This is a genomic window from Enterobacter sp. KB-280D8 (assembly GCF_041399405.1).
Classification (GTDB): Bacteria; Pseudomonadota; Gammaproteobacteria; order Enterobacterales; family Enterobacteriaceae; genus Enterobacter; species Enterobacter cloacae_N.
This window is the reverse complement of the sequence record NZ_JBGKEC010000010.1, coordinates 1-57,395: the sequence shown is the minus strand read 5'-3', so window position 1 is coordinate 57,395 and position 57,395 is coordinate 1. Positions and strand designations below refer to the sequence as shown.

Annotated in this window: 53 protein-coding genes and 1 pseudogene (1 of these 54 running past the window's edge); 35 read left to right on the top strand and 19 right to left on the bottom strand. The window is 56.6% G+C overall.

Annotation, left to right across the window (positions count from 1 at the left end):
- From fliZ to AB8818_RS19765, 4 genes are all read right to left on the bottom strand, one after another.
- A protein-coding gene (gene fliZ / locus AB8818_RS19780; protein WP_061097767.1) for a flagella biosynthesis regulatory protein FliZ crosses the window boundary here: on the bottom strand, nt 1-441 show its 5' portion. Its footprint begins 111 nt before the window's first position; the window shows 441 of its 552 coding nt (coding positions 1-441); its start codon is at nt 439-441; the stop codon falls past the left edge of the window.
- Nucleotides 442-495: 54 nt separating this feature from the next.
- Nucleotides 496-1,215, bottom strand: coding sequence for an RNA polymerase sigma factor FliA (locus AB8818_RS19775; RefSeq protein WP_014170714.1), 720 nt, complete (start codon nt 1,213-1,215; stop codon nt 496-498).
- 129 nt (nt 1,216-1,344) lie between these two features.
- Nucleotides 1,345-2,550 carry a flagellin lysine-N-methylase gene (gene fliB, locus AB8818_RS19770; protein ID WP_192984975.1) on the bottom strand — a complete coding sequence of 402 codons (1,206 nt, stop codon included), beginning with the start codon at nt 2,548-2,550 and terminating at the stop codon, nt 1,345-1,347.
- 62 nt (nt 2,551-2,612) lie between these two features.
- Nucleotides 2,613-3,437, bottom strand: coding sequence for a flagellin (locus AB8818_RS19765; RefSeq protein ID WP_047362882.1), 825 nt, complete (start codon nt 3,435-3,437; stop codon nt 2,613-2,615).
- 400 nt (nt 3,438-3,837) lie between these two features.
- Here AB8818_RS19765 and fliD point away from each other — a divergent pair, with 400 nt between their 5' ends.
- The 4 genes from fliD to amyA are packed head-to-tail and all read left to right on the top strand — an operon-like array spanning nt 3,838 to nt 7,608.
- Nucleotides 3,838-5,262, top strand: a complete 1,425-nt coding sequence (gene fliD / locus AB8818_RS19760; RefSeq protein WP_166711605.1) for a flagellar filament capping protein FliD — start codon at nt 3,838-3,840, stop codon at nt 5,260-5,262.
- Between the two features lie 21 nt (nt 5,263-5,283).
- A complete protein-coding gene (gene fliS / locus AB8818_RS19755; RefSeq protein WP_116338983.1) occupies nt 5,284-5,688 on the top strand; it encodes a flagellar export chaperone FliS in 405 nt (134 codons plus the stop codon).
- A gap of 5 nt (nt 5,689-5,693) precedes the next feature.
- Nucleotides 5,694-6,068 (top strand): flagella biosynthesis regulatory protein FliT, encoded by a 375-nt coding sequence (gene fliT, locus AB8818_RS19750; RefSeq protein WP_116338981.1) that lies wholly within the window; start codon nt 5,694-5,696, stop codon nt 6,066-6,068.
- Between the two features lie 52 nt (nt 6,069-6,120).
- On the top strand, nt 6,121-7,608 hold the full coding sequence (amyA, locus tag AB8818_RS19745; RefSeq protein ID WP_192984974.1) for an alpha-amylase: 1,488 nt from the start codon (nt 6,121-6,123) through the stop codon (nt 7,606-7,608).
- Between the two features lie 102 nt (nt 7,609-7,710).
- Here the strand turns inward: amyA and yedD are convergent, their stop codons facing one another.
- Both yedD and fliE read right to left on the bottom strand, forming a co-directional pair.
- On the bottom strand, nt 7,711-8,124 hold the full coding sequence (gene yedD, locus AB8818_RS19740) for a lipoprotein YedD (protein ID WP_163329832.1): 414 nt from the start codon (nt 8,122-8,124) through the stop codon (nt 7,711-7,713).
- 74 nt (nt 8,125-8,198) lie between these two features.
- Nucleotides 8,199-8,513: a flagellar hook-basal body complex protein FliE gene (gene fliE / locus AB8818_RS19735; protein ID WP_028013699.1), complete on the bottom strand. Its 315-nt coding sequence runs from the start codon at nt 8,511-8,513 to the stop codon at nt 8,199-8,201.
- Between the two features lie 228 nt (nt 8,514-8,741).
- Between fliE and fliF the strand changes: the two genes are divergently transcribed.
- The 14 genes and pseudogenes from fliF to rcsA all read left to right on the top strand — a co-directional run bounded on the left by fliF (nt 8,742) and on the right by rcsA (nt 20,273).
- A complete protein-coding gene (gene fliF, locus AB8818_RS19730) occupies nt 8,742-10,421 on the top strand; it encodes a flagellar basal-body MS-ring/collar protein FliF (RefSeq protein ID WP_116338975.1) in 1,680 nt (559 codons plus the stop codon).
- Complete coding sequence (gene fliG / locus AB8818_RS19725) at nt 10,414-11,412, top strand: flagellar motor switch protein FliG (RefSeq protein ID WP_008500327.1); 999 nt, start codon at nt 10,414-10,416, stop codon at nt 11,410-11,412. Before fliF ends, fliG begins: the two co-directional genes overlap by 8 nt.
- Nucleotides 11,405-12,112, top strand: coding sequence for a flagellar assembly protein FliH (gene fliH / locus AB8818_RS19720; protein ID WP_163329831.1), 708 nt, complete (start codon nt 11,405-11,407; stop codon nt 12,110-12,112). The genes fliG and fliH overlap by 8 nt, the downstream gene beginning before the upstream one ends.
- Nucleotides 12,112-13,482, top strand: a complete 1,371-nt coding sequence (gene fliI, locus AB8818_RS19715; RefSeq protein WP_023330814.1) for a flagellar protein export ATPase FliI — start codon at nt 12,112-12,114, stop codon at nt 13,480-13,482. The genes fliH and fliI overlap by 1 nt, the downstream gene beginning before the upstream one ends.
- A gap of 21 nt (nt 13,483-13,503) precedes the next feature.
- The gene (gene fliJ / locus AB8818_RS19710; RefSeq protein ID WP_006811155.1) at nt 13,504-13,947 is read left to right on the top strand and encodes a flagellar export protein FliJ; all 444 of its coding nucleotides are present in this window, start codon (nt 13,504-13,506) and stop codon (nt 13,945-13,947) included.
- Nucleotides 13,944-15,173 carry a flagellar hook length control protein FliK gene (gene fliK / locus AB8818_RS19705; RefSeq protein WP_192984972.1) on the top strand — a complete coding sequence of 410 codons (1,230 nt, stop codon included), beginning with the start codon at nt 13,944-13,946 and terminating at the stop codon, nt 15,171-15,173. Before fliJ ends, fliK begins: the two co-directional genes overlap by 4 nt.
- A gap of 106 nt (nt 15,174-15,279) precedes the next feature.
- Complete coding sequence (gene fliL / locus AB8818_RS19700) at nt 15,280-15,750, top strand: flagellar basal body-associated protein FliL (RefSeq protein ID WP_021241388.1); 471 nt, start codon at nt 15,280-15,282, stop codon at nt 15,748-15,750.
- A gap of 4 nt (nt 15,751-15,754) precedes the next feature.
- Nucleotides 15,755-16,759 (top strand): flagellar motor switch protein FliM, encoded by a 1,005-nt coding sequence (gene fliM, locus AB8818_RS19695; protein WP_028013703.1) that lies wholly within the window; start codon nt 15,755-15,757, stop codon nt 16,757-16,759.
- The gene (gene fliN / locus AB8818_RS19690) at nt 16,756-17,169 is read left to right on the top strand and encodes a flagellar motor switch protein FliN (protein WP_003859592.1); all 414 of its coding nucleotides are present in this window, start codon (nt 16,756-16,758) and stop codon (nt 17,167-17,169) included. The genes fliM and fliN overlap by 4 nt, the downstream gene beginning before the upstream one ends.
- A gap of 2 nt (nt 17,170-17,171) precedes the next feature.
- On the top strand, nt 17,172-17,546 hold the full coding sequence (gene fliO / locus AB8818_RS19685) for a flagellar biosynthetic protein FliO (protein ID WP_116338968.1): 375 nt from the start codon (nt 17,172-17,174) through the stop codon (nt 17,544-17,546).
- The gene (gene fliP / locus AB8818_RS19680) at nt 17,546-18,283 is read left to right on the top strand and encodes a flagellar type III secretion system pore protein FliP (RefSeq protein WP_061097755.1); all 738 of its coding nucleotides are present in this window, start codon (nt 17,546-17,548) and stop codon (nt 18,281-18,283) included. The genes fliO and fliP overlap by 1 nt, the downstream gene beginning before the upstream one ends.
- 9 nt (nt 18,284-18,292) lie before the next feature.
- Nucleotides 18,293-18,562: a flagellar biosynthesis protein FliQ gene (gene fliQ, locus AB8818_RS19675; protein ID WP_008500315.1), complete on the top strand. Its 270-nt coding sequence runs from the start codon at nt 18,293-18,295 to the stop codon at nt 18,560-18,562.
- A 7-nt stretch (nt 18,563-18,569) separates the two neighbouring features.
- Nucleotides 18,570-19,362, top strand: a pseudogene (fliR, locus tag AB8818_RS19670) (flagellar biosynthetic protein FliR); the annotation flags it as partial.
- A gap of 287 nt (nt 19,363-19,649) precedes the next feature.
- Entirely contained in the window at nt 19,650-20,273 is a 624-nt protein-coding gene (rcsA, locus tag AB8818_RS19665; RefSeq protein ID WP_013097740.1) for a transcriptional regulator RcsA, read from the top strand.
- Between the two features lie 102 nt (nt 20,274-20,375).
- On the opposite strand, the gene dsrB is transcribed toward rcsA, so the two are convergent.
- Entirely contained in the window at nt 20,376-20,564 is a 189-nt protein-coding gene (gene dsrB / locus AB8818_RS19660; RefSeq protein ID WP_013097741.1) for a protein DsrB, read from the bottom strand.
- A 129-nt stretch (nt 20,565-20,693) separates the two neighbouring features.
- Here dsrB and yodD point away from each other — a divergent pair, with 129 nt between their 5' ends.
- Nucleotides 20,694-20,921 (top strand): YodD family peroxide/acid resistance protein, encoded by a 228-nt coding sequence (gene yodD, locus AB8818_RS19655; RefSeq protein ID WP_048959254.1) that lies wholly within the window; start codon nt 20,694-20,696, stop codon nt 20,919-20,921.
- 301 nt (nt 20,922-21,222) lie between these two features.
- Nucleotides 21,223-22,023, top strand: coding sequence for a mannosyl-3-phosphoglycerate phosphatase-related protein (locus tag AB8818_RS19650; protein ID WP_192984970.1), 801 nt, complete (start codon nt 21,223-21,225; stop codon nt 22,021-22,023).
- Here the strand turns inward: AB8818_RS19650 and dgcQ are convergent.
- The 3 genes from dgcQ to AB8818_RS19635 form a co-directional block, all read right to left on the bottom strand.
- On the bottom strand, nt 22,008-23,708 hold the full coding sequence (gene dgcQ / locus AB8818_RS19645) for a cellulose biosynthesis regulator diguanylate cyclase DgcQ (protein WP_192984968.1): 1,701 nt from the start codon (nt 23,706-23,708) through the stop codon (nt 22,008-22,010). The two genes, AB8818_RS19650 and dgcQ, sit on opposite strands and share 16 nt — an antisense overlap.
- A gap of 73 nt (nt 23,709-23,781) precedes the next feature.
- Nucleotides 23,782-23,964 carry a YodC family protein gene (locus AB8818_RS19640; protein WP_116338958.1) on the bottom strand — a complete coding sequence of 61 codons (183 nt, stop codon included), beginning with the start codon at nt 23,962-23,964 and terminating at the stop codon, nt 23,782-23,784.
- A gap of 78 nt (nt 23,965-24,042) precedes the next feature.
- The gene (locus AB8818_RS19635; protein ID WP_192984988.1) at nt 24,043-24,957 is read right to left on the bottom strand and encodes a DUF808 domain-containing protein; all 915 of its coding nucleotides are present in this window, start codon (nt 24,955-24,957) and stop codon (nt 24,043-24,045) included.
- Between the two features lie 175 nt (nt 24,958-25,132).
- Here AB8818_RS19635 and yedA point away from each other — a divergent pair, with 175 nt between their 5' ends.
- A complete protein-coding gene (gene yedA, locus AB8818_RS19630; RefSeq protein WP_028013712.1) occupies nt 25,133-26,047 on the top strand; it encodes a drug/metabolite exporter YedA in 915 nt (304 codons plus the stop codon).
- Here yedA and AB8818_RS19625 read toward each other — a convergent pair.
- The 3 genes from AB8818_RS19625 to AB8818_RS19615 form a co-directional block, all read right to left on the bottom strand.
- Nucleotides 26,019-26,510 carry a very short patch repair endonuclease gene (locus AB8818_RS19625; protein ID WP_192984966.1) on the bottom strand — a complete coding sequence of 164 codons (492 nt, stop codon included), beginning with the start codon at nt 26,508-26,510 and terminating at the stop codon, nt 26,019-26,021. The two genes, yedA and AB8818_RS19625, sit on opposite strands and share 29 nt — an antisense overlap.
- On the bottom strand, nt 26,491-27,906 hold the full coding sequence (locus AB8818_RS19620; protein WP_163329826.1) for a DNA cytosine methyltransferase: 1,416 nt from the start codon (nt 27,904-27,906) through the stop codon (nt 26,491-26,493). Before AB8818_RS19620 ends, AB8818_RS19625 begins: the two co-directional genes overlap by 20 nt.
- Nucleotides 27,907-27,967: 61 nt before the next feature.
- On the bottom strand, nt 27,968-28,669 hold the full coding sequence (locus AB8818_RS19615; protein ID WP_192984985.1) for a phosphohydrolase: 702 nt from the start codon (nt 28,667-28,669) through the stop codon (nt 27,968-27,970).
- A gap of 285 nt (nt 28,670-28,954) precedes the next feature.
- Between AB8818_RS19615 and ompC the strand changes: the two genes are divergently transcribed.
- Nucleotides 28,955-30,097 (top strand): porin OmpC, encoded by a 1,143-nt coding sequence (gene ompC / locus AB8818_RS19610; protein ID WP_192985263.1) that lies wholly within the window; start codon nt 28,955-28,957, stop codon nt 30,095-30,097.
- A 62-nt stretch (nt 30,098-30,159) separates the two neighbouring features.
- Here ompC and AB8818_RS19605 read toward each other — a convergent pair whose 3' ends face one another.
- A complete protein-coding gene (locus AB8818_RS19605) occupies nt 30,160-31,023 on the bottom strand; it encodes an N-acetylmuramic acid 6-phosphate etherase (protein ID WP_163329825.1) in 864 nt (287 codons plus the stop codon).
- Nucleotides 31,024-31,188: 165 nt separating this feature from the next.
- On the opposite strand from AB8818_RS19605, the gene AB8818_RS19600 reads away from it, so the two are divergent.
- On the top strand, nt 31,189-32,805 hold the full coding sequence (locus AB8818_RS19600; RefSeq protein ID WP_163329824.1) for a sensor histidine kinase: 1,617 nt from the start codon (nt 31,189-31,191) through the stop codon (nt 32,803-32,805).
- Nucleotides 32,802-33,521 carry a two-component system response regulator DcuR gene (dcuR, locus tag AB8818_RS19595; RefSeq protein WP_116338943.1) on the top strand — a complete coding sequence of 240 codons (720 nt, stop codon included), beginning with the start codon at nt 32,802-32,804 and terminating at the stop codon, nt 33,519-33,521. The genes AB8818_RS19600 and dcuR overlap by 4 nt, the downstream gene beginning before the upstream one ends.
- Here the strand turns inward: dcuR and AB8818_RS19590 are convergent.
- Both AB8818_RS19590 and AB8818_RS19585 read right to left on the bottom strand, forming a co-directional pair.
- Nucleotides 33,502-34,464 (bottom strand): FAD:protein FMN transferase, encoded by a 963-nt coding sequence (locus AB8818_RS19590; RefSeq protein WP_116338941.1) that lies wholly within the window; start codon nt 34,462-34,464, stop codon nt 33,502-33,504. The two genes, dcuR and AB8818_RS19590, sit on opposite strands and share 20 nt — an antisense overlap.
- Before the next feature lie 58 nt (nt 34,465-34,522).
- Complete coding sequence (locus AB8818_RS19585) at nt 34,523-37,303, bottom strand: flavocytochrome c (RefSeq protein WP_192985261.1); 2,781 nt, start codon at nt 37,301-37,303, stop codon at nt 34,523-34,525.
- Between the two features lie 610 nt (nt 37,304-37,913).
- On the opposite strand from AB8818_RS19585, the gene AB8818_RS19580 reads away from it, so the two are divergent.
- Together AB8818_RS19580 and fumA are read left to right on the top strand one after the other, a co-directional pair.
- On the top strand, nt 37,914-39,422 hold the full coding sequence (locus tag AB8818_RS19580; protein WP_023325580.1) for an anion permease: 1,509 nt from the start codon (nt 37,914-37,916) through the stop codon (nt 39,420-39,422).
- A 53-nt stretch (nt 39,423-39,475) separates the two neighbouring features.
- On the top strand, nt 39,476-41,125 hold the full coding sequence (gene fumA / locus AB8818_RS19575; RefSeq protein WP_192984808.1) for a class I fumarate hydratase FumA: 1,650 nt from the start codon (nt 39,476-39,478) through the stop codon (nt 41,123-41,125).
- Here fumA and AB8818_RS19570 read toward each other — a convergent pair.
- Nucleotides 41,114-42,007 carry a LysR family transcriptional regulator gene (locus tag AB8818_RS19570; protein ID WP_192984806.1) on the bottom strand — a complete coding sequence of 298 codons (894 nt, stop codon included), beginning with the start codon at nt 42,005-42,007 and terminating at the stop codon, nt 41,114-41,116. The genes fumA and AB8818_RS19570 overlap by 12 nt on opposite strands.
- Nucleotides 42,008-42,113: 106 nt before the next feature.
- Here AB8818_RS19570 and AB8818_RS19565 point away from each other — a divergent pair, with 106 nt between their 5' ends.
- The 3 genes from AB8818_RS19565 to AB8818_RS19555 all read left to right on the top strand — a co-directional run bounded on the left by AB8818_RS19565 (nt 42,114) and on the right by AB8818_RS19555 (nt 45,793).
- Nucleotides 42,114-43,412, top strand: coding sequence for a serine hydrolase (locus AB8818_RS19565; protein WP_192984804.1), 1,299 nt, complete (start codon nt 42,114-42,116; stop codon nt 43,410-43,412).
- A gap of 282 nt (nt 43,413-43,694) precedes the next feature.
- A complete protein-coding gene (locus AB8818_RS19560; RefSeq protein ID WP_163329821.1) occupies nt 43,695-45,008 on the top strand; it encodes an MFS transporter in 1,314 nt (437 codons plus the stop codon).
- Nucleotides 45,005-45,793: a substrate-binding domain-containing protein gene (locus AB8818_RS19555; RefSeq protein WP_192984802.1), complete on the top strand. Its 789-nt coding sequence runs from the start codon at nt 45,005-45,007 to the stop codon at nt 45,791-45,793. The genes AB8818_RS19560 and AB8818_RS19555 overlap by 4 nt, the downstream gene beginning before the upstream one ends.
- Here AB8818_RS19555 and AB8818_RS19550 read toward each other — a convergent pair.
- On the bottom strand, nt 45,768-46,667 hold the full coding sequence (locus AB8818_RS19550) for a LysR family transcriptional regulator (RefSeq protein WP_116338927.1): 900 nt from the start codon (nt 46,665-46,667) through the stop codon (nt 45,768-45,770). The two genes, AB8818_RS19555 and AB8818_RS19550, sit on opposite strands and share 26 nt — an antisense overlap.
- A gap of 419 nt (nt 46,668-47,086) precedes the next feature.
- On the opposite strand from AB8818_RS19550, the gene mtfA reads away from it, so the two are divergent.
- Complete coding sequence (gene mtfA / locus AB8818_RS19545) at nt 47,087-47,878, top strand: DgsA anti-repressor MtfA (protein ID WP_163329820.1); 792 nt, start codon at nt 47,087-47,089, stop codon at nt 47,876-47,878.
- Here the strand turns inward: mtfA and AB8818_RS19540 are convergent.
- On the bottom strand, nt 47,875-49,086 hold the full coding sequence (locus tag AB8818_RS19540) for an MFS transporter (RefSeq protein WP_163329819.1): 1,212 nt from the start codon (nt 49,084-49,086) through the stop codon (nt 47,875-47,877). The two genes, mtfA and AB8818_RS19540, sit on opposite strands and share 4 nt — an antisense overlap.
- Before the next feature lie 138 nt (nt 49,087-49,224).
- Here AB8818_RS19540 and AB8818_RS19535 point away from each other — a divergent pair, with 138 nt between their 5' ends.
- Genes AB8818_RS19535 through AB8818_RS19515 form a run of 5 tightly spaced genes read left to right on the top strand, consistent with a single transcriptional unit; the run spans nt 49,225 to nt 57,191 of the window.
- Nucleotides 49,225-50,967, top strand: coding sequence for an IucA/IucC family siderophore biosynthesis protein (locus tag AB8818_RS19535; RefSeq protein ID WP_192984800.1), 1,743 nt, complete (start codon nt 49,225-49,227; stop codon nt 50,965-50,967).
- The gene (locus AB8818_RS19530; RefSeq protein WP_116338919.1) at nt 50,967-51,914 is read left to right on the top strand and encodes a GNAT family N-acetyltransferase; all 948 of its coding nucleotides are present in this window, start codon (nt 50,967-50,969) and stop codon (nt 51,912-51,914) included. The genes AB8818_RS19535 and AB8818_RS19530 overlap by 1 nt, the downstream gene beginning before the upstream one ends.
- On the top strand, nt 51,911-53,653 hold the full coding sequence (gene iucC / locus AB8818_RS19525; protein WP_316387139.1) for an aerobactin synthase IucC: 1,743 nt from the start codon (nt 51,911-51,913) through the stop codon (nt 53,651-53,653). The genes AB8818_RS19530 and iucC overlap by 4 nt, the downstream gene beginning before the upstream one ends.
- Nucleotides 53,650-54,975 (top strand): lysine N(6)-hydroxylase/L-ornithine N(5)-oxygenase family protein, encoded by a 1,326-nt coding sequence (locus tag AB8818_RS19520; protein WP_163329816.1) that lies wholly within the window; start codon nt 53,650-53,652, stop codon nt 54,973-54,975. Before iucC ends, AB8818_RS19520 begins: the two co-directional genes overlap by 4 nt.
- 26 nt (nt 54,976-55,001) lie before the next feature.
- Complete coding sequence (locus AB8818_RS19515) at nt 55,002-57,191, top strand: TonB-dependent siderophore receptor (protein ID WP_192984798.1); 2,190 nt, start codon at nt 55,002-55,004, stop codon at nt 57,189-57,191.
- The last annotated feature ends 204 nt before the right edge of the window (nt 57,192-57,395 follow it).

Below are 57,395 nucleotides of genomic sequence, written 5' to 3'. Positions count from 1 at the left end.
GGTTGCAGGCAGCCACGGCTCCAGATTTTCATCCAGATAACCAGTCTTGAGCAGATCGCGAGAGATATTGTTAACGGTCAGATGCTGACCAAGGCGGCGCAGGCGAACCACATATTCGCGCACGGTGCCGTGGCTCATCTCCGTTTGTTCGAACAGAAACTGCTTGAAGCCGATGATGTCGAAGAAGTCGCTTTGCTCTTTGCAGTGAAGATCGCCACAGAAACGGCAAAGCGCCACCCACTCTTTTTGCTCTTCGAGCCACGCGGCTTCATCCATTAACGTGTCGAGGCGAGAGATTGCGATTTTATTCACGATCTCGCCGCGGCGAACCAGCGTGATACGATCGAGTAATTTGTTACAGTGGGCGCAATGCGTCTGGCTGTGTTTAAAGTCTTTCAGGTAGCGGCTTAAAGGCCGTCTTTTAGATTGCTGCACCGTCATGATAACTCCTGGTTGTCAATACGTTGTGCGGCATTTTTCGGGTGATTGAATCACCTATAACTTACCCAGCTTGGTTCGTAAGCGTTTAATGGCCTGGCTGTGCAGCTGGCTAACCCGCGACTCCCCCACCTCCAGAACCGCGCCAATCTCTTTGAGATTAAGCTCTTCCTGGTAATAAAGGGTCAACACCAGCTGTTCGCGCTCAGGCAGAGCCTCAATCGCTTCCATTACGCGCTGGCGTAAATTCCCTTCCATTAAATGGTGTAACGGGTTTTCCTGCTGGTGCTCGTCCGTCACCAGCTCGATGCTATCGCCATGCTCTTCGCGCCACTCGTCATAGGAGAAGAGTTGGCTATTATTGGTATCGAGCAACATCTGACGATACTCTTCAACAGCAATGCCAAGACGTTCCGCCACTTCGGTTTCCGTTGCGTTGCGTCCCAGTTCCTGTTCCAGCTGCCCCATCGCATGCGCCACTTCGCGCGCGTTGCGGCGAACGCTGCGCGGCACCCAGTCGCGGCTGCGCAGCTCGTCCAGCATCGCACCACGAATACGCTGAACTGCGTAAGTCGTAAATGCCGTTCCTTGCAGAGCGTCGTATCGGTCAACTGCATTCAATAACCCGATACCGCCCGCCTGTAGCAGATCGTCAAGTTCCACGCTCGCCGGCAAGCGCACCTGGAGGCGCAATGCTTCGTGACGCACCAGCGGGACATAACGCTGCCACAGCGAGTGTTTATCCATTACACCTTCAGCGGTATAGAGTGAATTCACGATAAACAGCCCTGCGTTAGTTGAGTTATCGGCATGATTATCCGATTCTGCAGGGCGTTCAATTGGATGAAAAAGGGGGATAAAGTGAGGTTATTCTGAGGTTGCCCGCATCAGGGGCAACTTTTCTGGCTAAATTAACAGTTGCAGCAATGAGATATCGTCGCCCAATTTGACGCTATCTATATGTTGATGAAAGAGCTTTCCTGCTTCCTGATTATGCTGGCTCAGGGAGTGGAAGCTGTAAATAACGTCAATAATATTGTCTTGTTCAATTTTCCCCGCCGCGATGGCGTGACCGGCAAGCAGCGATTTGAGGAAATAGAACTCCGCGACGATTAAATAGAGATTATTCAACATGCTGCGGCCGTTGCTCTGCGGGAAGCCCTGCTCCCAGAGCTTGTATTTAAAAAAGTTCTTAAACAGGTGATCGTTTTCCGTCAGGTAACCGCCCGCCACATCGCGCCACACGGACTCGATGTTTTCCATGACCTTTTCTGCCGAAACGGTGTCATCGACAGATTCAAACTGTTGATAAAGCTGGTCAAAATAACGGTTTAATACGGCGCCACCGCGGGCCGTCGCTTTCTTCGTAAAGTAACTTTGGATGAGCGAGATTAACGCGAATTTCAGGCTGTAGTTCTGATTAAACCCGCCTAACTCCTTCTTGATTTTACCGCTCACCAGCTCGTTCACCAGCGAAAAATAAACCGTTTCGAGCGTGCCGATATTCTCTTCCAGATTTTCGAGCTTTTCAGCCACCATGAGGAATTTCACCACGGCATAAACTTGTTCTTCAACGCTCACCGCCTCAACGCTAAATAGGTTCTGGCAGAAAAGATTGATGACCTTAATCTTCAAATCCATAGCTGGCGCATTATTAACGTCCTGCTGAACGCTGATGGACTCCATCATCGACATCGACGCCCGATCGTTCAACAGCAGTCGGGTGACTTCCGGACACGAGAGATTGAGCGATTTTTCAATTTCGGTTTTATAGACGCGGTTTGTCCGTGGGAATGTCGAACAGGTTGGGCTTAACGCCTGAGCCCCCATGGCGCTATGAATAGAACAGAGCTTTTCCGTATCCATAAACGGGCAATTTTTACTTTCCGTATGGAAAATCACTTCGCCCCAGTTGCCATACTGTTTTTTTGTGACTTTTATCGCCGTTTTCGCCGTGTGACGAATGGCGGTATTTTTACTGTTCAGATAGCGGTTAACGGAGGATTTATCAAACGCGATGGTCCAGCCCTGACAACAATGTTCACGACATTCCCCACCGACACAGGAAAAATCTGCGACCAGTTTAGGCTGGGTAATAACGATCTGTTTCACGGGCGGATCCTCAAAATTCAGAGACAAAAAAACCCCGCCGAAGCGGGGTTTGATGCGTAATATTAACGCAGCAGAGACAGAACGGTCTGTGGAACCTGGTTTGCCTGAGACAGAACAGAAGTACCAGCCTGCTGCAGGATCTGCGCGCGGGACATGTTGGAAACTTCAGTTGCGTAGTCAGCGTCCTGGATACGGGACTGAGCAGCAGACAGGTTGTTAGAGGTGTTGTTCAGGTTGTTGATTGCAGAAGTGAAGCGGTTCTGCACAGCACCCAGACCGGAACGAGCGGTATCAACTTTAGCGATTGCTTTGTCAATGGTGTCCAGATCGGTAGCAGTCATTGCTTTCAGGTCGATTGCGTTCACACCCAGAGTGGTGGTGTCAGCTTTAGCACCGCTCAGATCCAGATCGATGGTGTCGCCGTCGTTTACGCCAACCTGAATTTTAACCACACCAGCAGTACCAGCAGAACCATCCAGCAGTTTGATGCCGTTGAAGTCGGTTTTGCTGGCAACACGGTTGATTTCAGCCAGACGAGCGGTAACTTCATCCTGCAGAGATGCCAGGTCAGAGGTGCTGTTGGTGCCGTTGCTTGCCTGAACAGCCAGTTCACGAACGCGCTGCAGGTTGTTGTTGATTTCGTTCAGGGAACCTTCAGCGGTCTGCGCCATGGAGATACCGTCGTTGGCGTTACGTGCAGCCTGAGTCATACCTTTGATCTGAGCGGTCATGCGGTTTGCAATCGCCTGGCCAGCGGCATCGTCTTTCGCGCTGTTGATACGCAGACCTGAAGACAGACGCTCAATAGCAGTGCCCAGAGAAGACTGAGATTTGTTCAGGTTGTTCTGAGTAGTCAGGGACAACAGGTTAGTATTGATAACTGCCATAATTTTCTTTCCTTCAAAAATTGGGTTTTAGGTCCGGTGCCTAACACTCACAGCGTCTCTCACCGTCAACAAGGTTATCGACGGGTCCCGAAAAGACTTTAGAATCAATTTCGAAAAAATTATAACCAAATGATTATTAACGATTTTATTTTTAAAAAATCAATTAAGATTTATCATAAGGTTATTATTTAGGTCTTTTTATTACGTGGAATATGCCAAAAAAGGCACACATTTATCCGTGTTATTGACGCGCTAAAAAATCGTCCCAAAGTGCAATCGTTTCATTTACCGCGCCAGGACATGCCTATTCTTTGGATTATTTTTTTCTCGCCATCGTAAACTTTTACTATTCGAGGCCGATAAGAGTCCTGAACTACTTTCGTATTTAAGGAAAATATACATGGCTACTATCAGTAACCTCGGGATAGGTTCTGCAGGACTCGGGGATTTATATAATCAGTTGGACGCAGCAGAAAGAACCAAGCTGACGACGATTACTACCCAGCAATCAACGTATAACGCACAGTTGAGCGCGTACGGCAAGCTGCAGAGTGCCATGACCTCGCTGCAGACTGCGACCGCTGCGCTGGGTAAAGCGACCACATGGAACTCAACTGCCGTAAGCAGCACCAACACGGCCTTTACGGCAACCACTACCGCTGACGCATCCGTCGGCTCTTATGTGGTTAACGTCAACCAGGTGGCAAAAGCACAGGCGCTCACGACGGGCTCCTATACCACCAACACGGAGCTGCTGGGCGATACGACCGGCACGACGCGTAAAATTACGATTACCCAGCCGGGTACAAAAACGCCTTTAGAGGTGAACCTGGCCGATGGCGATACGTCGCTGGCCGGGATCGCGAGCGCGATCAATAAAGCGAACGGCAACGTCACCGCCAGCGTAATCAAGGCGAAAGACGGCGATTATCGCCTGATGCTGTCATCGAAAACCACCGGTACGGATGGCGAGATGACCATCAGCGTAACCGGGGACGACAAGCTGCAAAGCGCCATCGGCTACGACTCAACCGCCAAAACCGGCGCGCTGACGGTAAATACCGCGGCACAGAACGCGATTGTCGTCGTGAACGACATCAAGATTGAGCGTCAATCGAATACCATCTCCGATGCGCTGCCCGGCATGACCTTCACCGTGAAGGCAGAAAGTAAAGCGGATGAAATGCTGGAAGTGACGCGCGCCACGGATGCGAACCAGAAAGCCGTAACGGACTGGGTAACCGCGTATAACTCGCTGCAGTCCACCATTAATAGCCTGACCAAATATGTGCCGGTCGACGCTGGCGCTGGCGGCCAGTCAGCCAGCAACGGCGCGCTTGTCGGTGATGCAAATGTGCGCGGGATCCAGTCTCAGCTGCGCGGTCTGCTGACCGAAGTGCAGGCCGGCTCCGTTCAGATCATGGCTCAACTCGGGATTACCCAGGATCCAGTGAAAGGCGCAGACGGTACGGTCGGTAACCTGAAGGTGGATACCGATAAGCTGAAAAAAGCGCTGACCGACAACCCGACCGCCGTACAGCAGTACTTTATCGGTGACGGAAAGAAAACCGGTCTGGCGACCCAGATGAACAACACGCTGACCACCATGCTCAGCACCAGCACCGGCAGCGCGGGTGTGATCCAGAACGCGAAAGACGGTATTAACAAAACGCTGAAAACCCTGGGCGAACGTTACGATTCTATGGAAGCCTCTATTGATGCGACCATGGCGCGTTACAAAGCGCAGTTCACCAGCCTGGACGTATTAGTTACCAAAATGACCAGTACGGCCAACTACCTGACCCAACAGTTCTCACAAAAATAGTCGTAGCCTTCAGGAGTGGATATGTATAAGACCTCTGGTGTTCAATCCTATCAGCAGATAGGAGTAGAAAGCGCTGTTATGAATGCCAGTCCACACCAGCTGATTGTCATGTTGTTCGACGGGGCGCAGAGCGCCCTCGTCCGCGCGCGTTTGTTCATGGAAGCCGGACAAATTCGTGAAAAAGGCGAAGCGTTATCGAAAGCCATTAACATCATTGACAACGGTTTAAAAGCAGGACTGAACATGGAGGTTGAGAGCGATCTGTCCAGTAATCTTGCCTCCTTGTACGAATATATGGTTCGACGTTTATTACTGGCGAACGTCAGTAACGACGTAGACGCAATTGTTGAAGTCGAGGGTTTATTAAACAACATTGCGGATGCGTGGAAGCAAATCGGCCCCAATGCGTCCTCTATTTCAGGATAATTTTGATGAATAATCCCAGCGCAGCGCTTAGCCACTGGCAGGCGTTACATGCTCAGAGCATTGCTATGCTAAATCTCGCACATTCTGGTCAATGGGATGCGCTTATTGAGCAGGAAATGCATTACGTTCAACTGGTGGAAAAGATTTCGCAAACACCCATCATGTCATGCCCCCCGGCTCAGGTTGAGCAAGCGCGTGCGCTGCTGGAGATGATCCTCGACAATGAGAATACGTTAAAGGCCCTGCTGAAAGTACGGATGGACGAACTGCGTAATCTCATCGATCAGACCGGTAAACAGCAATCCATCACCTCTACCTATGGAAAGCTGTCAGGGAATATTCTTTATCCAGAAAGTGTTACCCGCGACACACAATTATGATTTCTTCATCCATACTCCAGAAGTCTGCCAAATGGCTTCTGGAGCACGGACGATGAAAAACCCCACCCTGTTACAATGCTTTCACTGGTATTACCCCGCTGGCGGTGAATTGTGGCGAGAAGTCACGGCGTTAGCCCCCAATCTTAATGAAATCGGCATCAATATGATCTGGCTGCCTCCCGCCTATAAAGGTGCTTCCGGCGGGTATTCGGTTGGCTATGACTGTTACGATCTATTCGACCTCGGCGAGTTTGATCAGAAAGGCAGTATCGCCACAAAGTACGGTGACAAAGCGCAGCTGCTGGAGGCCATCGACGCCCTTAAAAGCAACGACATTGCCGTACTGCTGGACGTGGTGGTGAACCACAAAATGGGGGCAGATGAGAAAGAGCCTGTCCGTGTTCAGCGCGTGAACGAGCAGGATCGCACGCAAATCGATGATGAGATCGTCGAGTGCGAAGCGTGGACACGCTACACCTTCCCTGCCCGCGCCGGGCAATATTCGCAGTTTATCTGGGATTACAAATGCTTCAGCGGCGTCGACCATATTGAGAATCCCGATGAAGACGGCATCTTTAAAATCGTCAACGACTACACCGGCGAAGGCTGGAACGACCAGGTCGACGATGAGATGGGTAACTTCGATTACCTGATGGGCGAAAATATCGACTTTCGCAATCACGCCGTCACCGAGGAGATCAAATACTGGGCCCGCTGGGTCATGGAACAGACGCGCTGCGACGGTTTTCGTCTGGACGCCGTCAAGCATATTCCGGCCTGGTTTTATAAAGAGTGGATTGAGCACGTACAGGAAGTTGCCGAACAGCCGTTATTTATCGTGGCGGAATACTGGTCCCACGAGGTGGACAAACTGCAGGCCTATATTGACCAGGTCGACGGTAAAACCATGCTCTTTGATGCCCCCCTGCAGATGAAATTCCACGAAGCGTCACGTCAGGGTCGGGATTACGACATGAGCCAAATCTTCACCGGCACGCTGGTGGAGGCCGATCCGTTTCATGCGGTCACCCTCGTCGCTAACCATGACACGCAGCCTCTACAGGCGCTGGAAGCGCCGGTGGATGCCTGGTTTAAACCGCTGGCGTATGCGCTGATCCTGCTGCGGGAAAACGGCGTGCCGAGCGTTTTCTATCCGGATCTGTTCGGCGCCAGCTATGACGATACGGGAGGCGATGGCGAGACCTATCACATCGACATGCCGGTTATTGAGCAGCTCCACGAGTTGATCCTTGCCCGCCAGCGCTTTGCCCACGGCGTGCAGACGCTGTTTTTTGACCATCCAAACTGCATCGCTTTCAGCCGCAGCGGCACCGAGGACGATCCCGGCTGCGTGGTGGTCATGTCGAACGGTGACGACGGCGAGAAGGTGATTTGCCTGGGGGAAAACTACGGCAACAAAACGTGGCGGGATTTTCTCGGCAACCGTGAAGAAACGGTCACCACCGCGGCGGATGGCGAAGGCACCTTTACCTGCAAAGGGGGAAGCGTTAGCGTGTGGGTGATTGAGGATGCGTTGTAGAACGGGAAACGTGCGGCCTGATGCCCTCACCCCGTCCCTCTCCCACAGGGAGAGGGAGCAAACACCAAAAACGGCAACGAGGTTGCCGTTTTGCTTTTACCCTTAGGGCAGTTTACTTTCCAGCGGATTCTTGCTCAGATAATCAGCACATTCCACCGTTGGGCGGTCAACCTTTTGCAACTCCATCCCGTCATACTCCAGCGTTGAGCCGTCGCGATCCAGCGGATAGATATCCAGCTTGCGGGTAACGTTGTAATAGCTGTCTGAGCGCAGCATGATCTTACCCGGCACGGCAATCACGCGCTGCCACTGGCGACAGTCCAGCGTATCGCCCTCTTCCGTGACCACCAGTGTGGCAATCGCTTCAGGGCTGACCAGGCTGCTCTGCGGCCCTTTCGACTGCCAGTACCCCGCCAGGTTCGCCGGGACGGGATGCTTGATCACATCATTATAGTTATCGACCTGAACGCACCCGGTCAGTGCCAGCAGCGCGCCAGCAATTGCTATTTTTTTCATCATCTTTCCTGCATTCGAAGAAAAAAATATTGTGGCATTAAAGCGCAGAGGCCGCCAGCGAAGATCGACGGGGCTTAAACCTGCATCCCCATCACTTCCTGATACGCCGACACCAGCTTGTTACGCACCTGGATCCCCATCTGGATAGAAACCGAGGCTTTTTGCAAATCGGTCATCACATCGTTCAGCGCCACGCCCGGCTCGCCGAGGGTAAACTTCTCCGCCTGCGTACGCGCAGCGGTCTGGGTATCGCTGATACGGTCAAGAGCGGCGTGCAGTTGTCCCGCAAAGCTGATGGTCGGCTGTTGTTCTGCCACATTCTGATTACGGGCCGTCATCGCCGTTGCCTGCAACTGACTGATTACCCCTTCAATGCCCTGTATAGCCATGACTCTCCCCTGGATGGTTTTTTACGCGGTCAAGACTAACAGCTTGTCAATAAGATAATGGCGGTAAATAGCGTGAAAAAACCAGGTTATTTGACGCATAGAAAATCCGGAATCGTCAAATAATGGCAGGGCCATCAATATGGAACTTTTGTCGTGTTTGCCGACCCGGGAGTCAGTTTTGTTTCTCTACACGAATAACGTAAACCACCAGGATTTAAGAGGTGCGCAATGAGTGCAGCAGCATCGACAGCGCCACAAAATAAATCACTCGAGTGGATGAACCGCCTTCGCGCGAATCCTAAAATCCCGTTGATCGTGGCAGGCGCTGCCGCAATTGCGATCCTTGTAGCGATGGTTTTATGGGCGAAAAGCCCTGATTACCGCACGCTCTACAGCAACCTTTCCGATCAGGATGGCGGCGCCATCGTCACCCAGCTTACCCAGATGAATATCCCTTATCGCTTTGCCGATAATGGCGGTGCGCTTGAGGTGCCGGCAGATAAGGTGCACGAGCTTCGTCTGCGTCTGGCACAGCAGGGCCTGCCAAAGGGCGGCGCGGTCGGTTTTGAGCTGCTGGATCAGGAAAAGTTTGGTATCAGCCAGTTCAGCGAGCAGGTGAACTACCAGCGTGCGCTGGAAGGCGAGCTGGCCCGCACCATTGAAACGTTAGGCCCGGTGAAGAGTGCCCGCGTGCACCTGGCGATGCCTAAACCTTCTTTATTCGTTCGTGAACAGAAATCCCCTTCGGCTTCCGTTACCGTGAACCTTGAGCCTGGCCGCGCGCTGGACGAAGGGCAAATCAGCGCGGTGACGCATCTCGTCTCCAGCGCCGTCGCCGGTCTGCCGCCGGGTAACGTAACGCTGGTGGACCAAAGCGGACATCTGCTGACCCAATCCAATACCGCCGGGCGTGACCTGAACGACGCGCAGCTGAAATACGCCGCCGACGTTGAAAGCCGTCTCCAGCGCCGCATCGAAGCTATCCTCGGCCCGGTAGTGGGCAACAGTAACGTGCATGCCCAGGTGACCGCGCAGATTGACTTCTCTAATAAAGAACAAACCGAAGAGCAATACAGCCCGAACGGCGATGCGGCTCAGGCGGTGATGCGTTCACGTCAGATCAACTCCAGCGAACAGGTGGGTGGGGCTTACCCTGGCGGCGTGCCGGGCGCGCTCTCTAACCAGCCTGCTCCGGCTAACGCGGCGCCGATTTCCACGCCACCGGCCAATCAGCAGAACGGTCAGCAAAATAATCAGCAGACCACCTCAACGACCAGTAACGCAGGCCCGCGCTCCAGCAGCCGCAACGAAACCACGAACTACGAAGTGGATCGGACGATCCGCCACACTAAACTGAACGTGGGCGATATTCAGCGTCTTTCCGTTGCGGTGGTGGTGAACTACAAAACGCTGGCGGATGGCAAACCGCTGCCGCTGACCGCCGAGCAGATGAAGCAGATTGAAAACCTGACCCGTGAAGCGATGGGTTACTCCGAGAAGCGCGGCGATACTCTCAACGTGGTCAACTCACCGTTCAACTCGGTTGAAGAGACCGGCGGCGAGCTGCCGTTCTGGCAACAGCAGGCGTTTATCGACCAGCTGATGTCCGCAGGACGCTGGCTGCTGGTGCTGATTGTTGCGTGGCTGCTGTGGCGTAAGGGCGTACGCCCTCAGCTTCAGCGCCGCGCAGAAGCCGAAAAAGTGGCTCGCGAACAGATGTCTGCGCGTCAGGAAACGGAAGAAGCGGTTGAAGTTCGCCTCAGCAAAGATGAACAGATGCAGCAGCGTCGTGCTAACCAGCGCATGGGCGCCGAGGTCATGAGCCAGCGCATTCGCGAAATGTCAGATAACGATCCGCGCGTCGTGGCGCTGGTCATCCGCCAGTGGATGGGTAACGAACATGAGTAATACGCTTACGGGCACCGATAAAAGCGTCATCCTGCTGATGACCATTGGCGAAGACCGCGCGGCAGAGGTGTTTAAGCACCTCTCCCAGAGAGAAGTGCAAATTCTCAGTGCGGCGATGGCCAACGTGCGTCAGATCTCCAACAAGCAGCTGACCGAGGTGCTGTCGGAATTTGAGCAGGAAGCCGAACAGTTTGCGGCGCTCAACGTCAACGCCAACGACTACCTGCGCTCCGTGCTGGTCAAGGCGCTGGGCGAAGAGCGCGCGGCCAGCCTGCTGGAAGATATTCTGGAAACGCGCGATACCGCCAGCGGTATCGAAACGCTTAACTTTATGGAGCCGCAGAGTGCCGCCGACCTTATTCGCGACGAGCACCCGCAGATTATCGCCACCATCCTGGTTCACCTCAAACGTGGCCAGGCTGCCGATATTCTGGCCCTGTTCGAGGAGCGTCTGCGTCACGACGTGATGCTGCGTATCGCGACCTTCGGCGGCGTCCAGCCGGCCGCGCTGGCGGAGCTGACCGAAGTGCTGAACAACCTGCTCGACGGTCAGAACCTCAAGCGCAGCAAAATGGGCGGCGTGAGAACGGCGGCGGAAATCATCAACCTGATGAAAACGCAGCAGGAAGAGGCGGTCATTACGGCGGTTCGCGAATTCGACGGCGAGCTGGCGCAAAAAATTATCGACGAGATGTTCCTGTTCGAAAACCTGGTCGAAGTGGACGATCGCAGCATCCAGCGTCTGCTCCAGGAAGTGGACTCCGAGTCGCTGCTTATTGCCCTCAAAGGTGCCGAGCAGCCTCTGCGCGAGAAGTTCCTGCGCAACATGTCTCAGCGTGCGGCCGATATCCTGCGCGACGACCTTGCCAACCGTGGCCCGGTGCGTCTGTCTCAGGTGGAAAACGAGCAGAAAGCGATCCTGCTTATTGTTCGTCGTCTGGCGGAAACCGGCGAGATGGTGATTGGCAGCGGAGACGACACCTATGTCTAATGAGCTGTCGTGGAAGCGCTGGACCCCGGACGATCTGGCCCCTCCCCTTGCCGAATTCTCGCCCGCGGTGGTTTCGCCCGCAGAGCCCGACGCGGACGTCGAACAGCCTGAGCTGAGCGAAGAAGAGCAGCAAGCGCAGATGCTGGCGCAGCTGCAAATGCAGGCGCACGAGCAGGGCTACAATGCTGGCCTGAACGAGGGCCGCCAGAAGGGTCACGATCTGGGGTACCAGGAAGGTCTGGCGAAAGGGCTGGAGCACGGCATCGATCAGGCGCGCCAGCAGCAGGCGCCGATCCATGCCCGCATGCAGCAGCTGGTCAGCGAGTTCCAGCACACGCTGGACGCGCTGGACAGCGTGATTGCCTCGCGTCTGATGCAGATGGCGCTGGAAGCGGCGCGTCAGGTTATCGGCCAGACGCCCGTGGTGGATAACACCGCGCTGATCAAACAAATTCAGGGTCTGCTTCAGCAGGAGCCGCTGTTCAGCGGCAAACCGCAGCTGCGCGTCCACCCGGACGATCTGCAGCGCGTTGAAGAGAGCCTGGGCGCAACGCTTAGCCTGCACGGCTGGCGTCTGCGCGGCGACCCGTCATTACACCACGGCGGATGCAAAGTCTCTGCCGATGAAGGCGACCTGGATGCCAGCGTCGCCACCCGCTGGCAGGAACTGTGCCGCCTGGCGGCACCGGGAGTCGTCTGATGACCGCGCGCCTCACCCGCTGGCTCACCACGCTCGACAACTTTGAGACGAAGATGGCACAGCTGCCATCCGTTCGTCGTTATGGGCGACTGACGCGCGCCACCGGTCTGGTACTTGAGGCCACCGGCCTGCAGCTTCCGCTGGGGGCAACCTGCGTCATTGAGCGTCAGGATGGTCAGGAGACGCGTGAAGTCGAAAGCGAAGTGGTCGGATTTAACGGCCAGCGCCTGTTCCTGATGCCGCTTGAAGAGGTGGAAGGCATTCTGCCCGGCGCGCGCGTCTATGCGAAGAATATCAGCGGCGACGGGCTGCAAAGCGGGAAACAGCTGCCGCTTGGCCCTGCCCTGCTGGGCCGCGTGCTGGACGGCAGCGGGAAGCCGCTTGATGGCCTGCCCGCGCCGGACACCACCGAAACCGGCGCGCTGATCACTCAGCCGTTCAATCCCCTGCAGCGTACCCCTATTGAGCACGTGCTGGATACCGGCGTGCGTCCGATTAACGCCCTGCTCACCGTAGGTCGCGGGCAGCGCATGGGTCTGTTTGCCGGATCAGGTGTCGGGAAATCCGTCCTGCTCGGCATGATGGCGCGCTATACCCAGGCCGACGTGATCGTCGTGGGGCTGATTGGCGAGCGTGGTCGCGAAGTAAAAGATTTCATCGAAAATATCCTGGGTGCGGAAGGCCGCGCCCGCTCGGTGGTTATTGCCGCACCGGCGGACGTGTCGCCGCTGCTGCGTATGCAGGGTGCCGCCTACGCCACCCGTATCGCCGAAGATTTTCGTGACCGCGGCAAGCACGTGCTGCTGATCATGGACTCCCTCACCCGCTACGCGATGGCGCAGCGTGAAATCGCGCTGGCTATCGGCGAGCCGCCGGCGACCAAAGGCTATCCGCCTTCGGTCTTTGCCAAACTTCCGGCGCTGGTCGAGCGTGCGGGGAACGGCATCAGCGGCGGCGGCTCTATCACCGCGTTCTATACGGTACTGACCGAGGGCGACGATCAGCAGGACCCGATTGCCGACTCCGCACGCGCGATCCTGGATGGCCATATCGTGCTGTCGCGCCGCCTGGCCGAAGCCGGGCACTACCCGGCGATTGATATTGAAGCGTCCATCAGCCGTGCGATGACGGCGTTGATTACCGAGAAGCACTACGCCCGCGTGCGTAACTTTAAACAACTGCTTTCCAGCTTCCAGCGCAACCGCGATCTGGTCAGCGTGGGGGCGTATGCCAAAGGCAGCGACCCGATGCTCGACAAGGCGATTAGCCTGTGGCCGCAGCTGGAGGCATTTTTACAACAGGGCATTTTTGAACGTGCCGACTGGGAAGATTCAATCCAGGCGCTGGAGCTAATTTTCCCGCAGGTGTAACACAGGTGGAGGGCGAAGGTCATGGCGCAAAACAGCGCGTTATCAACGCTGAAAGATCTGGCTGAAAAAGAAGTTGATGATGCCGCATTGCAGCTTGGCGCAATGCGACGCGGGTGCCAGCAGGCTGAAGAACAGTTGAAGATGTTAATCGACTATCAGCATGAATATCGCACCAACCTCAATACCGATATGACGCAGGGCATTGGCAGCCAGCGCTGGATTAACTATCAGCAGTTTATCCAGACGCTGGAAAAGGCGATAGAGCAGCACCGTCAGCAGCTAAACCAGTGGACCCAAAAAGTCGATACCGCGCTGAATTTCTGGCGCGAGAAAAAACAGAGGCTGCAGGCCTGGCAAACCTTACAGGACCGGCAGATTGCAGCCTCGACCCTGGCGGAAAACCGCCTGGATCAGAAGAAAATGGATGAGTTTGCCCAGCGCGCATCAATGAGGAAACCGGAATGATCACACTGCAACAACTGCTGATGAGCGACACCGACCTGTCAGGCGGGATGCAAACAGGGAAAGGCACCGAGGGTGCGCAAGACTTTCTCTCCCTGCTGGCGAGCGCCCTGACGGACGCAACGGGCAAAGGTAACGATGCGCCGCTCACCCTGGCGGACCTGAAAGCCGCAGGCGGCAAGCTGTCGAAAGTTGCGCTGGAAGCCAAAGGCGATACCGCTCTGCAGGCCAAAATTGCCGATCTGCTCGCGCGTCAGCCTGCGCTGAATGGCGTTGAAACGACCGAGTCCGCGCCGCTTGAAACCCTGGTTTCCGGGCTGGTGCCGCTGTCAAAGGGCGACGCGCTGAAGACGCTCACTGCGGCCAACGGCAAAGATGACGGTCAAAGCGAACTGAGCGAAGAAGAGCTGGCCGGGTTAAGCGCGCTGATGGCGATGCTGCCGCACCAGCAGACTACCGCCTCTCGTGCGGCTGGCAGCGACGGCGTTTCCGCTCCCTCAGCGCTGAATTCAGCAACGCTTTCGCCAAACGGTGCAGGCCAGCCGTCCCTGAACGCGCCTGCGGGAAGCCATGACAAAGCGCAGCTTTCTGCGTCCTACCAGAGCCAGGCGAAAAACAACGGTCCCGATCTCTCAGGCAACGCGCCTGCCACGCCGGTCGTGGCCGCGGCCGCAGAGAAGCAGGAGTTCGCCAGTTCTTCCTCGTCATCTTCGCCAACCGCGACCCTGGCACCGATTATGTCCAGCCATGCTATCAGCCAGCCAGCCGCCACCGTTGCCACCGCGCCGGTGCTAAGCCAGCCTCTGGGCACCCACGAATGGCAACAGTCCCTGAGCCAGCACATCACCCTGTTCACTAAGCAGGGCCAGCAGACGGCGGAGCTGCGCCTGCACCCGGAAGATCTGGGCCAGGTGCAAATCTCGCTTAAGCTGGACGACAACCAGGCACAGCTGCAGATGGTCTCTGCGCACAGCCATGTGCGCGCAGCGCTGGAGGCCGCGCTGCCGGTCCTGCGGACCTCGCTGGCGGAGAACGGCATTCAGCTTTCTCAGAGCAGCGTCAGCAGCGAGAGTTTCGCCGGTCAGCAGCAGTCTTCATCCCAGCAGCATCAGGCCTCGCGTTCCGGCCAGCACGGCGGTTTTAATGAAGAGAGCGATGAGCTCCTGCCGGTTCCTGCCGCCCTGCAATCCGCGGCGCGCGGTAACGGTGCCGTGGACATCTTCGCCTAAACGCCAGAGGTAGCGTGATTATCCCCGTCTTTTCCACGCTTTGACGACGGCAGGACACGGGATAATCACCTTATTAAGCTGTACCGAAACAGGAAGCTCGTATCAGATGACAGACTCCGCTATCACCAAAAAAAGCAAGCGTTCCATCTGGATCCCGCTGCTGGTGTTGATCACGCTCGCCGCCTGCGCTACCGCGGGCTATAGTTACTGGCGTATGCAGCAGGAACCTTCTACCGCTGCGGCCAAAGCCGAACCTGCTCCACCGCCGGCGCCGGTCTTTTTCCCTCTGGACACCTTCACCGTTAACCTCGGTGATGCGGATCGTGTGCTGTATGTCGGTATTACGCTGCGCCTGAAGGACGAAGCGACCCGCGCGCGCCTGAACGATTATCTGCCGGAAGTGCGTAGCCGCCTTCTCCTGCTGTTTTCTCGTCAGGACGCCTCCGCGCTGGCTACCGACGTGGGTAAGCAAAAGCTGGTCGACGCCATCAAGCAGACGCTGGCCACCCCGCTGGTAAACGGTCAACCTAAGCAGGAAGTCACTGACGTTCTGTACACAGCCTTTATTCTGCGGTAACGACATGGGCGACAGTATTCTTTCTCAGGCAGAAATCGACGCGCTGCTTAACGGCGACAGCGATAAGAGTGACGATCCGCAACCGGGTCTCACCGGCGACGATAATATTCGTCCTTACGATCCCAATACCCAGCGTCGCGTAGTCCGTGAACGTCTGCAGGCGCTGGAGATCATTAACGAACGTTTTGCACGTCAGTTCCGTATGGGGCTGTTTAACCTGCTGCGTCGTAGCCCGGATATCACGGTCGGTGCGATCCGCATTCAGCCGTATCATGAGTTTGCCCGCAACCTGCCGGTGCCAACCAACCTTAACCTGATTCATCTGAAGCCGCTTCGCGGCACCGGTCTGGTGGTGTTCTCGCCAAGCCTGGTGTTCATTGCGGTGGATAACCTGTTCGGCGGCGACGGGCGTTTCCCGACCAAAGTGGAAGGCCGTGAATTTACCCACACCGAACAGCGCGTCATTAACCGCATGCTGAAGCTGGCGCTGGAGTCCTACAGCGACGCGTGGAAAGCGATTAACCCGCTGGAAGTGGAGTACGTTCGTTCTGAGATGCAGGTGAAATTTACCAATATCACCACCTCCCCGAACGATATCGTCGTCAATACGCCGTTCCACGTGGAGATCGGTAACCTGACCGGCGAATTCAACATCTGCCTGCCGTTCAGCATGATTGAACCGCTGCGCGAGCTGCTGGTTAACCCGCCGCTGGAGAACTCGCGCAACGAAGATCAGAACTGGCGTGAAAACCTGGTGCGCCAGGTGCAGCACTCCCAGCTGGAGCTGGTGGCAAACTTTGCCGACATCTCGATGCGGTTATCCCAGATCCTGAAATTACAACCCGGCGACGTTTTGCCGATAGACAAACCCGACCGCATTATTGCCCACGTGGATGGTGTCCCCGTACTCACAAGCCAGTACGGCACGATTAACGGTCAGTATGCGTTACGCGTTGAGCACTTGATCAACCCGATTTTGAATTCGCTGAATGAGGAACAGCCCAAATGAGTGACATGAACAATCCGTCCGATGAAAACAGCGGAGCACTGGACGATCTGTGGGCTGACGCGTTAAACGAGCAAAAAACGACCCCGACAAAAAGCGCGGCGGACGCGGTCTTCCAGCAGTTAGGCGGCGGTGACGTCAGCGGCACGCTGCAGGATATCGACCTGATTATGGACATCCCGGTCAAGCTGACCGTTGAGCTGGGGCGCACCCGGATGACCATTAAAGAGCTGCTGCGTCTGACGCAGGGTTCGGTCGTGGCCCTTGACGGCCTGGCCGGCGAGCCGCTGGATATTCTGATCAACGGCTATCTGATTGCTCAGGGTGAAGTGGTGGTGGTTGCCGACAAATACGGCGTGCGCATCACCGACATCATTACCCCGTCTGAACGCATGCGTCGTCTGAGCCGTTAAGTATGAAAACCCAGGCAACAATATCACCACCGTCCGCCGTTCCCGGCTCCCCGCTGCTCCAGGTGAGCGGGGCGTTGTTCGGTATTATTGCCTTTATTCTTATTGCCGCCTGGCTGGCGAAGCGTTTTGGTCTGGCGGGTAAAACTGCCAGCACCCGCGGCCTGAAGGTCAGCGCCAGCACTCCCCTTGGGCCGCGCGAACGCGTGGTCATCGTCGATGTGGAAGATGCGCGTCTGGTACTGGGCGTAACCGGCTCAAACATCAACGTATTACATAAACTGCCGCCCGCCCCGGTCACGGTGGACGAGCGCGCACAAGCCCCTGCGGATTTTCAGTCCGTCATGAAGAGTTTGCTTAAGCGTTCCGGGAGATCCTGATGCGCCGTTTGTTATCCCTTACGCTTGCGGGCATTGGCCTGTTTGCTCCTGCGGTTTATGCACAGCTGCCCGGTCTGGTCTCAACGCCGATTGCGGGTGGCGGCCAGAGCTGGTCGCTCCCGGTTCAGACGCTGGTCTTCATCACCTCGCTGACCTTTATTCCGGCTATCCTGCTGATGATGACCAGTTTCACCCGCATCATCATCGTCTTTGGTCTGCTGCGAAACGCGCTGGGCACCCCTTCGGCGCCGCCAAACCAGGTGCTTCTGGGTTTAGCTCTGTTTTTGACCTTTTTCATCATGTCGCCGGTGATCGACAAGATTTATACCGACGCCTACCAGCCGTTCAGCGAAGACAAAATTTCGATGCAGGAAGCGCTGGAAAAAGGCGCGCAGCCGCTGCGGGAATTTATGCTGCGTCAGACGCGCGAAGCGGACCTGGCTCTTTTCGCTCGACTGTCCAACACCGGCGAGCTTCAGGGGCCGGAAGCGGTGCCGATGCGCATTCTCCTGCCGGCCTATGTCACCAGCGAGCTGAAAACCGCGTTCCAGATTGGCTTTACCATCTTTATTCCGTTCCTGATTATCGACCTGGTGATCGCCAGCGTCCTGATGGCGCTCGGGATGATGATGGTGCCGCCGGCCACAATTGCCCTGCCCTTTAAGATCATGCTCTTTGTGCTGGTCGATGGCTGGCAACTACTGGTCAGTTCGCTGGCGCAGAGTTTTTACAGTTAAGGAACGGCAATGACACCCGAATCGGTCATGATGATGGGCACGGAAGCGATGAAAATCGCCATTGCCGTTGCCGCGCCGCTGCTGCTTGTCGCGCTGGTTACCGGCCTGATTATCAGTATTCTTCAGGCTGCCACGCAGATTAACGAAATGACGCTGTCGTTTATCCCGAAAATCATCGCCGTCTTCGTGGCGATTATCGTGGCCGGGCCGTGGATGCTGAACCTGCTGCTGGACTATATGCGCAACCTGTTTACCAATCTACCGTACATCATCGGCTGACCTGACGATGCTGCACTTCACCAGCGACCAGTGGGTTCAGTGGCTCGGCGTCTATTTCTGGCCGATGCTGCGCATTCTGGCGCTGATCTCCACCGCCCCCATACTCAGCGAGAAATCGATCCCCAAGCGCGTCAAGGTGGGGCTGGGCATTATCATCACCATTATCGTTGCCCCTTCCCTGCCACCCGTGAATATTCCCATCTTCTCGGCTAACGCGATATGGGTCGCTTTGCAGCAGGTGATGATTGGCGTCGCCGTGGGCTTTACCATGCAGCTCGCCTTCGCCGCCGTGCGCACGGCTGGTGAGTTGATTGGCCTGCAGATGGGGCTATCATTCGCCACGTTTGTCGATCCCGGCAGCCATCTCAACATGCCGGTGCTGGCGCGCATCATCGATCTGCTCGCCATGCTGCTGTTCCTGTCGCTTAACGGCCATCTGTGGCTCATCTCCATGCTGGTGGATACCTTCCATACGCTGCCGATTGGTGATAACCCGGTCAACAGCAACGCCTTCCTCGCGCTTACCCGCGCGGCGGGGCTGATTTTCCTCAACGGTCTGATGCTGGCTCTGCCGATCATCACGCTGCTGCTCACCGTCAACCTGGCATTAGGTTTACTGAACAGAATGGCACCGCAGCTCTCGGTGTTTGTGATTGGTTTTCCGCTGACCCTGACGGTCGGAATTTTATTAATGTCATTACTGATGCCCCTTATCGCCCCCTTCTGTGAACATTTATTCGGCGAGATATTCAATCTGTTAGCGGATATTGTCAGCGAATTGCCACGTAAATAATAGTCCTCACGTTCGCTATTGTCTTTCTGAGGATATTCCTAAAATAAAACGCGAAAAACATCTTCCAGGATATATCTGACGCGGTTTAAATGTTTCTAACCATCTCACAATACTTAATATTTACTTTACTTTAAGAAGATTCCTGGCAAATTATACGTAACTTTACGGGATAGTGAGTCCGCCTGAAAGTCTTTGTCATGCTCACAGGTTTATTATTTTTTTCCATCCCGTATGGCTGTTTTGAGCTCTCAGGCAGATGGTGAATTATCGTTACGCATTGAGTGAGGGTATGCCATGTCAACGATCATTATGGATTTATGCAGCTACACCCGGCTAGGGTTAACCGGGTACCTGGCAAGCAGAGGGGTAAGAAAGAGAGACATCAACGATGCACACACCGTTGAAGAACTCGCAGCCGCTTGTGACGAACTCAAACCAGGCGTGGTGTTTATTAATGAGGACTGTTTCATTCACGATCCAGCCAACAGTCAGCACATTAAGCAAATCATTAATCAGCATCCAAAAACCCTGTTTATTGTTTTTATGGCGATCGCGAATATCCATTTCGATGAGTATTTGTTGGTCCGTAAAAATTTATTGATTAGTTCTAAGTCGATTAAACCCGAGTCGCTGGATGACATTCTGGGTGATTATTTGAATAAAGAAGTTAAAAATGTAGGAGCGGTTAACTTACCCACCCTTTCATTAAGCAGGACTGAATCAAGCATGCTGCGAATGTGGATGGCGGGACAAGGAACTATTCAGATCTCCGACCAGATGAATATTAAAGCGAAAACCGTTTCATCACACAAAGGAAATATTAAAAGGAAAATTAAAACGCATAATAAGCAAGTGATCTATCACGTGGTACGTCTGACCGATAATGTGACGAACGGGATTTTCGTCAACATGCGTTAGTGGCTTAAACCCCTTTGCACCCTACCTTTGATCTCTGGCCTGGCCAGAGATTTTTGCTTTTGCGGACGTAGTCGGGCACGCGCAATGCCACCCGACGCCGTACTACTCCGCTTTCTCAACAAAAATGCCGTCCGGATGCCCCAGTTCGTTAAAAAACCAGATGCCGAGCGGGTAATCTTCCAGTGAGACCAGGTACATTGTGCCTTCACTAAACTCTTCAATTGCCAGCACCACCCCCGGGCGGCGCGGCCCACCGTCCGTTTTAACGGTTACCCGATCGTTGACCTTCATACATTCCTCCTCTGGTTTTGAGCCAGTGTAGAACAAAACGCAAAAACACACATCGCCGCACGGCGTGAATGGCGTTTTTATACACAGTCTATACTTAGCGTTGGACACGGTTGAATGAGGAACCCCGTAATGAAGACCGATAAAGAGTACAGCGACACCATCAAGCGCGAAGTTGAGGTGGATGTCGATGCCCTGCTGGCCGCCATCAATGAGATCAGTGAGTCAGAAGTCCGCCGCACGGACGATGGTTCGGACCACGTCATTGTTAACGGGAGGGATTATCACACCTATCGCGAGCTGGCGGAGGCCTTCGAGCTAGATATTCATGACTTTAGCGTGTCTGAAGCAAATCGTTAGCACGAAAAAAATCCCGGTCATGGGGATGGCCGGGATCAAAACTTGCTTATGCAAGAAGCACTTGAAAATTCGTTACACCAGGAAATCTGATGTACAAACAACACTATCCCCAACGATTTTGCATGACAAGCATATATTCTTACAGTGAATATAATATTTTTAACATAATCGTTTTGGTTATGAGCAACAACATACGCCGAATGCGGGTTTGGCTGGATCGGTTCTCCTGAATCCGGTTTAAGCGCAGATAATTTTTTAGGAATATTCTTAGATTAAGACTCATTCGTTTTCGGGAGTTACTATGCTTTCACTCCAGGGTTCCCTGCTGATTTTTTCCGATCTGGATGGATCGCTGTTGGATATTCATACCTATGAGTGGCAGCCCGCGATGCCGTGGCTCGATAAACTGCAGGATAACCAGGTGCCGGTAATTCTTTGCAGCAGCAAAAGCGCGGCAGAGATGCTGGATATCCAGCAGGATTTAGGTCTCGAAGGCTTACCTTTTATCGCTGAGAACGGCGCGGTGGTTCAGCCTGACGTACGCTGGGAAATAGGTCAGCGCCACATCAACGGCATGACGCACCGGGAGATTCATCCGCTTATTGAGCAAATCCGCCAGCAGGCAGGCTTCAAATTCACCACTTTTGACGACGTGGACGAACGCGTCATCAGCGAATGGACGGGGCTGACCCGCTACCGGGCAGCGCTTGCCCGCAGGCACGACGCCTCCGTCACGCTCATCTGGCGTGATTCCGACGAAGCCATGGCCCGGTTTGAAGCGGCGCTGGCGCAGCGCGGACTGAAATGCCTGCAGGGAGCCCGTTTCTGGCACATTCTGGATGCCGGCTGCGGTAAGGACGTTGCGGCTAACTGGCTTATCGCGCAGTACCGTGAACGGGAAAATATTGAACCCACCACCCTGGGGCTCGGCGATGGGCCAAACGACGCGCCGTTGCTGGACAGCGTGGACTTCGCGGTGGTGATTAAGGGCATAAACCGCCAGGGTATTAGGTTACGGGACGATAGCCCCAGCCGGGTTTATCACACCCGGCAGGCGGGACCGCTCGGCTGGCAGGAGGGGCTGGATCACTTTTTGTCATGATCGTGCCAGACAACCCGGTTACGTCCGTCCTGTTTAGCGTTGTATAACCGGGCATCCGCCACGGACTGCAGCTGTTCGAAATCGTAGTTTTCGTTTTCCTGCGCGCTGCTGACGCCGAGTGACGCGCTGATGCGCAGGGTCATACTCTTCTTCACCAGAATCTCCTTGCTGTTGATTCGGCAACGAATACGCTCCGCGACGCCTCTCGCCTCCTCAAGACCAAGCCCCGGCAGAACGATACAAAACTCTTCCCCGCCCACGCGTCCTGCCACATCGTTCTTGCGTAACGTACTGGCAATCAACCCTGCCGTGTGGGAGAGCACCTTATCCCCGGCCTGGTGGCCAAAACGGTCGTTAATGCTTTTAAAATTGTCGAGATCGATCTGAATAACCGAGAACGGCAGCGACTGCTGGCGACAGGTTTCCGACAGCAGTTTTGCGCGGTCGAACAGCGCGCCGCGATTATTCAGGCGGGTGAGCGGGTCATGCCAAGCCTGCCACTGGAGCGAGTGCTGGAGCGTATACATGTTGCTGACCATCCGACGGATAACCAGCCACGAGATCAATAGCATGGCGGTAAAGAGTGCCCACATCAGCGCCAGCACAATACTGATACTGCCGAAGTCATCTTGTACCCCTTCATGCAGGGTGTGGATCCGCAAGACGACGCCATCGAAGTGATTGAGCCGCTCCCAGCTGACAAAACGGCTTCCAAGGCGGATCCCACCGCCGGTATCGTTCTCAATCGCCTGCGCTATTTGCGCCGTTTCGCGTTCATCAAAATGGTTAACCGGTTTTCCTGAACGGTCAGAGGTGGCAATCATATTAAGACGAGTGTCGTACAGCTGATACTCCCCTTCCGTCCGGTCTTCCGTCGCGTCAGCCAGCAGGCGCTGCATCGTGCTCAACGCAAAATCCATCGCTACAACGCCGTACCAGTAATGGTCGAAATAGATGGGCACACTGGCGGCGATCGTGCGTTCCTCCCCGTTCCATGAGGAAGGCGTAGAGATGAACCAGCGCACCGCGCGGGCGCGGTTGTTGCGCTCTGACTGCTGGGTAAACCAGGGCTGCGTGACCAGATGGTAATAGCGGGAGGTGATGTCGCCCGCCAGGTCCGGCGTATCCGTGGAAAGGAAAAAACCGGCGCGGGAGACGTAGGTCGCGCGTGATTCCGTTTGCGCTCGCGTGGACGCCAGCCTGAGCAGATACCCTACTTCAAGCGCGGCAGAAATTTCATGACTGATGCGGTCAGGGTCACGGTTCAGAAGCGTGGTTTTTTCGACGAACGCATCCGAAACGCCGTTAATGGGCAGGGTCCGCTTTTTATCAACGGCGATTTGCCAGGTAGGCTGCTTGCGGACGGTGTTGAAGCGCGACACGGCATTCTGCAGGACATCAAACGCCAGCGGCATCTGGATCGCATCGCGTATGCCCTGGCGGAACAGCAGCATCCTGTCCACGCTGTTCTGTAACTGCCTGTCCAGCGAGCTGGCCACGGTTTCCAGATGGTTCCGCTGGCTGGAAATGTAGGCCTCTTCAAGCACCACCACCTCACGCCAGGTCAGGAGAGTGGAAAACACCAGAACGATCAGAAAACAGAGATTAACAATCAACCCCGGATTGCTACGCTTATGCAGCCATTGCAGAAAAGATTGTCTTACAACAAAGGTATCGCGCTGCACACACACTCCCTGACAACTGCCTACACCCGGTACTGGAGATAAAAAACGCCCGGCAAAGCCGGGCGTTATGTGATTAAGCCTTGTCCCGCTTGTGCTGCCCGTCACCCGGCTGAAGCTCATCTTCACGAAATGCTTCCCGCTGGACGCTAAAGCCATCGTGCCACCGACACTCCACCATTCCGCTGGAATACCCGGTGACAATCATACGTGGGCCGCCCTTCTTAGGCTTAACTTCATCACTGACCAAAAAGACCATACCTGCCTCCTGTATCAGGGTGAAACTGTTTCAATTTAGACGAGGAATGGTCTTTTTGCATCCTGCGACGGGTAACAATTAGTGCGCTGTACCGCGCATTTTTTCAACCAGTTTCACCGCTGCCACCACGATAGCGCCAACGATAAAGCCCAGCACAAGATTAAGCAGCGTCGGCAGAATAGCGGCCACCACGCTCCCCTGCGCCGAGGAGAAATGTTCGATAGCATGATGCAGCGGAGCAATGCCGTGAACCACAATACCGCCGCCCACGAGGAACATCGCCAGGGTGCCCACCACGGACAAGCTCTTCATCAGCCACGGCGCCAGCGTCAGTAAGCTCTTGCCGATGCCTTTTGCCACCGCGCTTGATTTCTCCTCCAGCCAGTAGCCGATATCATCGAGCTTCACGATCAGACCGACCAGGCCGTAGACGCCTACCGTAACCAGAATGGCGATTCCGGAAAGGATCAGCACCTGATTCAGCAGCGGTGCGTCGGAGACAATGCCCAGCGTAATGGCAACGATCTCTGCTGAAAGAATAAAGTCGGTGCGAATGGCGCCTTTGATTTTATCGCGCTCGAAGACTTTCGGATCCTGCGCGGCCAGCGCTTCAAGGCGCTGCTGACGCGCCTCCGGGGTATCCTTCTGCTTGCGAGAGCTCAAAGAGTGCAGGACCTTCTCCACGCCTTCGAAACATAAAAATGCCCCGCCAATCATCAGCAGCGGCGTGATTGCCCAGGGAATGAATGCGCTGATCAGCAGCGCCAGCGGCACCAGGATCACTTTATTCAGAAACGAGCCTTTTGCCACGCCCCACACCACTGGCAGCTCACGGTTAGCCCGTACCCCGCTCACCTGCTGAGCGTTAAGCGAGAGATCGTCCCCCAGCACCCCTGCGGTTTTCTTCGCCGCCAGTTTCCCCATCACGGAAATATCATCCAGTAAGGTGGCAATATCATCCAGCAATGTTAATAAGCTACTTCCTGCCAAAATGGTGATCCTTCTTTTTTTGGTAATTAAGTGAATAGTATGGAGCAAAAGCGCAATCGCGGAAACAGGCACCTTGCGTCAACAAAAATTTCACATCAACTACACAATTAAAGGGCTCGCCAGCGCGATAGTTTTCGCGTTTACTATCAGCGACCTTTTTATTTCGTCGTGAGGGATTATGCGTTTCCGGCAACTGCTTCCACTTATTGGGGCACTTTTTTCGCTGTATATCATCTGGGGTTCCACCTACTTTGTCATTCGCATCGGCGTAGAAAGCTGGCCGCCGCTGATGATGGCGGGCATTCGCTTCCTCTCGGCGGGCGTGCTGCTGCTGGCCTTCCTGCTGCTGCGCGGGCATAAGCTTCCTCCGCTTCGCCCAATGCTGAACGCCGCCCTGATAGGCCTGCTGCTGCTGGCGGTCGGGAATGGCTTTGTGACCATTGCCGAGCACCAGAACGTACCGTCTGGGATCGCCGCCGTGGTCGTTGCCACCGTACCGCTGTTTACCCTCTGCTTCAGCCGCCTTTTCGGCATCCGCACCCGCAAGCTGGAGTGGCTGGGGATTGGCATCGGCCTTGCCGGCATTATTCTGCTCAACAGCGGCGGTAACCTGAGCGGGAATCCGTGGGGCGCAGTGATTATCCTTATTGGCTCGATGAGCTGGGCGTTCGGTTCCGTATACGGTTCTCGTATCGAGCTGCCGACCGGCATGATGGCGGGGGCAATTGAGATGCTTGCGGCTGGGATTGTGCTGCTGCTGGCCTCAGCCCTGACGGGAGAGGAGCTGACTACCCTGCCGCCGTTGTCGGGCTTCCTGGCGGTAGGCTACCTGGCGCTGTTCGGCTCCATCATCGCCATCAACGCCTATATGTTCCTGATCCGTAACGTCTCTCCGGCGGTCGCCACCAGCTATGCCTACGTCAACCCGGTCGTGGCCGTGCTGCTTGGCACCGGGCTTGGCGGTGAAACGCTCTCTCCGGTTGAGTGGTTAGCTTTAGGGGTGATTGTTTTTGCCGTCGTGCTGGTGACCTTAGGCAAATATTTGCTGCCGGCAAAGCCCGTGGTTACGCCTTGCGAGGTGGAGAAACCGTAAGCGCGTGGATCCCCTGCGTGTCGATCTGCGCGGCCTCGCCGCCGCCGCAGATCCACTCTTCCAGCCGTTCGCTCAGAGCGGCATCGTTCAGCTTCAGCCGCCCTTTCAGCGCACATTCCCAGACGATCAGCACCCTCCAGCCCTGCGCGACAAGCGTGGCAAGATCCCGCGCGTCGCGTTCAACGTTCTTGCCAATCTTCTCCAGCCAGAAATCGGTGCGCGTCGCCGGAACTTTAAACAGGTAGCAGTCGTGATGATGCCAGAAACAGCCGTGGGTGAAGATAATGCACCGATACGCGTCGATGACGAAATCCGGACGACCCGCAAGCGCGGGATCCTGTACGCGAAACTCAAAGCCCGCCTGCGTCAGAAGCCCGGCCAGACGCTTTTCAATCGCGGTGTCACGCGTGCCGATGGCACGCATGTTTTTGCTGCGCGTGGCCTTATCGTGAACGTCCGTCATTGACGGCCTCACCCTGGCGGAGCGCCACCGCCTGTCTGATGCGCGAGGCCAGCAGTTTTGCCACCGCCGCGAACGCGGGCACCACCACCGAGTTACCAAACTGACGGTAAGCCTGAGTGTCCGAAACCGGAATGCGGAAACGGTAGCCCTGCGGCGTTTCAAAGCCCATCAGCCGGGCGCACTCCCGCGGCGTAAGGCGACGCGGACGGTGACGCTGGTTTTGCGGATCGTCGAAATCCTTCTCGCCCAGCGCCTTGTCCCAGCCTCTGTCGATCAGGATTTCCGCGCCGTCTTTGTAGTAGCGAGCGGACAACGTGCGGGTCACGCTGTGCGGATCGTTCGGGTTTACCATGCCAAACCCGAAGCCGTTGCCTTTGGCCTGATGCTTTTTGGCATAGCGGTAGAGGTATTTCCACAGGATCGGCGTCAGGATAAATTTTGCGTCGACCACAGGCTCCAGCAGGTCGGCAATGGTTGGACGGCGCTCGGGATATAAGGAGGGAATATCCCGCAGGGTGAAATCCCCCTTCAGATTGAGATCGCGGCGGAAACCGACCAGCACAATGCGTTCGCGATGCTGGGGCAGGAAGTGTTTCCCGTCGATGATTTTCGGGTCATCCGCGCCCATGTCCCCGGAATCGGCCACGTCATAGCCCAGCTCATCCAGCGTTTGCATGATAATGCGGAAGGTCTTTCCACCGTCGTGGCTCTTTAAGTTTTTGACGTTTTCCAGCACGAATATGGCCGGGCGACAGGCGTCAATGATTCGGGCCACATCAAAAAACAGCGTCCCCTGGGTATCGCAGGCGAAGCCGTGGGCACGTCCGAGGGCATTCTTTTTGGATACGCCGGCCAGCGAGAAAGGCTGGCACGGGAAGCCCGCCAGCAGCACGTCATGCGCCGGAATCGTCTGACGAATATGCTCGGCGGCCTGTTCATCCGTGACGCCGCTTTTATGGCTCAGGGTGACATCGCGGATATCGGCGTTGAAATGATGCTCCTGCGGATCGCAGTACCAGTTCGCTTTATAGGTGCGTACCGCATGTTTGTTCCACTCGCTGGTAAACACGCACTGACCGCCGATCGCTTCAAAGCCGTGCCGGATACCGCCGATGCCGGCAAACAGATCGATAAAGCGGAAGGCATAGTTCGGGTGCGCAGCAGGTGGCCGCGGAAGCAGATTTTGCAGATAACGAAACTCGCCTTCACTCAGGCGGCGCCCTGCCCGATCGCTGGTCACTAGCCGCTTAAGGATGGCCGGGCTCCAGTGGCTCTCGCCGTGCGCCACAAGCTGGTTTGCCAGCGTTTTAGCGTCATAAATATCCAGCAGCTGACGCAGTAATGCCTGCACCGTTGCCGTTGACTTCTCTGCCTGCTCAGACGCGGGCTCTGTCACTGATCGATTTTCCTGCATTCTTTTAACCGGGCAATAAAGACTGGGAACAGATTACCACAGTTCACTTTCGCAAACTGCGACGGAAGCGGTGTTGAATCTGGCTATCCAGCCCGATGCAGTCGCCCTGTAATTCGGCACTGAGTTTCGCCATAAACTGAATCAGAAAATCGGCGTTGTGCTGCGCGAGCTCGCGCCCGACCTCGGTTTGCATTGTATCAGGCAAGCGCAGCAGCTTGGTCTGAAAATGATCGAGCGCAAACGCCCGGTCATCAAGTGGCCGCGCGTCGGCAAACGGATCGTCCGCGTTAAAAAGCGGTACGCCCAGCGCGCCTGACACGGCAAACACGCGCGCCAGACCGATCGCTCCCAGCGCCTCCAGACGATCTGCATCCTGGACAATTTTGGCTTCAATCGTGTGCGGCGTCAGTCCGGCACTGAAACTGTGCGCCTCGATGGCGTGCTCCACGGCGGCGTAGCGATCGGACGGGAAGTCAGGGAAATCGCGGTGCAGAATCTCTCGCGTCCTGCGCGCGGCCAGATGCGACGACTGGCTGCGTTCAGGATGGTTTTTCGGCAGGCTGACGATGTCGTGAAAATAGCAGGCGGTCAGGATCGTTAGCGGGTCGACGGGGTGATGTACCATGATTTTCTGCGCCGTCATCCAGACGCGACGGAAGTGTGAAATATCGTGCGCGGTGTCGTCGGTCGCGTGATGTTCATTAAGCCAGGATTCAAAGCGCTGCTGCCACTGTATAAGTTCCATCATCCTTTCCTGTTACGAAAATGGGCGCTTAATTATAACATAGCCAAATGAAATAAATTAAAAAATAGAAATGCGAAATACTTAATAATAATTACCCGCAATATATTCAAACAATTAATTCACATGAAAAATAAAGAGATAAATAGAAATATTTTGTAATATTTTTACCGATTTAATTACATTTATTTTTGAACAAATTTCACAAGCCATGGAATAGTATCGAACACGTAATTACGGAGGGTGATTACATATATTCATATAAATTATCTTTAAAGGGAATATATAATGAAAAGAAAAGTTCTGGCAATTCTGGTACCCGCGTTTTTAATGGCTGGTGCAGCGCATGCGGCTGAAATGTACAACAAAAACGGCAACAAAGTTGACCTGTACGGCAAAGTAGACGCGCGTCATACCTTCTCTGACAACCCTGGCGACGATGGCGATGAAACCTATGTACAGATTGGTTTCAAAGGCGAAACGCAGATCACTAACGAGCTGACCGGTTATGGTCAGTGGGAATACAAAACCTACGCTAACGATACCGAAGGCGCCGGTGATAAATCATTTAACCGTCTGGCATACGCTGGCCTGAAATTTGGCGAATACGGTTCATTTGACTACGGCCGTAATTACGGCGTCGTGTATGACGTTGAAGCCTGGACCGATATGCTGCCGGTATTTGGCGGTGATTCTTACACCTGGACCGATAACTTCATGAACGGCCGTGCTAACGGTCTGGCAACTTACCGCAACACCGATTTCTTTGGTCTGGTTGAAGGCCTGAACTTCGCGCTGCAGTATCAGGGTGCAAATGAAGGCCAGAATGCTCAGGAAGACCAGGAAGGCACTAAAAACGGCCATGAAGACCTGCGCTTCCAAAACGGCGACGGCTTCGGCATGTCTACCTCCTATGACTTCTCCGGCGATCTGTCCGGCCTGAGCCTGGGTGCGGCATACTCTTCATCTGACCGTACCAACCAGCAGGTTGCTTTCGGCAAAAGCTATGAAGGCATCGGATTTGCCGGTGGTGAAAGAGCTGAAGCCTGGACCGTTGGCGCGAAATACGATGCAAACAACGTTTACCTGGCGATGATGTACGCTGAAACCCGCAACATGACGCCAATCGGTAACTTTGGTATCGCTAACCAGACCCAGAACTTTGAAGCGGTTGCACAGTACCAGTTCGACTTCGGCCTGCGTCCTTCTCTGGCCTGGGTTTACTCAAAAGGTAAAGACCTCGACGGTCAGGGATTCGATCAGGACCTGGTTAACTACATTGACCTGGGCATGACCTACAGCTTCAACAAAAACTTCTCCACCTACGTTGATTACAAGATCAACATGCTGGATCAGGACGAAGCACTGTATGACGCATACGGTATCTCTACCGATGACATCGTTGGCGTTGGTATGACCTACCAGTTCTAATCGCCATAAACATTAAAGCCCGCATTCCATCGCGGGCTTTTTTTCATTGAATAACAAATATCTTACGGCGCTTCCTGCAACGCCACGCGGATAAACCCGTTATTCTGCGCCAGCAGCTCATGGGCTTTCCACGCATCCAGACCGGTCAGCACCATCAGCACCGCCGTTTTACAGTGATGGTTACAGCTCTCCAGCGCGGCCTTTGCCTGCGCCCGGCTGCATCCCCCCGCCTCCATCACAATGGCGATTTGCCGTTCAGCCCATTTGGTACTGCTTGCCTCAAGATCCACGCGCAGGTTGCTGTAAACGCGCCCGGTGCGAACGGCCAGCCCGGTGGTAATCATCGAGAGGATCATTTTTTGCGCGATCCCCGCCCTGGTATTGAGATACCCGGCAACCACATCAGCCCCCAGTTCAGGGGCAATTACCATGCTTGCCAGCTGCGCCGCTTCACTTTGAGCATCACCGGTGATGACCGCAACAGGCGCTCCCAGCGACCAGGCATGCCGCATCGCTCCCCAGACCCACGGCGTTTTTCCGCTGACGGTCACCGCCAGTATCATATCGTGTTCACCAAATTTGATGGCCTGCAGGTCAGCGACCCCGCGCTCGTAGCGCCCTTCTCCCTCTTCTGCCGTCACGGCAATTACAGGGGTTTTCCCCGGCGCATAATCATCCGCAGCCTGCCGTGCGGCGCAGCCCGACTGTCCTGCCCCGACGATGACCAGACGGCCACCGTGGTTGAGCGCCGCGGCGGCGTTATCCACCACGCGGGCGATTGTCGTTAAGCAGGGGGTTATAGCAGCAGAAATACGTGCATCTTCCTCGTGGATAACCTTCAGCATGTCCAGCGTGGACAATCTATCTATATTCATCGTGCTGGCGTGCCGTCTTTCCTTGACCGAACCGGTAAGCGTAATGCTCATAAACAGCCTCCTTATTATGAGTACCCACACACTATAAAGTGTTTTATATAGATGACCTGCGAGTGGGGTCACGAAAAGAAGAGCAAATCGACGCTTTTACATGGCTTTAAGAAAAGCCCATCATCAGCGATAATCACCCCCTTTCTTAATCATCGCGGAGTGTTGATGAGCGATCTGCAGCCTTTCCCTCTGACGCGCAAGCGCCCCATGAAACTGTACACGCTGGTCACGTTGATGGTGTCCGCGATTATCGCCTCTGTGCTGCTGGTGGTTTTTGCGCTCTATTCCGTGCAAATCACCCGGGCGACCCGCGATGATGTAAAAGATACCGCGTTGGGTATCGCCCGCACGCTGGCCGACAGCCCGGAGATCCAGCGCGGCCTTATGCAGTCCCCGCAGGCCGACATTATTCAGCCCATCGCCAAAGCCGTTACCCAACGCAACGATCTGCTGCTTACCGTGGTGACCGACATGCGGGGGATTCGCTACTCGCACCCGAACGAGGCGCTCATCGGCCTGCATTTTATTGGCAACGATCTCGAACCCGCGCTGGAAGGCAAAGAGAATGTCTCGGTAAACCGCGGCGCCCTCGCCGAAGCGCTTCGCGTTTTCACGCCGGTCTATGACAGCCAGCACGATCAGATCGGGGTCGTGGTGGTCGGTATTTCCCTCAAAAAGGTGGAAGATCAGATAGCCCGTGGGCGGCTTAACGCGCTCTGGACGATTTTGTTCAGCATCTTTATGAGTTCAATGGCGATTTGGGGGCTGGTGCGGGTGCTGAAGCGCATTCTGTTCGGGCTCGAACCCTATGAGATCTCCGCCCTGTTCGAACAGCGCCAGGCGATGCTGCAGTCGCTTCGCGAAGGGGTACTGGCCGTCGACATTCACGGCCGCGTGACGATGATTAACCACACCGCCAGAGAGATTTTACTCCTGCCCTCCGGCAAGCAGTCGGAAAACGCCAGCGCTCCCCTGCTGGCCAGCCTGCGGGAGATTTCAAAGACGGGCGTCGCGCGTCAGGATCAGGAGATCAGCTGTAACGGCCGGCTGCTGCTGTGCAATATGGTGCCCGTCAAAAGCCAGGAGCGGGTCATCGGCGCGATAGCCACCTTCCGCGATAAAACGGAAATCAGCCAGCTGATGCAGCGTATTGACGGCATGGTCAACTACGTCGATGCCCTGCGCAGCCACACGCACGAGTTTATGAACAAACTGCATGTGATCCTGGGCCTGCTGCACATGAAGCGCTACGACAAGCTGGAGGAGTACATCATCCAGACGGCGCACAATTACCAGACGGATATCGGTACGATCCAGAGCAAGGTAAAATCCCCGGTCGTTGCCGGGTTCCTGCTGGGTAAAATCAACCGGGCGAAGGAAGCGGGCGTCACCCTGACGCTGGCGGATGAATGCCTGATACCGGATACCGCCAGCGAAGAGCAGGTCGCGGTGCTGATCACCGCGCTGGGTAACTTAATCGAAAACGCGCTCGACGCGATGGCAGGACAGCAGGAAGGCGAGATTGGCCTGCTGCTACATTATCAGAATGGCTGGCTCAGTTGCGAAGTCAGCGACGATGGCCCCGGCATTGATCCCACCCAGCTGGAGGCTATTTTTACTAAGGGGTTCTCAACAAAAGGTGAAAACCGCGGCGTTGGGCTGTTCCTTGCTCGCCAGCAGATCCAGAACCTGGGCGGCGATATTACCGTCGAGTCTGAGCCTGGCGTATTTACCCAATTTTTTGTTCACATCCCCTGGGATAGCGAGAGGAATATCGCGTGATAAATGTATTAATTGTCGATGATGACGCCATGGTGGCCGACCTCAACCGTCTGTACGTCAACCGTGTTGAAGGCTTTAGCTGCTGCGGCGTCGCCTCCACGCTCAACCAGGCCAGAGCCATTATCAATAACCCCAGCCAGCCTGTCGACCTGGTGCTACTGGACGTCTATATGCAGCAGGATAACGGGCTGGATCTGCTGCCCGATATTCGCGCGTCAGGCCGTCCGATTGATGTGATTATGATCTCGTCCGCTGCCGATGCCGCCACGATCCAGACTTCCATCCACTACGGCGTGGTGGATTATCTGATCAAACCGTTCCAGTTCCCGCGCTTTGAAGAGGCGCTGAACGGCTGGAAGGCAAAGCACAGCCTGATGGGATCGCACCAGTATTACGAGCAGGCGGACGTCGACCGGCTGATCCACGGCGGGGCGCCGGAGCTGGCGGACAGTAAGAAATTGCCGAAAGGGTTAACGCCGCAAACGCTGCGCACCATTTGCCAGTGGATTGACGGCCACCCGGAGACGGAATTTTCCACCGACGATCTGGCTAACGCGGTAAATATTTCACGCGTCTCCTGCCGCAAGTACCTGATCTGGCTGGCACAAATCAACATCCTTTTCACCAGCATTCACTATGGTGCCACCGGCCGCCCGGTGTATCGCTACCGCTTACAGCCGGAGCAGATCGGGCTGCTCAAACAGTACTGCCAGTAACGCGGTAGCTCTCGTCCAGAAGGGTAAAACGGAAGTGGTGCATCGAGGAGATCACCACTTCTTTTGTCCTGGTCACAAAGATAGCTTCTATATCCGGACGCGCGCGCAGGGCGGCGCAGCCTTTCTCTACCCCCATGCCGTATATCAGCGTGGTCCAGATATCGCCATCAATAGAGTCTCTGGAAATGATGGTGACGCTGTCCAGCTCGTTGTCGAGCGGGTATCCGGTACGCGGGTCGAGAATATGGTGATAGCGCTTGCCGTTCTGCTCAAAGTAGCGCTCGTACGTTCCCGACGTCACCACAGAGAGGTTCTCCACCGTCATCGCGCCGATCAGCGCATCACCGGCGAACGGCTTTTTCAGCCCCACGCTCCAGCCGCCTTCCGGCGAGCCTAACGTCTGGATGTTTCCGCCAAGGTTGATCAGCCCCAGCTCAGCCCCCTCTTTGCGCAGGTAGTCCCGAACCCGGTCGGCAATATAGCCTTTGGCGATGGCCCCCAAATCGATCTCCATCCCCGCTCTGGTCAGAAACACGCTGGTCTGCGCCTCATCAAGGATGACATCCTCAGGCCGGGTAATCGCCAGCAGCGAGGCAATTTCATCGGCAGGCGGAACACTGTCGCCCTGAAAGCCAATCTTCCAGCGCTTCACCAGCGGACCGATCGCCAGGTTAAAGGCGCTGTTTTTAAGCAGGCTTGCCGCTTTCGCACAGCGGATCAGCTCAAACACCGGACGGCTGACGGTAACCGGATGCTGACCCGCCGCATGGTTGATGTCCATTACCTGCGAATGCGCGCGGTTAACGGTCAGGAGATCTTCGTACTGTTTGATCAGGCGGAAAACGCGGGACGCGAGGGCTTCGTCATGGGAGAAGAGTTTCAGGAGAATGGGCGAGCCCATCAGAACGGCGGAGTAGCTGTAAACGCGATGGCTATCAGGCATAGCATGAATCCTCAGATGTAGCCCCGGCAGGCACTGCGCCGCCGGGGAAACAGGTGCCTTACGTTCTTTTTGAGCGCATCGCCGCCTGATGTCCTGCAAGGGTACCAAAAATAATGATATCCGCCACCGCGTTACCGCCGATACGGTTAGCGCCGTGGATCCCGCCAACCACTTCACCCGCAGCGAATGCCCCCGGCAGCACGTTGTGGTTGCTGTCCAGCACGCAGGTTTCGGTGTTGATGGTCACGCCGCCCATGGTGTGGTGCACGCCCGGTGCAATCTGAATGGCGTAGAACGGCCCTTCGTTGATGGGCGCACGCAGCGCGGTGGTGCGGCCAAAATCATCGTCGTGCTGTTTTTCAACGAAACCGTTGTAACGTTCCAGGGTCGCCAGGAAAGCGTGGTGATCCATACCCAGCGCCTCAGCCAGGGCTTTTGGCGAGCTGGCGCTGGTCACGAAACCTTTCGCGATATACTCATCTGCGGCTTTGTTTTTGGCACGTACGTGCTCATCAAAGACGATGTATGCGTATTTCTCCGGCAGCGCGATGATTGACGCCGAGACTTTATCGCGGGTCGACATTTCGTTGTAGAAGCGCTCACCTTTCTGATTGACCAGAATCGCCCCGCCCCCGCGGATGGATTCAGAAATCAGGTACGAGGTTTTCTGCTCCACGGTTGGGTGGATCTGAATTTCGCCCATATCAACCGTGCCTGCACCGATACGCTCCAGCAGCGCGATACCGCCGCCGGTCGCCCCTTTGTGGTTAGTGGTGACGAACCCTTCCAGATCCGGGCGGTATTTCACCACCATCTGGCTGTTGGCGCTGAAACCACCGGTCGCCACGATCACGCTTTTGGCTGCCACGGTGACGGTTTCGTTCTCTTCGGTGGTCAGACGTACGCCGGTCACTTCGCCGTTCTCGAAGATGATGTCGCTGACGGAGGTATCCAGCATCACCTCGATGTTGCGTTTATTGACGTTACGCACCAGGCCGCTGATCAGGTAGCCGCCCACCGCAGAACCGTCTTTTGGACGGTGAGTACGGTCGATGCTCATCCCGCCGGTGGTGGTGATGTCGTTCAGCATGATGCCGCGCGTTGCCAGCCACTCAATTGCTTCCGGCGCGTTCTCCACAAAGCGACGCAGCAGTTCCGGGTTGTTCTTGTTTCCGCCGCCTTTCAGGCTTTCCTGGTAGAACAGCTCTTTGCTGTCCTGAATCCCCTTCACGCGCTGGAAGCGGGTTTCTGCGGCGTTCATACCGGCAGAGGCTTTAATGGTGTTCCCGCCGATGGTCGGCATTTTCTCGACGATCAGCACGCTTGCGCCTTCGTCGTGAGCCTGGATCGCCGCCGCCAGACCGGCGCCGCCGCTGCCGACAACCACCACGTCCACGCTGCGGGTTTCGTTCGGGTCAACGCCCTCTTCCGCCGCCAGCGCCTTGCTGGATTTCAGCATCGCTTTAGAGACCGCTTTTTTCACCGCCTCGCTCTGGCTGGTTGCGCCGGTAATGGCATCCACGTGCGGAGTATTGGCATCCAGAATGCGGGTGCGGATCTCTTCAAAGCTGGTGACAAACTCAACGTCTTCACTCGGGCCGGAGGCAAGTTCGATGTCCGCAATGCGGTCGGTTTCCAGGCTGACGTTAATCACCAGTTCGTTAGCGTCGTCCTGCACTTTCTCAACAAAGGTGCCAGGTTTGAATTTGGACTCGCCCATGCTCATGTCGCGGATCATCGCTTCCACCAGCGAGAAGCGCCACAGCGGCTCAGGGATGCTTAGTTCCTCGCGTCTGGTGCTGTCCATAAACAGCTCAAGGCTTTCACCCGCCGCGATGCGGTCGGTCCAGTCCGGGTAAGCGATAGTGGCGCGGCCTACGGCAATCAGATCGTAGCCGTGGTCCAGCGCTTCATTCACGTCTGACGCATTTACCACGCCGCCAACGCCCATCACCGGAACCTGCGCCAGCGTGTCAGAACGCATTGCGCAGTATTTTTCGATAAGCGGCGTCGGGTCCTGGGTGTCAACAATGGACGGACGCAGGGTGGCGCCTACGGAGAAGTGGAGATAGTCCACGCCGCGCGCGGCCAGTTTCTCCAGCAGGTACATGGTGTCTTCAAAGCGGATGCCCGGAACCTCAAGCTCTTCAGGGGAGAAGCGGTAACCAATGATGAAGGCATCATCGGCGTACTGGCGCACCATTTTGTGGGTGATGTCCAGCACCGCCAGCGGGAACTTCGCGCGGTTATCGCGGCTGCCGCCCCACTCGTCGTCACGCTGGTTTGAATTTGGGGAGTAGAACTGCTGAATCAGGTAGGTGTTCGCCCCGTGGATTTCCACGCCGTCGAAACCGGCCTGGATGGCACGTCGCACGGCTTCGCCAAACTTGCCGATCATGCCTTCCACTTCTTCTGCGGTCAGGGCAACCGGCGTCGCGGCGCCGTCACGCGGCGCGGCCACGGCGCTTGGGCCCACCGGGGTACGGCCACCGATCAGTTTCGGGTCGACCATGCGGCCACCGTGGTAGATCTGCAGCAGCGCCTTAGAGCCTTTGGATTTTATTGCCTCGGCGATTTTCGCCAGCCCGGCGATTTTCTCGTCGGTATCAATCCCAATCGCCCCCGGGAAGGCGAGACCGAGATCGTCGACAAAGCAGCACTCCACGATGATGGTACCAATGCTGCCGGAACGGGCCCGATAGTACTCCACCAGCTCGCTGGTAACGGTGCCGTCATAGTAGCCGGTACAGGTTGTCATCGGGGCCATTAACAAACGGTTTTTCAGTTCAGTGCCATTCGGTAATGTGAAGGGGCTAAGAATGCGTTCGTTAGTGCTCATAATAGAAACTCCAAACTTTTAAAAATTGAGAATTCGTTATCGGATTGATTTTTTGTTTCGTCGTTATTTGCCGATGTCATGATATTAATATAATGATTTTTTTAGTTTATAAAGTTATTACGTTAGTTAAAAAACTATTTAATCCCTGCAATAACACAAATAACACATTGGTGTTAGCGATTGTAATTCAGCCATTCACAATAATTTAAAACTCGTTAAATAAAAAATGGTAAAGCCAATTCACCAAAAACAAACAATTTCCACATAAATCAACAATTTATATAGAATTAAAAATTCATATTGTTACAGAAATGATAAAACAAATCCGAAAAACAGATAATAACCCCATACGCCAGAGTGGTTATTAGTGAAAGCATAAAAATAACGCTGCAATTCTGTTTTTTTGATCGCGATCAATAGTTATGGCATTCAAAAGCGCAATATAAAAACATCATCATTTTTTAATTTAGCGCACATAAAAACGCGTTAAATCGCTATTACTGAAAATACAAAACCGCACCTTTAATAACTAAAAAAAGCAAAGAAACTTAAGAAAGCGATTCTGTTTTTTCAGTGCAACCGAATTTTTGACAACTTAAGACGTGAAACTATGAATACAAAAACTGCTGTAACGCCCCCAGTGGCGAACCAGGCATCAAATGGAAACGCAAAACGATTGCTGATGATGGCATTGCCCGTCATCGTCGCCGTACTGCTGCTGTTTGTGCCCGTACCAGAAGGCTTGCCGCCTTACGCATGGCACTACTTCGCTATCTTTGTCGGCGTAATCGTCGGCTTAATCTTCGAACCGCTGCCGGGCGCGGTGATTGGCCTGACCGGCGTGGTTGCCATTGCCCTGTGCAGCCAGTGGGTGCTGTTCAGCCCTGAACAGCTGGCCGACCCGAAATTCAAGCTGGCGGGCGCCTCCTTTAAGTGGGCGGTGAGCGGGTTTGGTAACTCTACAGTCTGGCTGATCTTCGGTGCCTTCATGTTCGCCGCGGGCTATGACAAAACCCGCTTCGGCCGCCGTCTGGCGCTGATTCTGGTGAAGTACCTCGGCCGTCGCAGCCTGACGCTCGGTTACGCCATTACGTTTGCGGACCTGCTGCTGGCACCGTTCACCCCGTCCAACACCGCGCGCAGCGGCGGGACCATCTACCCAATCATTGCTAACCTGCCGCCGCTGTACGGTTCAAAACCCAACGACCCAAGCGCGCGCAAAATCGGTTCGTACCTGATGTGGGTGGCGATCACCGCGGCCTGTATCACCAGCTCAATGTTCCTCTCCGCCCTTGCGCCGAACCTGCTTGCGCTGGCGCTGGTGAAAAGCACCGTTGGGATTGATATCTCCTGGGGCACCTGGTTCCTCGCCTTCCTGCCGCTGGGTATCCTGCTGATTCTGACCATGCCGCTGCTGGCCTACTGGTTCTACCCACCAGAAGTTAAAGTGAACAATGAAGTGCCGCTGTGGGCGACCCGTGAGCTGGAAAAACTCGGCAAGCTGTCCCGCAATGAAATTCTGCTGCTGGTGTTCGTGTGCTGCGCTCTGCTGATGTGGATCTTCGCCGCCGCGTGGATTGAGCCTGCGATGGCGGCTCTGCTTATCGTCGGGCTGATGCTGTGGACCGGCGTGCTGGAGTGGAACGATATCACCGGTAACAAGGCCGCGTGGAATACCTTCGTCTGGTTCGCCACCCTGGTAGCGCTGGCGGATGGCCTCTCTTCTACCGGCTTTATCAGCTGGCTGGGTAAAGAAGGTGGCCTGCTGATGAGCGGTATCTCTCCAGGCGTGGCGACCATCGTCCTGCTGCTGGCGTTCTACCTGCTGCACTACCTGTTTGCCAGCACCACCGCGCACACTACCGCGCTGCTGCCAGCGATGCTGACCATCGCCTCCACCATTCCGGGCATGAATATGGAAGTGTTCGTCCTGCTGATGGTGACCTCTCTGGGCGTGATGGGGATCATCACCCCGTACGGTACTGGCCCAAGCCCGATCTACTACGGCAGCGGCTACCTGCCAACCAAAGACTACTGGCGCCTCGGCACCATCTTTGGTGCCATCTTCCTGGCGGCCCTGCTGCTGATTGGTTATCCGTGGATGTCCATGATGTTCTGATTCCTGACCGCCGGACTTCTCCTCCGGCGGTTTTATTTTTGTGGAGCAATACTATGTCGAATAAACCGTTTTTTTATCAGAACCCCTTCCCTCTTTCCCATGACGACACCGAATACTACCTGCTGACCAAAGAACACGTCTCCGTAGCCGAGTTCGACGGCCAGGAAGTCCTGAAGGTGGAGCCGGAAGCCCTGACCCTGCTGGCGCAGCAGGCCTTCCACGATGCCGCATTTATGCTGCGTCCTTCCCATCAGAAGCAGGTTGCCGCCATTCTCAACGACCCGGAAGCCAGCCAGAACGACAAATACGTTGCCCTGCAGTTCCTGCGTAACTCTGAAATTGCCGCAAAAGGCGTGCTGCCGACCTGTCAGGACACCGGCACCGCGATCATCATGGGTAAAAAAGGCCAGCGCGTCTGGACCGGCGGCGGTGACGAAGCGGCCCTGAGCCAGGGCGTGTATAATACCTACATCGAAGATAACCTGCGCTACTCCCAGAATGCGGCGCTGGACATGTATAAAGAGGTGAATACCGGCACCAACCTGCCCGCGCAGATTGATCTCTACAGCGTTGACGGCGATGAGTACAAATTCCTGTGCATGGCAAAAGGCGGCGGTTCCGCCAACAAAACCTACCTCTATCAGGAAACCAAAGCGCTAATCACCCCGGCGAAGCTGAAAAACTATCTGGTTGAGAAAATGCGCACCCTGGGTACCGCGGCCTGTCCGCCGTACCATATCGCGTTTGTGATTGGCGGAACCTCAGCGGAAGCCACGCTGAAAACCGTTAAACTGGCCTCGACCCGCTACTACGACGCGCTGCCAACCGAAGGCAACGAGCACGGCCAGGCGTTCCGCGACGTTCAGCTGGAACAGGAACTGCTCCAGGAAGCGCAGAACCTCGGCCTCGGCGCGCAGTTCGGCGGGAAATACTTCGCCCACGACATCCGCGTGATCCGCCTGCCGCGCCACGGCGCCTCCTGCCCGATCGGCATGGGCGTCTCCTGCTCCGCGGACCGCAACATCAAGGCAAAAATCAACCGCGACGGGATCTGGATTGAGAAACTGGAGCACAACCCGGGCCAGTATATTCCAGAATCACTGCGCCAGCAGGGCGAAGGCGACGTGGTCAGCATCAATCTGGACAAGCCGATGAATGAGATCCTGGCGCAGCTCTCAGCACACCCGGTCTCTACCCGCCTGTCGCTAAACGGCACCATCATCGTGGCGCGCGATATCGCCCATGCGAAGCTGAAAGAGCTGCTCGACAACGGTGAAGAACTGCCGCAGTACGTTAAAGATCATCCGATTTACTACGCGGGGCCAGCCAAGACCCCGGAAGGCTACGCCTCTGGCTCACTCGGCCCGACCACGGCGGGACGCATGGACTCGTATGTCGACCTGCTGCAATCCCACGGAGCAAGCATGATCATGCTGGCGAAAGGCAACCGCAGCCAGCAGGTGACGGATGCCTGCCATAAGCACGGCGGCTTCTACCTGGGCAGCATCGGCGGCCCGGCGGCGGTGCTGGCGCAAAACAGCATTAAGAGCCTTGAGTGTGTGGCCTATCCTGAGCTGGGAATGGAAGCCATCTGGAAAATTGAAGTCGAAAACTTCCCGGCGTTTATCCTGGTGGATGATAAAGGCAACGATTTCTTCCAGCAGATCCAAAACCAGCAGTGTAAAGGCTGTTCACAGCGCTGAGTGCTTCCATAGCTCCGGCAAAAGCGACAGCGTGTCAGCAATGATGGCGCGCTTGTCGCTTCCTGGCTTCCAGATGGTGACCATCGTCTGACTAATCCCCTGGCTGCCCACTTCGGTGAGCAGCCTTTTTACGTTTTGCCACCGCACGGCATGAAAATGGGTTGGTAAGAACCCCCAGCCGCATCCTCGCTCCAGCAGACCGCGCAGCATCTCCGGCTCGTTCGTAAAAAGGGTATGCCCTGAAATCTGCAGGCGACGCGCAACCGGCTCGTCCGAGTCTGGGTGCATAACGACCTGCGGAACCAGGGAGAGATCAAGCAGTGAAAGGGGGGATGACGTCCCCGTAAACAGGGTACTGGAGGCGTAAAAATCCATATCGATTGCGCCCAGGGCCCGCCACTCCATGTTATCGCCCACGCTGCGGTTGCGCGCCTGGCAGATGGCCAGGTCCGCGCGCGCGTTCGCCAGCAGCCGTTCAGATTCATCGCGCGAGGCGCAGATGAGGCTCAGGCGGATTTTTCGCGCCGCCATTTCAGCGATGACCCTGTGCAGAAAAACTCTGGGCGTGAAAGGATCGTAGACCAGGGTCAGGTCCTGCGTAGCGCCGTGGGGCACCTCCCTGGCGAAGGCCTCAAAGGCTTTGACCTGCCGCATCAGCAGATGAGCCTGACGCTGGAGCTGCTCGCCTTCCGGCGTGAGCCGCAGGGTACGCCCGTCGCGAATAAACAGCGCGTAGCCTAACCCATCCTCAAGAAAATCAACCAGATCGCGAAGCGTCGTTCGGTCTTTCTTCAGCACCACTGCCGCTTTACTCAGGCTCCCGTTTTCAGCCACGGCGGTGAATGCCTCAAGCTGTGCAAAGGAATAGATCAGTCCAGCCACGCTACGCTCCCTCTGTTTTTTTGGGGGATTTTCCCCCACTACGCGTTTTTTATTATAGCCCCCGCTTTTTTAAACTGAACCCGTTCTTAACCTATACGAGACGGATATGAAAAACAGAACAGTAAATCATGCCCTGCTGGCGGGACTTGTCTTCAGCAGCCTGCTGTCCCCTGCGGCAATGGCCGCCTGCGAAGGCACCGAGCTCAGCGTGTGCCCTGCCCCCTTCGACGCCGCGTTGCCGGATACCCATAAAATGCTGACCTGGAGTCAGGCCGATCGCGTGGTGGGATTTCGTAATGATTATCGCAACTACGCCGGGGATATTTTCCGCCACGGAAACGCCGTACCGCTGCAGGTGTCGGAAAAGCCGCTAACGGACGTCCATTATCAGGTTAACGGCAGACGCTACGGCCTTAAGGAATATCTCAAGCGCCAGAACGTCAGCGGTATGCTGGTGCTGAAAGACGGCAAAATCGCCTGGAAATATCTCGCCCAGGGCAATACCGACACCACGCTATGGACCTCGCGCTCGGTAGGCAAATCGGTGGTATCGGCGCTGGTGGGCGTAGCCCTTAAAGAGGGAAAAATTCACTCACTCGACGACAGGATCACGAAATATGAACCCGATCTGAAAGGCACCGCGTGGGACGGCGTGACGCTGAAACAGCTTATCACCCACACCTCCGGGGTGGCGTGGAACGAGGATTATACCAACCCGAACTCCGACTTCGCGCAGCTCACCGAGTGCGAGGCGAAGCCGGGTACCTACGACTGCGTGCGCAAGCTGGTGAAAGGATTACGCAGGGTTCACCCGGCCGGAGAAAACTGGTCTTACTCCTCCGGCGGAGCCTGGCTGCTGGGTGACGTGCTGGAGCGAGCAACCGGCATGACGATCGCGGCGTATCTGGAGAAAAGCATCTGGCAGCCGTACGGCATGGCGAGCGACGGCGTATGGCATGCCTACAGTAAAGGTCAACATGACGTCGGCGCGCACGGCTTTAACGCCACGCTGGAGGACTGGGGTCGCTTCGGGGAATTTATCCTGAACAACGGTATGCTCCCCTCGGGCAAACAAATCCTGCCTGACGGCTGGGTGAAGGAGTCGTCAGACTGGACTCAGGCGAAAGGCTCGGTATCAGACGCGCATCCAGAAGGCCTGTACGGCTATCAGTGGTGGAACAACGCCGTGCCCGTCAACGCCAAGGGCGTTGAGCCGGCAGCGAAGGATTCGCTCAAAGGTTCGCTCTGGGCGCTGGGCATTTTTGGTCAGATGATCGTGGTGAACCAGAAAGAAAACCTGGTCATCGTCCAGTGGTCTACCTGGCCACAGGCGGAGCCGTCCTTTAGCGCCCAGCCGCTGGAGGCCTCTCTGATGTTTAGCGCGATTGCCAGGGCGCTGCGCTAAATTGCACCCGCCGGGTAACGAAGCGCTTGCCCGGCCCTTTCTCAGGAGCCTCTCTCTGCGCCACATCACAAAATCGCAATATCAGAGGCTTAGATGACATTGGTGAATAAAAAGCCAATATTTTGTTAAGTTATTGTTGCTTATAGTGCTCATCATTATCGTCTCACTATTGATGCGTAACGCGCATCAATCAATGCGTTAATTGCGCTTATCTATTTCGCCATCCTGATCCAGTTTTCAGAAACAGACGCGTAAAACGTCAACAATAAACTGGAGATAACCATGTTTTCCTCAACCTCACCTGCAACCGTACGCTCTAAGGCGGGCGCGATACTTCGCGTGACGTCCGGCAACTTTCTTGAGCAGTTCGATTTCTTTCTTTTCGGCTTCTACGCCACCTACATTGCCCACACGTTCTTCCCGGCGAGCAGTGAATTTGCATCGCTGATGATGACCTTCGCCGTCTTCGGCGCAGGCTTTTTGATGCGTCCAATCGGGGCCATTGTGCTGGGGGCTTATATTGACAAGGTAGGCCGCCGCAAAGGGCTGATCGTGACGCTTTCCATTATGGCGGCAGGCACCTTCCTGATTGTGCTTATCCCGTCCTATCAAAGCATCGGGCTTTGGGCACCGCTGCTTGTCCTGACGGGCCGCCTGCTGCAGGGCTTTTCCGCCGGGGCGGAGCTTGGAGGTGTTTCGGTCTATCTCGCGGAAATCGCCACGCCGGGCCGCAAAGGTTTTTACACCAGCTGGCAGTCCGGTAGCCAGCAGGTTGCCATTATGGTCGCCGCGGCGATGGGCTTTGCCCTGAACGCCCTGATGGAGGATAGCGCCATTCGTGAATGGGGCTGGCGCATCCCGTTCCTGTTCGGCTGTTTAATCGTGCCGTTTATCTTTTTCCTGCGCCGCAAGCTGGAGGAGACGGAAGAGTTCAGCGCGCGCCGCCATCATCTGGAGATGCGTCAGGTCTTTAAAACGCTGCTTGGCAACTGGCAGGTGGTGGTCGCGGGCATGCTGATGGTGGCGATGACCACCACCGCGTTCTACCTGATCACCGTCTACGCGCCAACCTTCGGCAAAAAAGTGCTGATGCTGAGCGCCTCTGACAGCCTGCTGGTCACGCTGCTGGTGGCGATCTCTAACTTTATCTGGCTGCCGGTGGGCGGCGCGCTGTCGGACCGATTCGGGCGTAAGCCGGTGCTGATTGCCATGACCCTGCTGGCGCTGGCCACCAGCTATCCGGCCCTGACGCTGCTGGCTGACGCGCCGAGCTTCTCGATGATGCTGAGCGTGCTGCTGTGGCTTTCCTTCCTTTACGGGCTGTATAACGGGGCGATGATCCCGGCGCTGACGGAAATTATGCCTGCTGAAGTCCGCGTGGCAGGGTTCTCTCTGGCTTACAGCCTGGCAACGGCGGTCTTTGGCGGCTTTACCCCGGTGATGTCAACCGCGCTGATTGAATACACCGGTGACAAAGCCTCGCCGGGCTACTGGATGAGCTTCGCCGCGGTGTGTGCTCTGCTGGCCACCCTCTACCTCTACCGTCGTCGCGCGGTTTCAGTGCAAAACACCGTTAAGTCGCAGGGGGCCGCATGACGCGCACTTCTCATTATACCGCCAGCGCGCTGGTGCTGATGTTCATGAGCGTGAATGCCTGCGCTCAGGAGGTGAAAGTGATGATTTCAGGCGGTTTCAAAGCCGCCCTTGAAAAGCTCGCACCGGAATATGAGCGCAAGACTGGCGATACCATTGTGATTATTCCCGGTCCCTCAATGGGCAATACGCCGCAGGCGATCCCAAACCGGCTCGCGCGCGGCGAGAAGGCCGACGTGGTGATTATGGTAGGTGATGCGCTGGCGAAACTCGAAAAAGCCGGCCAGACCAGGCCAGGTTCGCGAACTGAACTCGCGGACTCTCCCGTTGGCATGGTGGTGAAAAAAGGTGCGGATATTCCTGATATCAGCAGCGAGGCGACTCTGCGTAAAACTCTGCTGCAGGCCAGTTCCATCGCTTACTCAGACAGCGCCAGCGGCAGGTATGTCAGCCAGACGCTGTTCAGGAAACTGGGGATTGAAAAGGAGGCGGCGGCTAAAGCAACAATGGTCGAACGTATTCCGGTCGCCTCAGAAGTGGCGAAAGGAAAATACGCCGTGGGTTTCCAGCAGGTGAGCGAGCTGCTGCCGGTTGAAGGCGTCACCTTTATCGGTAAAATCCCGGATAATCTGCAGTACATCACGCGCTTCGCCGGCGCGGTCACCCGTCACGCTGAACACCCCGCGGAGGGGAAAGCGCTACTGAGCTATCTCGCCTCACCGCCCTCAGGGGCGGCCATCCGTGAGACGGGGATGATCCCCGTTACGTCCGGCGATACCGCTCGGTGATCTCTTTTTCCAGTTCAGCCGCAATATAAGACTGAATGCGCCCCCGGCGCCGGATAAGCCCCACGGCGCGTTTCACCTCCGGCGCCACCAGCGGCAGATGCGTCAGCGGCGTGTGCTCCGACGTCGGCATCGACATGGCGGGAACGGCGGCAATGCCGATGCCCGCCTCTACCATGCCGAGCATCGTGGTGACGTGGCGCGTTTCGCAGACGCTGGGGCGCTCGGGAATGATATCCCCCAGCATCCGATCGAGCAGGTTGCGGTTACCCGACGTTTTATCGAGGGAGATATAGTCCTGCTGGAAAAACGCCTCCCACGTCAGGTGGCTCTTCTGCGCCAGCGGGTGATCCTTTCTGCATGCCGCAACGTAGACATCCTCCACCAGCGGGAAAAATTCAATTTCAGACGATAAGTTTCCCGCGAAGCAGATGCCAAAATCCGCCTGGCTTCGGGCCACGGCGTCAATCACATTCCCCGCGCTGCTGTCGATGAGCTTAATGCGAACGCGTGGAAAGCGAGACTGAAAGCGACGGATCACATCAGGCATAAAGTAACAGGCGGCGGAAGGTACCGCGGCGACCGTAATCAGCCCCGTCCGCTCTTCACTGGCCTTATCGACATCCGCCAGCATTGACTCCACGTTGTCAAGCAGCTGCGCTGAGCGTTCAGCAAAGTTTTGCCCATATAGCGTCAGGGCGACGCGACGGGTGGTTCGGTCAAACAGCTTTGTTCCCAGCGCGGCTTCCAGCTTTTCGATCCTGCGGCTCAGCGCCGACTGGGATAAGCAGATAGATTCAGCGGCGACACGGAAGTTACCGTATTCCACTAACGCCCTGAAGGCATAAAGATCGTTAAGGTCAAAATTCACGGGCATAGCGTCTGGATGTCCTGTCAGGGAAGAGGCAACAAAGTCAAAAATAATAGCGTCTTATTGACCTGCCGCAACTGGCGCGGTGTTGTAATAGGTCAGAGATCGTTGAGATTGAGTCGAATGCGCCCGGCCTGGTCAGCAATCACCTGCCGTTCATCTTCCTTTGTATTGGGCAGCGCCTGCTTGTTACCTTTGAAACCGCTCATCTTTTCAATACCGCACGGGTTTATCCACTTAGCCTGCGAATTAAGGCTACGACGGAGGTCACAAAATGAAGGTGATGCCTGCAAAGCGCTACCCACCGCTACGTACGAAATGATAGTTTATTCAGGCTGGAAGTGTAGCTGTGCGCAATTTTCTGGCATCTTAACTGAACCTGACTTTCCCATTTTTGTTCAAGTAACGAGTTTGCGAGCAAAGCGATGATTAAGTGGCCCTGGAAAACGAATGAGGCTGGCCGGGATATGGCGCTGCCGTGGGATGACGCGCTGGCGATCCCTGTTCTGGCAAATCTTAAGCCGGATGAACAGTCGAAGCTGGTTCAGATGGCGGATCGTTTTTTGCAGCAAAAACGCCTTGTGCCGCTGCAGGGGTTCGAGCTGGATCCGCTGAAAAACGCCCGCATCGCCCTGCTTTTCTGCCTGCCGGTGCTGGAGCTCGGTATTGAGTGGCTGGACGGTTTCCACGAAGTACTGATCTACCCCGCGCCGTTCGTCGTTGATGACGAGTGGGAGGATGATATCGGGCTGGTGCACAACCAGCGGGTGGTGCAGTCCGGACAGAGCTGGCAGCAAGGGCCAATTATCCTGAACTGGCTCGACATTCAGGACTCGTTCGACGCCTCCGGCTTTAATCTGATTATTCACGAGGTGGCGCATAAGCTCGATACCCGCAACGGCGATCGCGCCAGCGGCGTGCCTTTTATTCCGCTTCGTGAAGTCGCGGGGTGGGAGCACGACCTGCACGCGGCGATGGATAACATCCAGGATGAGATAGACCTGGTAGGCGAAAGCGCGGCCAGCATTGATGCCTACGCGGCAACCGACCCTGCCGAGTGCTTTGCGGTGCTGTCAGAGTACTTCTTCAGCGCACCCGAGCTTTTCGCCCCCCGCTTCCCGGCGCTGTGGCAGCGTTTCTGCCAGTTTTATCAGCAGGATCCGCTCCAGCGCCTGCGTCAAAATGAGGGCACAGATGGCCCCCGCCACGTGCATTAATGCTTTTCGACTGGGGTACGTTCAATAAACCGTACCCCGATGCTCAGCGCTAAAAACAGCAACGCCATTCCCCAGGCGGCCATCGTTAAATACTGTTCGCCAAAAAAGCGCGTCACAACGGGCACCAGCAGCGCGCTGACGCCGTAGCCTAACGTGTGGCTGGTCGCGATAGCGCCCGCCCCTTTCCCCGTCGTCAGGCGATCGTTCAGCAGCAGCTGGTACCCAGGCGTGGCCATCGCTGCGCCGAGCGAAGTGATAGCAATCCCCACGTAGAACAGCGCCAGCCCGGCGATGCACATTAGCGCAAGCCCTGCCACCATCAGCACCGCCGCCATGCAAAGCAGGGTCAGCGGGCTGAAATGCTGCGGGCGGACCACCAGAAACTGCGCCGCGAGCGTTGCCAGCGCGGCCAGGCTCAGCAGGAGCGCGACATGATGGCTGATATCCCGCGCGTTACCGTCCAGCAAGGGGCTGAGGTGCGGAGACAGGCCGAGCTGCATCAGGCTCACCAGCGCCGCCAGCAGCATCGCCAGCAGCAGGAACGGCAGCATGGAAATCTGCAGACGGGTCGCCTGGTGAGCCACCGGCGGCAGCGGCGGATCCGCCACCTCGCGCAGCACCAGCAGCAGGGCGATTAATGGCGCGATCGCCATCAGCCAGAGCGGTGCCACCGGGTTAACGCTGAGCATCAGCGCCGCCAGGGGGGGTCCCAGCAGGCGACCGCAGCTGAGGCCGGAGCTGATGGTGGCCAGCGCCGCCATGCGTTTCTCCAGGCCCGAACGCTGAATGGCCCACGTCTGTGCGGCAGGCACCATGCCCGACACCGTTAAACCGTAAAGCAGACGCGAGAGGATCAGCCCCGCCAGCCCCCAGGGGCTTTCCAGCAACCCGGCGGCCATCGCCCAGACCACCAGCGCCATGACGCCAAAGCTGGCGAGATAGCCGCTGAGGGAGGCCACCATCACGACCTTACAACCGCGGCGCTCGCTCTGGCGTCCCCACCAGGGGGAAGCGGGTAAAAAAAGCATGGAGCCGAACATTAACAGCCCGGCCCAGACAGAGAGTGAAAGCCCGGTCAGGGTCACCAGCTGCGGAAGCATGACCAGCAAACCGTTTTGCCCGATGCCCAGCAAGCCCGCGCATAGCGCCAGGGGCCAGTTTGCTTTGGAGGTGATGTTTTCGGTCAACGTTTCAGAGTCAGCGCGCATGAGAATGTGAACATAGTGTCAATAAATGTGTGGAAATTATGAAGTTTATGAAAACAAATATTGCAAAAATAGTTGCCACTGTAAACAGAATGAATATCATAACGAGAATTATTATCAGTCATGGAATGAGGTACATCTATGCGTGCTCTGCCCCGCTCTGCCGGTACAGACGTTGCAGCCCAGTGTTTTTTAAACGCCCTGGTGCGCGAGACGAAGGACTGGCGCTATCTCCCCGCTTCCGCAGCGGATGAACTGGCGCACATTCATATTCCGCTTTCTCCCACCCAGGCCCTTCGGGTTCCGGTGCGCTATTTCTCCCCAACCCAGCATCATCAGTACCGTTTTCCGGCAACGCTTATCCAGAGCGATAGCGACAGCGGTGACGCCGTCAATTTCTCTCAACTGGTTGATTTAATTCTTGAAAAGCCCTCTGTAAAAGGCTCGCTGGATGCCGATACGCTGGCGCGTTTTAAACAGCGCGCGCTCGAAAGCCACGCGCACACCTGGCAGGCGATCGATCTGCGCCACGGCTGGGGAACGCTGCGCGACAGGCCGCTGACGTTTGCCGAAGCGGAGCAGGCGCTGCTGGTGGGCCACGCGTTTCATCCTGCGCCAAAATCCCACGAACCGTTCAACGAAACCGAGGCGCGCCGGTATCTGCCTGATTTCGGCTCCCGCTTCCCGCTGCGCTGGTTTGCCGTTGAGAGCACGCTCGTAGCCGGCGACAGCCTGAACGTCTCCCTGCGCGAGCGTCTGCTGCGCTTCGCCGCCCAGAGCGCGCCCGAGCTGCTCGGCCACTTCACCGATACCCGCTGGCTGCTGCCGATGCATCCGTGGCAGGCCGACTATCTGCTGGAGCAGGACTGGTGCCAGCGTCTGGCGACAAACGGTTCCTTGCAGGACCTGGGTGAAGCGGGCGCACAGTGGCTGCCCACCAGCTCGTCGCGCTCTCTGTACAGCGAAACCAACAGCGACATGATTAAGTTCTCCCTCAGCGTGCGCCTGACCAACTCCGTGCGCACGCTGTCGGTAAAAGAGGTTAAGCGCGGCATGCGCCTGGCACGGCTGGCGAAAACGCAACGCTGGCAAGATTTACAGGCGCGCTACCCGACCATGCGCGTGATGCAGGAAGACGGCTGGGCGGGGCTGCGCGATGAAAGCAGCACCATTCAGGAAGAGAGCCTGATGGCCCTGCGCGTTAACCTGCTGTTTGACACGCCTGAAACCCAGACCAACGTGCTGGTGAGCCTGACCCAGGCCGCGCCGGACGGCGGCGACAGCCTGCTGGCCGCGGCGGTGCGCCGTCTGAGCCAGCGTCTGGATTTACCCCTCGCTCAGGCCGCCCGCTGCTGGCTGGACGCCTACTGCGACCGCGTGTTGCTTCCGCTGTTCAGCGCCGAGGCGGACTACGGTCTGGTGCTGCTGGCGCACCAGCAAAATATCCTCGTGGAGATGCAGCAGGATTTCCCTGTCGGACTTATTTACCGTGACTGTCAGGGCAGCGCCTGGACCGAAGGGGCCGACGCGTGGCTGAAAGAGGCGGGCGAAACAGACGTGGAAAACCGCTTCGGTGAGAGCCAGCTGCTGCGCTATTTCCCGTACTACCTGCTGCTGAACTCCACCCTTGCCGTCACCGCCGCTCTCGCCGCCGCCGGTTTCGACAGCGAAGAGCACCTGATGTCCCGCGTGCGTGACGCGCTGGCCGAACTGCGCGCGACGGCGAAGCAGACCCGCTGCCTCGACTACGTGCTCGACAGCCCAACCTGGAACTGCAAAGGCAACTTCTTCTGCTACCTGCACGATCGCAACGAAAACACCATCGTCGACCCGGCGGTGATCTATTTCGACTTTAGCAACCCGTTTTACAAGGAGAAGGCGTGATGGCGAACGCGAATATCGTCCATTCCGGCTACGGCTTTCGCTGCACGGCCACGGAACAAAACTTGCCGCTGACGATGGGTCTCGACGGCAGCGCGGTCCTTGAGCGCCTGACCGGGATCCCGGACGGCTGGCTGGTGGACGCCCTCGATCAGCTATTTATTGCCGCGCCCGCCCTGACCGGCATTACCCTGCCGTGGGCGGCCTGGCAGGATGAGCCCCAGGCGCAGGCACTGTTTCGCCAGGCCCACGGGGATTATCTGGCGCGTGAAACCTTCTGGCAGCTGCCGCTGTGGCTGAAAGGCGAGCGTCCGCAGGCAAGCGGCGGTATGCAGTTTGATGAGAGCCGTCAGCTGTACTTCCCGCTGCGCCCTCACCGCCCGCAGGGTGAGGTCTATCGCCGTTACGATCCGCAGATTAAGCGCACCCTCAGCTTCCGCGTTGCCGACGTGGCGCTGGACGGCGAACGATTCACGCAATGGATGAATAACCCGCGCGTGAACGCCTTCTGGGAGATGGCGGGCCCGCAGGCCGAGCAGGAAAACTACCTGCGCCGTCAGCTTGACTCGACCTACTGCTACCCGGTTATCGGCTGCTTCGACGACCAGCCGTTCGGCTATTTTGAACTCTACTGGGCGGCAGAGGACCGGATTGGCCGCCACTACCGCTGGCAGCCGTTTGACCGTGGGCTGCACATGCTGGTGGGCGAAGAGAACTGGCGCGGCGCGCAGTATATCCGCAGCTGGCTGCGCGGCCTGAGCCACTATCTGTATCTCGATGACCCGCGCACCGCGCGCATCGTGGCCGAGCCGCGTTTCGACAACCAGCGCCTGTTCCGCCATCTGGCCTCCGCCGGTTTTGAGACGATGAAAGAGTTCGACTTCCCGCACAAGCGCTCGCGCCTCATCATGAGCCAGCGTCACCGCTTCTTCAGCGAGGTGGAACTGTGAACGCGCTCTGGCAGAAAGTGAACCGCGAGATGGTGGCGAAGATCCTCGCCGAGCTGGAATACGAACGCACCCTGCGCGCTGAGCCGGTGTCGGCGGACGGCTGGCGCATCGCCATGGGCAACGAGTCCTGGCAGTTTCGCGCCACGCGCGGGATCTGGGGCTGGCTGCATATCGACCCGGACACGCTGACCACCGCCAGCGGCGCCGCCGTGGAAGCGGAACGCGCGCTGCTGCAGCTGGCGACGGTGCTGGAGATGAGCGACGCGCAAACGGCAGAGCACATGGAAGATCTCTACGCCACCCTGCGCGGGGACATGCAGCTGCTGCAGGCGCGTGAAGCGCTGGATGCGGACGCCCTGATCCACCTCGACCCGGACGAATTACAGTGTCTGATGAGCGGTCACCCGAAGTTTATTTTCAACAAAGGACGCCGCGGCTGGGGTCTGGACGCGCTGCGTCAGTATGCGCCGGAATACCGCGGGCGCTTCCGCCTGCACTGGGTCGCCGTCCAGCGCGAGCATCTGGTCTGGAGCAGTGACGCCGATTGCGACATCCACACTCTGCTGGCCAGCACCATGGACGATGCCGAGCGCGCCCGGTTTGACGCCCGCTGGCAGGCGCTGGATCTGAACGACAGCTGGCTGCCTGTGCCGTTGCACCCGTGGCAGTGGCAGCAAAAAATTGCCATTCATTTCCTGGCGCAGCTGGCGCGCGGTGAGATGGTTGAGCTGGGCGAATTTGGCGATGAGTATCTGGCGCAGCAGTCCCTGCGCACGCTCACCAACGCCAGCCGTCGCGCGCCGTATGACATCAAACTGCCGCTGACTATCTACAACACCTCCTGCTATCGCGGCATTCCGGGCAAGTACATTGCCGCCGGGCCGCTGGCCTCGCGCTGGCTGCAGCAGCAGTTCGCCGCCGACGCCACGCTTGCCCGCTCTGGCGCGCAGGTGCTTGGCGAACCCGCCGCCGGATATCTGTCGCATCCTGGCTATGCGGCCCTGCCGAAAGCGCCCTACCGCTATCAGGAGATGCTGGGGGTAATCTGGCGGGAGAACCCGTCCTGTTATCTTCAGGATGGCGAACAGGCGGTGCTGATGGCGGCGCTGATGGAAACCGACAACGCAGGACGTCCGCTGATCGACGCGTGGATCAAGCGTTCGGGGTTAACCGCTGAAGCGTGGCTGGAAAAGCTGTTCGAAGCGACGGTGATCCCGTTCTACCACCTGCTTTGCCGTTACGGCGTGGCGCTGATCGCCCACGGCCAGAACGTGACGCTGGTGATGAAGGACTACGTTGTGCAGCGCATCCTGCTGAAGGATTTCCAGGGCGATATGCGCCTGGTGGACGAGGATTTCCCGCAGGCACAGAGCCTGCCGGAGCAGGTAAAAGCGGTGACGGCGCGCCTGAGCGCGGATTACATCATCCACGACCTGCAGACCGGCAACTTTGTGACGGTGCTGCGCTTTATTTCACGCCTCACCCTGCAATGCGGCGTAAGCGAAAACCGTTTCTATCAGATCCTCGCCGGGGTGCTGCACCGCTATATGGCCGCGCACCCGGAGCTTGCGGAGCGCTTCGCGAAATTCGACCTGTTTAAGCCGCAGATTATTCGCGTGATCCTCAACCCGGTCAAACTGACCTTCTCCGAACACGACGGCGGCAGCCGCATGCTGCCGAACTACGTCACCGATCTTGATAACCCTCTTTTTCTGGCCTCCCGGGAGTCCGCGCAATGAAAACCTATGATTTCATCGGCATTGGTATTGGCCCGTTTAACCTCAGCGTCGCCGCCCTCGCAGAAGGGCTGGATGGCTTTAGCTCGCTGTTTCTTGAGCGCAAACCGCACTTCTCGTGGCACCCGGGCATGATGGTGCCGGACTGCCACATGCAGACCAGCTTCCTGAAGGATCTGGTCAGCGCCGTGGAGCCGACCAACCGTCACAGCTTCCTGAACTACCTGGTGCAGCGCAAAAAGTTCTACCGCTTCCTGACCACCGAGCAGCGCACGGTTTCCCGCGAAGAGTTTGCGGACTACCTGTGCTGGGCGGCGGATAACCTCACCAACCTCGCCTTCAGCCAGCAGGTTCAGCAGGTGAGCTTTGATGAGCAACGCGGTCTGTTTGAGGTCGTGACCCAGCGCGACCGCTTCCTCGCGCGCCACGTCTGCGTGGGGATTGGCAAACAGATTAACCTGCCTGACTGCGTCACGGTGCAGGACGATACCTGCTTCCACGCCAGCGAGATGATGCTGCGCACGCCGGATCTCGCGGGTAAGCGCGTTACCGTCGTCGGCGGCGGCCAGAGCGGGGCCGACCTGTTCCTGAATATCTTCCGTGGGGAGTGGGGCCAGCCGCTGAGCCTGAACTGGGTATCGCGCCGCAATAACTACAACGCGCTGGATGAAGCCGCCTTTGCCAACGAGTATTTCACGCCGGAGTATGTGGACAGCTTCTCCACGCTCAGCGAAGAGGCCCGTCGTCAGATGCTGCACGAGCAGAAGATGACCTCCGACGGCATCACCACCGAGTCACTGCTGGCGATTTACCGCGCCATGTACCACCGCTTCGAAGTGCTGCGCGAAAAACCCTGGGCGCACCTGATGCCGTCCCGCTCTGTGACGGCCCTGACGCGTCAGGAAACCGGACATCGCCTGAGCATTCAGCATCACCTCGACGGCGGTCACGAGCAGCTGGAGAGCGACGTGGTGATTTTCGCCACCGGCTACCGCGCCGTGCAGCCCGCGTTCCTCGCGCCGCTGTCTCACCGGCTGCATCTGGATGCGGACGAAGCTTTCTGCATTAACAATGATTTCACTCTCGAATGGGACGGTCCGCAGAGCAATCGCCTGTTTGCCGTGAATGCCGGGATGCATCGTCTCGGCATTGCCGAACCCCAGCTCAGCCTGATGGCCTGGCGTGCGGCGCGAATTCTTAATCGCGCGCACGCCGACGAGCCGTTTGAGCTGGCCACCACCCCCGGCGTTATCCACTGGCGGAGCACCACCAGCCCGGAGAGCAGCCAGGTTTTTAAATCGTTAGCAAAAACCACTGAGTACTGACACACACAATCAGGATCAACATAACAATGAAACGTTCTCATCTTTGGGTTTTAAATCCTTGCTTGCTTGCAATGCTTTCTACCTCTGCGTGGGCGGAAGAACAAAAGGAAGAAAATATCGTGGTCTCTGCCAGCCGCGCGCACCGCAGCGTTGCCGAGATGGCGCAGACCACCTGGGTCATTGAGCGGTCTGAGATCGAGCAGCAGGTTCAGGGCGGAAAAGAGATTAAAGAGGTGTTGGCGCAGCTGATCCCGGGTATGGACGTCAGCAGCCAGGGGCGTACCAACTACGGCATGAACCTGCGTGGCCGCTCCATGATGGTGATGGTGGATGGCGTGCGCCTGAACTCGTCCCGCAGCGACAGCCGCCAGCTGGACTCTATCGACCCGTTCAACATTGACCGCATCGAAGTCATCTCAGGCGCCACGTCACTGTACGGCGGCGGCAGCACCGGCGGCCTGGTGAACATCGTCACCAAAAAGGGCCAGCCGGAGACCGAAGTTGAGTTCCAGACCGGGGCAAAAACCGGCTTTAACAGCCACAACGACCACGATGAGAACGTATCGGCAGCCGTAAGCGGCGGCAATGACAACGCGTCCGGCCGTCTGTCGGTCTCTTATCAGCGCTACGGCGGCTGGTATGACGGCAACGGCGACGAGGTGATTATCGATAACACCCAGACCGGCCTCCAGTATTCCGACCGTATTGATGTGATGGGCACGGGCACCATCAACATTGACGATCACCAGCAGCTGCAGCTGACGACGCAGTACTACAAAAGCGAGTCCGACGGCAAGCACGGGCTGTACCTCGGGAAGAACTTCTCGGCTGTAACGGGCGATGCCACCGCGTACAACAAGGATAATCTCGACTCTGACCGCGTGCCGGGCACCGAGCGCCATCTGATTAACCTGCAGTACTCCAATACCGACTTCTGGGGCCAGGACCTGGTCGCGCAGATTTACTATCGTGACGAGAGCCTGACCTATTACCCGTTCCCGACTCTGACCAAAGGCGTGGTAACCAGCATCGGCGCGTCGCAGCAGAAAACCGATTTTTACGGCGGCAAGCTGACGCTGAACAGCAAGCCGGTGGACGATCTGACGCTGACCTGGGGTGTGGATGCCGACCACGAAACCTTCGATGCCAACCAGCAGTTCTTTAACCTGAGCAAAGCCGCAGCGAGTGGCGGCATGGAGCTGGACAACGCCTACAACGTGGGCCGCTACCCGGGCTACAGCATCACCAACCTCGCCCCGTTCCTGCAGGCGAGCTACGACATTGACGCCATCACCCTGAGCGGCGGCGTGCGTTATCAGTACACCGAAAACAAGGTGGATGACTTTGTTGGCTACACCCAGCAGCAGGCCATCGCCACCGGAAAAGCCACCTCCGCCGACGCGGTGCCGGGCGGGAAAACCGATTACAACAACTTCCTGTTCAACGCCGGGATCCTCGGTCGTCTGACCGAACAGCAGCAGCTGTGGTTTAACTTCTCTCAGGGCTTTGAAATCCCTGACCTGGCGAAGTACTACGGCTCCGGCACTTACCAGCTCAGCAACGGCCACTATCGCCTGCTGAACAGCGTAAACGTCAACGACTCAACGCTGGACGGCATTAAGGTCAACGCCTACGAGCTGGGCTGGCGCTACACCGGCGACAACCTGCGCACGCAGGTCGCGGCGTATTACTCGCTCTCGGATAAAACCATTACCATCAACAAGACGGATATGACCATCAACCTCGAAGACGACAAGCGTCGTATCTACGGGATTGAAGGCCAGGTGGACTATTTCTTCACCGACAGCGACTGGAGCACCGGCGCGAACTTTAACGCCATTAAGTCTGAAACCCGAGAAAACGGGAAGTGGGAGAAGCTGACGGTCGACAGCGCCAGCCCGTCGAAAGCCAGCGCATGGGTGAACTGGGCGCCGGGCGACTGGACCCTGCGCGTGCAGAGCACGCAGACCTTTGACGTGTCAGACTCAGACAGCAAGAAGATTGATGGCTATAACACGGTCGACTTCCTGGGCAGCTACGCCCTGCCGGTGGGTAAGGTCAGCTTCAGCGTGGAAAACCTGCTGGACAAAGACTACACCACCGCCTGGGGCCAGCGCGCGCCGGGGCTGTATAGCCCAACCTACGGTGCACCGGGCCTGTATACCTATAAAGGCCGCGGTCGTACGTTTGGTCTGAACTACTCCGTACTGTTCTGATCCTGCGCGCCGCCTGCGGGCGGCGCTTTTTATTGTGCAATTTGAACGCAAATTTGCCATAAAATCAGCGATTTGCTGAAATTGTCGGCAAACGAACAAAAAGCGCGTTTTCACCCTTTGACAAGGCGTACTGAGGTCGTTACTATGCGCCTCGTTCACACGATTCCTCTGTAGTTCAGTCGGTAGAACGGCGGACTGTTAATC

Excerpts from the sequence above, each read along its gene's own strand:
- AB8818_RS19765 (WP_047362882.1), bottom strand. The coding sequence starts at position 3,437 with ATGGCAGTTATCAATACTAACCTGTTGTCCCTGACTACTCAGAACAAC.
- fliD (WP_166711605.1), top strand. The coding sequence starts at position 3,838 with ATGGCTACTATCAGTAACCTCGGGATAGGTTCTGCAGGACTCGGGGAT.
- fliS (WP_116338983.1), top strand. The coding sequence starts at position 5,284 with ATGTATAAGACCTCTGGTGTTCAATCCTATCAGCAGATAGGAGTAGAA.
- fliT (WP_116338981.1), top strand. The coding sequence starts at position 5,694 with ATGAATAATCCCAGCGCAGCGCTTAGCCACTGGCAGGCGTTACATGCT.
- amyA (WP_192984974.1), top strand. The coding sequence starts at position 6,121 with ATGAAAAACCCCACCCTGTTACAATGCTTTCACTGGTATTACCCCGCT.
- yedD (WP_163329832.1), bottom strand. The coding sequence starts at position 8,124 with ATGAAAAAAATAGCAATTGCTGGCGCGCTGCTGGCACTGACCGGGTGC.
- fliE (WP_028013699.1), bottom strand. The coding sequence starts at position 8,513 with ATGGCTATACAGGGCATTGAAGGGGTAATCAGTCAGTTGCAGGCAACG.
- fliF (WP_116338975.1), top strand. The coding sequence starts at position 8,742 with ATGAGTGCAGCAGCATCGACAGCGCCACAAAATAAATCACTCGAGTGG.
- fliG (WP_008500327.1), top strand. The coding sequence starts at position 10,414 with ATGAGTAATACGCTTACGGGCACCGATAAAAGCGTCATCCTGCTGATG.
- fliH (WP_163329831.1), top strand. The coding sequence starts at position 11,405 with ATGTCTAATGAGCTGTCGTGGAAGCGCTGGACCCCGGACGATCTGGCC.
- fliI (WP_023330814.1), top strand. The coding sequence starts at position 12,112 with ATGACCGCGCGCCTCACCCGCTGGCTCACCACGCTCGACAACTTTGAG.
- fliJ (WP_006811155.1), top strand. The coding sequence starts at position 13,504 with ATGGCGCAAAACAGCGCGTTATCAACGCTGAAAGATCTGGCTGAAAAA.
- fliK (WP_192984972.1), top strand. The coding sequence starts at position 13,944 with ATGATCACACTGCAACAACTGCTGATGAGCGACACCGACCTGTCAGGC.
- fliL (WP_021241388.1), top strand. The coding sequence starts at position 15,280 with ATGACAGACTCCGCTATCACCAAAAAAAGCAAGCGTTCCATCTGGATC.
- fliM (WP_028013703.1), top strand. The coding sequence starts at position 15,755 with ATGGGCGACAGTATTCTTTCTCAGGCAGAAATCGACGCGCTGCTTAAC.
- fliN (WP_003859592.1), top strand. The coding sequence starts at position 16,756 with ATGAGTGACATGAACAATCCGTCCGATGAAAACAGCGGAGCACTGGAC.
- fliO (WP_116338968.1), top strand. The coding sequence starts at position 17,172 with ATGAAAACCCAGGCAACAATATCACCACCGTCCGCCGTTCCCGGCTCC.
- fliP (WP_061097755.1), top strand. The coding sequence starts at position 17,546 with ATGCGCCGTTTGTTATCCCTTACGCTTGCGGGCATTGGCCTGTTTGCT.
- fliQ (WP_008500315.1), top strand. The coding sequence starts at position 18,293 with ATGACACCCGAATCGGTCATGATGATGGGCACGGAAGCGATGAAAATC.
- rcsA (WP_013097740.1), top strand. The coding sequence starts at position 19,650 with ATGTCAACGATCATTATGGATTTATGCAGCTACACCCGGCTAGGGTTA.
- dsrB (WP_013097741.1), bottom strand. The coding sequence starts at position 20,564 with ATGAAGGTCAACGATCGGGTAACCGTTAAAACGGACGGTGGGCCGCGC.
- yodD (WP_048959254.1), top strand. The coding sequence starts at position 20,694 with ATGAAGACCGATAAAGAGTACAGCGACACCATCAAGCGCGAAGTTGAG.
- AB8818_RS19650 (WP_192984970.1), top strand. The coding sequence starts at position 21,223 with ATGCTTTCACTCCAGGGTTCCCTGCTGATTTTTTCCGATCTGGATGGA.
- AB8818_RS19640 (WP_116338958.1), bottom strand. The coding sequence starts at position 23,964 with ATGGTCTTTTTGGTCAGTGATGAAGTTAAGCCTAAGAAGGGCGGCCCA.
- yedA (WP_028013712.1), top strand. The coding sequence starts at position 25,133 with ATGCGTTTCCGGCAACTGCTTCCACTTATTGGGGCACTTTTTTCGCTG.
- AB8818_RS19625 (WP_192984966.1), bottom strand. The coding sequence starts at position 26,510 with ATGACGGACGTTCACGATAAGGCCACGCGCAGCAAAAACATGCGTGCC.
- AB8818_RS19615 (WP_192984985.1), bottom strand. The coding sequence starts at position 28,669 with ATGGAACTTATACAGTGGCAGCAGCGCTTTGAATCCTGGCTTAATGAA.
- ompC (WP_192985263.1), top strand. The coding sequence starts at position 28,955 with ATGAAAAGAAAAGTTCTGGCAATTCTGGTACCCGCGTTTTTAATGGCT.
- AB8818_RS19605 (WP_163329825.1), bottom strand. The coding sequence starts at position 31,023 with ATGAGCATTACGCTTACCGGTTCGGTCAAGGAAAGACGGCACGCCAGC.
- AB8818_RS19600 (WP_163329824.1), top strand. The coding sequence starts at position 31,189 with ATGAGCGATCTGCAGCCTTTCCCTCTGACGCGCAAGCGCCCCATGAAA.
- AB8818_RS19590 (WP_116338941.1), bottom strand. The coding sequence starts at position 34,464 with ATGCCTGATAGCCATCGCGTTTACAGCTACTCCGCCGTTCTGATGGGC.
- AB8818_RS19585 (WP_192985261.1), bottom strand. The coding sequence starts at position 37,303 with ATGAGCACTAACGAACGCATTCTTAGCCCCTTCACATTACCGAATGGC.
- AB8818_RS19580 (WP_023325580.1), top strand. The coding sequence starts at position 37,914 with ATGAATACAAAAACTGCTGTAACGCCCCCAGTGGCGAACCAGGCATCA.
- fumA (WP_192984808.1), top strand. The coding sequence starts at position 39,476 with ATGTCGAATAAACCGTTTTTTTATCAGAACCCCTTCCCTCTTTCCCAT.
- AB8818_RS19565 (WP_192984804.1), top strand. The coding sequence starts at position 42,114 with ATGAAAAACAGAACAGTAAATCATGCCCTGCTGGCGGGACTTGTCTTC.
- AB8818_RS19560 (WP_163329821.1), top strand. The coding sequence starts at position 43,695 with ATGTTTTCCTCAACCTCACCTGCAACCGTACGCTCTAAGGCGGGCGCG.
- AB8818_RS19555 (WP_192984802.1), top strand. The coding sequence starts at position 45,005 with ATGACGCGCACTTCTCATTATACCGCCAGCGCGCTGGTGCTGATGTTC.
- AB8818_RS19550 (WP_116338927.1), bottom strand. The coding sequence starts at position 46,667 with ATGCCCGTGAATTTTGACCTTAACGATCTTTATGCCTTCAGGGCGTTA.
- mtfA (WP_163329820.1), top strand. The coding sequence starts at position 47,087 with ATGATTAAGTGGCCCTGGAAAACGAATGAGGCTGGCCGGGATATGGCG.
- AB8818_RS19540 (WP_163329819.1), bottom strand. The coding sequence starts at position 49,086 with ATGCGCGCTGACTCTGAAACGTTGACCGAAAACATCACCTCCAAAGCA.
- AB8818_RS19535 (WP_192984800.1), top strand. The coding sequence starts at position 49,225 with ATGCGTGCTCTGCCCCGCTCTGCCGGTACAGACGTTGCAGCCCAGTGT.
- AB8818_RS19530 (WP_116338919.1), top strand. The coding sequence starts at position 50,967 with ATGGCGAACGCGAATATCGTCCATTCCGGCTACGGCTTTCGCTGCACG.
- AB8818_RS19520 (WP_163329816.1), top strand. The coding sequence starts at position 53,650 with ATGAAAACCTATGATTTCATCGGCATTGGTATTGGCCCGTTTAACCTC.
- AB8818_RS19515 (WP_192984798.1), top strand. The coding sequence starts at position 55,002 with ATGAAACGTTCTCATCTTTGGGTTTTAAATCCTTGCTTGCTTGCAATG.